General features: G+C 70.5%; 54 protein-coding genes (1 of these 54 running past the window's edge). 34 read left to right on the forward strand and 20 right to left on the reverse strand.

Going from position 1 to position 56,432, the window contains the following annotated elements; genetic code table 11:
- The first annotated feature begins 115 nt into the window (after positions 1–115).
- From ABT170_RS35900 to ABT170_RS35935, 8 genes are all read left to right on the forward strand, one after another.
- Complete coding sequence (locus ABT170_RS35900) at positions 116–760, forward strand: HAD family hydrolase (protein ID WP_329941357.1); 645 nt, start codon at positions 116–118, stop codon at positions 758–760.
- A gap of 41 nt (positions 761–801) precedes the next feature.
- Entirely contained in the window at positions 802–2,007 is a 1,206-nt protein-coding gene (locus ABT170_RS35905) for an MFS transporter (protein ID WP_329941356.1), read from the forward strand.
- Positions 1,976–3,148, forward strand: coding sequence for an acetoin utilization protein AcuC (locus ABT170_RS35910; RefSeq protein WP_329941355.1), 1,173 nt, complete (start codon positions 1,976–1,978; stop codon positions 3,146–3,148). Before ABT170_RS35905 ends, ABT170_RS35910 begins: the two co-directional genes overlap by 32 nt.
- 141 nt (positions 3,149–3,289) lie before the next feature.
- Positions 3,290–4,105 carry a phosphatase gene (locus ABT170_RS35915; protein WP_329941354.1) on the forward strand — a complete coding sequence of 272 codons (816 nt, stop codon included), beginning with the start codon at positions 3,290–3,292 and terminating at the stop codon, positions 4,103–4,105.
- Positions 4,106–4,233: 128 nt separating this feature from the next.
- Entirely contained in the window at positions 4,234–4,446 is a 213-nt protein-coding gene (locus ABT170_RS35920; protein ID WP_014046653.1) for a helix-turn-helix domain-containing protein, read from the forward strand.
- A gap of 110 nt (positions 4,447–4,556) precedes the next feature.
- Entirely contained in the window at positions 4,557–4,655 is a 99-nt protein-coding gene (locus ABT170_RS35925) for a 30S ribosomal protein bS22 (protein WP_003948845.1), read from the forward strand.
- Between the two features lie 189 nt (positions 4,656–4,844).
- Positions 4,845–5,939 (forward strand): NAD-dependent epimerase/dehydratase family protein, encoded by a 1,095-nt coding sequence (locus ABT170_RS35930; protein WP_329941353.1) that lies wholly within the window; start codon positions 4,845–4,847, stop codon positions 5,937–5,939.
- 15 nt (positions 5,940–5,954) lie between these two features.
- Entirely contained in the window at positions 5,955–7,013 is a 1,059-nt protein-coding gene (locus ABT170_RS35935; RefSeq protein ID WP_351874581.1) for a lysophospholipid acyltransferase family protein, read from the forward strand.
- A 121-nt stretch (positions 7,014–7,134) separates the two neighbouring features.
- Here ABT170_RS35935 and ABT170_RS35940 read toward each other — a convergent pair whose 3' ends face one another.
- The 3 genes from ABT170_RS35940 to ABT170_RS35950 form a co-directional block, all read right to left on the reverse strand.
- Positions 7,135–8,328, reverse strand: coding sequence for a DUF5667 domain-containing protein (locus ABT170_RS35940; protein WP_329941351.1), 1,194 nt, complete (start codon positions 8,326–8,328; stop codon positions 7,135–7,137).
- A gap of 341 nt (positions 8,329–8,669) precedes the next feature.
- Entirely contained in the window at positions 8,670–9,446 is a 777-nt protein-coding gene (locus ABT170_RS35945) for an ECF subfamily RNA polymerase sigma factor, BldN family (protein ID WP_266922678.1), read from the reverse strand.
- Between the two features lie 379 nt (positions 9,447–9,825).
- Positions 9,826–10,782 (reverse strand): HAD family hydrolase, encoded by a 957-nt coding sequence (locus ABT170_RS35950; protein WP_351874585.1) that lies wholly within the window; start codon positions 10,780–10,782, stop codon positions 9,826–9,828.
- Positions 10,783–10,939: 157 nt separating this feature from the next.
- Here ABT170_RS35950 and ABT170_RS35955 point away from each other — a divergent pair, with 157 nt between their 5' ends.
- The 6 genes from ABT170_RS35955 (at position 10,940) to hemB (ending at position 17,562) form a co-directional block, all read left to right on the forward strand.
- Entirely contained in the window at positions 10,940–11,215 is a 276-nt protein-coding gene (locus ABT170_RS35955; RefSeq protein WP_329941349.1) for a glutaredoxin family protein, read from the forward strand.
- Positions 11,216–11,509: 294 nt separating this feature from the next.
- On the forward strand, positions 11,510–12,280 hold the full coding sequence (locus ABT170_RS35960; RefSeq protein ID WP_329941348.1) for a redox-sensing transcriptional repressor Rex: 771 nt from the start codon (positions 11,510–11,512) through the stop codon (positions 12,278–12,280).
- Positions 12,277–13,779, forward strand: coding sequence for a glutamyl-tRNA reductase (locus tag ABT170_RS35965; protein ID WP_351874590.1), 1,503 nt, complete (start codon positions 12,277–12,279; stop codon positions 13,777–13,779). The genes ABT170_RS35960 and ABT170_RS35965 overlap by 4 nt, the downstream gene beginning before the upstream one ends.
- Complete coding sequence (gene hemC, locus ABT170_RS35970; RefSeq protein ID WP_329941346.1) at positions 13,776–14,762, forward strand: hydroxymethylbilane synthase; 987 nt, start codon at positions 13,776–13,778, stop codon at positions 14,760–14,762. Before ABT170_RS35965 ends, hemC begins: the two co-directional genes overlap by 4 nt.
- Positions 14,759–16,429 carry a bifunctional uroporphyrinogen-III C-methyltransferase/uroporphyrinogen-III synthase gene (locus ABT170_RS35975; RefSeq protein ID WP_351874593.1) on the forward strand — a complete coding sequence of 557 codons (1,671 nt, stop codon included), beginning with the start codon at positions 14,759–14,761 and terminating at the stop codon, positions 16,427–16,429. Before hemC ends, ABT170_RS35975 begins: the two co-directional genes overlap by 4 nt.
- Before the next feature lie 128 nt (positions 16,430–16,557).
- Entirely contained in the window at positions 16,558–17,562 is a 1,005-nt protein-coding gene (gene hemB, locus ABT170_RS35980; protein WP_329941344.1) for a porphobilinogen synthase, read from the forward strand.
- 145 nt (positions 17,563–17,707) lie between these two features.
- On the opposite strand, the gene ABT170_RS35985 is transcribed toward hemB, so the two are convergent.
- The 6 genes from ABT170_RS35985 to ABT170_RS36010 form a co-directional block, all read right to left on the reverse strand.
- A complete protein-coding gene (locus tag ABT170_RS35985; protein ID WP_329941343.1) occupies positions 17,708–19,666 on the reverse strand; it encodes a transglycosylase domain-containing protein in 1,959 nt (652 codons plus the stop codon).
- A gap of 132 nt (positions 19,667–19,798) precedes the next feature.
- On the reverse strand, positions 19,799–20,230 hold the full coding sequence (locus ABT170_RS35990) for a HEAT repeat domain-containing protein (RefSeq protein ID WP_351874597.1): 432 nt from the start codon (positions 20,228–20,230) through the stop codon (positions 19,799–19,801).
- Positions 20,231–20,360: 130 nt separating this feature from the next.
- Positions 20,361–21,158, reverse strand: coding sequence for a DUF4253 domain-containing protein (locus ABT170_RS35995; protein WP_329941341.1), 798 nt, complete (start codon positions 21,156–21,158; stop codon positions 20,361–20,363).
- Between the two features lie 102 nt (positions 21,159–21,260).
- Entirely contained in the window at positions 21,261–22,058 is a 798-nt protein-coding gene (locus ABT170_RS36000) for a HEAT repeat domain-containing protein (protein ID WP_351874599.1), read from the reverse strand.
- A 24-nt stretch (positions 22,059–22,082) separates the two neighbouring features.
- Positions 22,083–22,559, reverse strand: a complete 477-nt coding sequence (locus tag ABT170_RS36005; RefSeq protein WP_329941339.1) for a hypothetical protein — start codon at positions 22,557–22,559, stop codon at positions 22,083–22,085.
- Between the two features lie 123 nt (positions 22,560–22,682).
- Positions 22,683–23,414 carry a DUF4232 domain-containing protein gene (locus tag ABT170_RS36010; RefSeq protein ID WP_351874603.1) on the reverse strand — a complete coding sequence of 244 codons (732 nt, stop codon included), beginning with the start codon at positions 23,412–23,414 and terminating at the stop codon, positions 22,683–22,685.
- A 341-nt stretch (positions 23,415–23,755) separates the two neighbouring features.
- On the opposite strand from ABT170_RS36010, the gene ABT170_RS36015 reads away from it, so the two are divergent.
- On the forward strand, positions 23,756–25,228 hold the full coding sequence (locus ABT170_RS36015; RefSeq protein WP_329941337.1) for a transcriptional regulator: 1,473 nt from the start codon (positions 23,756–23,758) through the stop codon (positions 25,226–25,228).
- Between the two features lie 67 nt (positions 25,229–25,295).
- On the opposite strand, the gene argS is transcribed toward ABT170_RS36015, so the two are convergent.
- Positions 25,296–27,089, reverse strand: a complete 1,794-nt coding sequence (gene argS / locus ABT170_RS36020) for an arginine--tRNA ligase (protein ID WP_329941361.1) — start codon at positions 27,087–27,089, stop codon at positions 25,296–25,298.
- A gap of 135 nt (positions 27,090–27,224) precedes the next feature.
- On the opposite strand from argS, the gene lysS reads away from it, so the two are divergent.
- Entirely contained in the window at positions 27,225–28,994 is a 1,770-nt protein-coding gene (gene lysS, locus ABT170_RS36025; protein WP_329941360.1) for a lysine--tRNA ligase, read from the forward strand.
- 194 nt (positions 28,995–29,188) lie between these two features.
- Here the strand turns inward: lysS and ABT170_RS36030 are convergent, their stop codons facing one another.
- The 3 genes from ABT170_RS36030 to ABT170_RS36040 form a co-directional block, all read right to left on the reverse strand.
- Positions 29,189–30,721, reverse strand: coding sequence for a DUF2637 domain-containing protein (locus tag ABT170_RS36030; RefSeq protein WP_351874606.1), 1,533 nt, complete (start codon positions 30,719–30,721; stop codon positions 29,189–29,191).
- A gap of 250 nt (positions 30,722–30,971) precedes the next feature.
- Positions 30,972–31,841: a DUF3558 domain-containing protein gene (locus ABT170_RS36035; protein WP_351874609.1), complete on the reverse strand. Its 870-nt coding sequence runs from the start codon at positions 31,839–31,841 to the stop codon at positions 30,972–30,974.
- A 218-nt stretch (positions 31,842–32,059) separates the two neighbouring features.
- Positions 32,060–32,860, reverse strand: coding sequence for a DUF3558 domain-containing protein (locus tag ABT170_RS36040; RefSeq protein ID WP_329941334.1), 801 nt, complete (start codon positions 32,858–32,860; stop codon positions 32,060–32,062).
- Between the two features lie 172 nt (positions 32,861–33,032).
- Here ABT170_RS36040 and ABT170_RS36045 point away from each other — a divergent pair, with 172 nt between their 5' ends.
- Entirely contained in the window at positions 33,033–34,226 is a 1,194-nt protein-coding gene (locus ABT170_RS36045) for an RtcB family protein (protein WP_329941333.1), read from the forward strand.
- 145 nt (positions 34,227–34,371) lie between these two features.
- Here the strand turns inward: ABT170_RS36045 and ABT170_RS36050 are convergent, their stop codons facing one another.
- On the reverse strand, positions 34,372–35,130 hold the full coding sequence (locus tag ABT170_RS36050) for an SDR family NAD(P)-dependent oxidoreductase (RefSeq protein WP_329941332.1): 759 nt from the start codon (positions 35,128–35,130) through the stop codon (positions 34,372–34,374).
- Between the two features lie 106 nt (positions 35,131–35,236).
- Entirely contained in the window at positions 35,237–35,572 is a 336-nt protein-coding gene (locus tag ABT170_RS36055) for a YnfA family protein (RefSeq protein WP_329941331.1), read from the reverse strand.
- Between the two features lie 98 nt (positions 35,573–35,670).
- On the opposite strand from ABT170_RS36055, the gene ABT170_RS36060 reads away from it, so the two are divergent.
- Positions 35,671–36,201 (forward strand): hypothetical protein, encoded by a 531-nt coding sequence (locus ABT170_RS36060; RefSeq protein WP_329941330.1) that lies wholly within the window; start codon positions 35,671–35,673, stop codon positions 36,199–36,201.
- 93 nt (positions 36,202–36,294) lie between these two features.
- Here ABT170_RS36060 and ABT170_RS36065 read toward each other — a convergent pair whose 3' ends face one another.
- The gene (locus tag ABT170_RS36065) at positions 36,295–37,029 is read right to left on the reverse strand and encodes a Mut7-C RNAse domain-containing protein (RefSeq protein WP_329941329.1); all 735 of its coding nucleotides are present in this window, start codon (positions 37,027–37,029) and stop codon (positions 36,295–36,297) included.
- Between the two features lie 271 nt (positions 37,030–37,300).
- Between ABT170_RS36065 and ABT170_RS36070 the strand changes: the two genes are divergently transcribed.
- The gene (locus tag ABT170_RS36070) at positions 37,301–38,413 is read left to right on the forward strand and encodes an acyl-CoA dehydrogenase family protein (protein WP_329941328.1); all 1,113 of its coding nucleotides are present in this window, start codon (positions 37,301–37,303) and stop codon (positions 38,411–38,413) included.
- A gap of 107 nt (positions 38,414–38,520) precedes the next feature.
- On the opposite strand, the gene ABT170_RS36075 is transcribed toward ABT170_RS36070, so the two are convergent.
- On the reverse strand, positions 38,521–39,105 hold the full coding sequence (locus ABT170_RS36075; RefSeq protein ID WP_351874616.1) for a hypothetical protein: 585 nt from the start codon (positions 39,103–39,105) through the stop codon (positions 38,521–38,523).
- 284 nt (positions 39,106–39,389) lie between these two features.
- On the opposite strand from ABT170_RS36075, the gene hemL reads away from it, so the two are divergent.
- The 7 genes from hemL to ccsB all read left to right on the forward strand — a co-directional run bounded on the left by hemL (position 39,390) and on the right by ccsB (position 47,369).
- Positions 39,390–40,697, forward strand: a complete 1,308-nt coding sequence (gene hemL / locus ABT170_RS36080) for a glutamate-1-semialdehyde 2,1-aminomutase (RefSeq protein WP_329941326.1) — start codon at positions 39,390–39,392, stop codon at positions 40,695–40,697.
- Complete coding sequence (locus tag ABT170_RS36085) at positions 40,694–41,434, forward strand: histidine phosphatase family protein (protein WP_351874619.1); 741 nt, start codon at positions 40,694–40,696, stop codon at positions 41,432–41,434. Before hemL ends, ABT170_RS36085 begins: the two co-directional genes overlap by 4 nt.
- A gap of 413 nt (positions 41,435–41,847) precedes the next feature.
- Entirely contained in the window at positions 41,848–43,101 is a 1,254-nt protein-coding gene (locus ABT170_RS36090) for a polysaccharide deacetylase family protein (protein ID WP_351874623.1), read from the forward strand.
- 67 nt (positions 43,102–43,168) lie between these two features.
- Positions 43,169–43,771, forward strand: a complete 603-nt coding sequence (locus ABT170_RS36095) for a TlpA family protein disulfide reductase (protein ID WP_351874626.1) — start codon at positions 43,169–43,171, stop codon at positions 43,769–43,771.
- 4 nt (positions 43,772–43,775) lie between these two features.
- Positions 43,776–44,531, forward strand: a complete 756-nt coding sequence (locus ABT170_RS36100; protein WP_329941322.1) for a cytochrome c biogenesis CcdA family protein — start codon at positions 43,776–43,778, stop codon at positions 44,529–44,531.
- A gap of 4 nt (positions 44,532–44,535) precedes the next feature.
- Positions 44,536–46,284 carry a cytochrome c biogenesis protein ResB gene (gene resB, locus ABT170_RS36105; protein ID WP_329941321.1) on the forward strand — a complete coding sequence of 583 codons (1,749 nt, stop codon included), beginning with the start codon at positions 44,536–44,538 and terminating at the stop codon, positions 46,282–46,284.
- Positions 46,281–47,369, forward strand: coding sequence for a c-type cytochrome biogenesis protein CcsB (ccsB, locus tag ABT170_RS36110; protein WP_329941320.1), 1,089 nt, complete (start codon positions 46,281–46,283; stop codon positions 47,367–47,369). The genes resB and ccsB overlap by 4 nt, the downstream gene beginning before the upstream one ends.
- Positions 47,370–47,467: 98 nt before the next feature.
- Here ccsB and ABT170_RS36115 read toward each other — a convergent pair whose 3' ends face one another.
- On the reverse strand, positions 47,468–47,875 hold the full coding sequence (locus ABT170_RS36115) for a PLD nuclease N-terminal domain-containing protein (protein ID WP_329941319.1): 408 nt from the start codon (positions 47,873–47,875) through the stop codon (positions 47,468–47,470).
- 143 nt (positions 47,876–48,018) lie between these two features.
- Between ABT170_RS36115 and ABT170_RS36120 the strand changes: the two genes are divergently transcribed.
- Both ABT170_RS36120 and mqnP read left to right on the forward strand, forming a co-directional pair.
- A complete protein-coding gene (locus ABT170_RS36120; RefSeq protein WP_329941318.1) occupies positions 48,019–49,476 on the forward strand; it encodes a menaquinone biosynthesis decarboxylase in 1,458 nt (485 codons plus the stop codon).
- Positions 49,473–50,396 carry a menaquinone biosynthesis prenyltransferase MqnP gene (mqnP, locus tag ABT170_RS36125; protein ID WP_329941317.1) on the forward strand — a complete coding sequence of 308 codons (924 nt, stop codon included), beginning with the start codon at positions 49,473–49,475 and terminating at the stop codon, positions 50,394–50,396. The genes ABT170_RS36120 and mqnP overlap by 4 nt, the downstream gene beginning before the upstream one ends.
- Here mqnP and ABT170_RS36130 read toward each other — a convergent pair.
- On the reverse strand, positions 50,386–50,997 hold the full coding sequence (locus ABT170_RS36130; RefSeq protein WP_266922712.1) for a rhomboid family intramembrane serine protease: 612 nt from the start codon (positions 50,995–50,997) through the stop codon (positions 50,386–50,388). The two genes, mqnP and ABT170_RS36130, sit on opposite strands and share 11 nt — an antisense overlap.
- 145 nt (positions 50,998–51,142) lie before the next feature.
- On the opposite strand from ABT170_RS36130, the gene ABT170_RS36135 reads away from it, so the two are divergent.
- A complete protein-coding gene (locus ABT170_RS36135; protein ID WP_329941315.1) occupies positions 51,143–51,826 on the forward strand; it encodes a UbiX family flavin prenyltransferase in 684 nt (227 codons plus the stop codon).
- A 58-nt stretch (positions 51,827–51,884) separates the two neighbouring features.
- Here the strand turns inward: ABT170_RS36135 and ABT170_RS36140 are convergent, their stop codons facing one another.
- Positions 51,885–52,019 (reverse strand): hypothetical protein, encoded by a 135-nt coding sequence (locus tag ABT170_RS36140; protein ID WP_351874634.1) that lies wholly within the window; start codon positions 52,017–52,019, stop codon positions 51,885–51,887.
- A 132-nt stretch (positions 52,020–52,151) separates the two neighbouring features.
- Between ABT170_RS36140 and ABT170_RS36145 the strand changes: the two genes are divergently transcribed.
- The 5 genes from ABT170_RS36145 to ABT170_RS36165 form a co-directional block, all read left to right on the forward strand.
- Positions 52,152–52,607, forward strand: a complete 456-nt coding sequence (locus tag ABT170_RS36145; protein ID WP_030588629.1) for an Lrp/AsnC family transcriptional regulator — start codon at positions 52,152–52,154, stop codon at positions 52,605–52,607.
- Between the two features lie 48 nt (positions 52,608–52,655).
- Positions 52,656–53,819, forward strand: a complete 1,164-nt coding sequence (mqnE, locus tag ABT170_RS36150) for an aminofutalosine synthase MqnE (protein WP_266927701.1) — start codon at positions 52,656–52,658, stop codon at positions 53,817–53,819.
- Positions 53,820–53,951: 132 nt separating this feature from the next.
- The gene (locus ABT170_RS36155; RefSeq protein WP_351874637.1) at positions 53,952–54,479 is read left to right on the forward strand and encodes a GNAT family N-acetyltransferase; all 528 of its coding nucleotides are present in this window, start codon (positions 53,952–53,954) and stop codon (positions 54,477–54,479) included.
- 139 nt (positions 54,480–54,618) lie between these two features.
- Positions 54,619–54,912, forward strand: coding sequence for a DUF4229 domain-containing protein (locus tag ABT170_RS36160; RefSeq protein ID WP_329941313.1), 294 nt, complete (start codon positions 54,619–54,621; stop codon positions 54,910–54,912).
- Between the two features lie 561 nt (positions 54,913–55,473).
- Positions 55,474–56,432: the 5' portion of a dicarboxylate/amino acid:cation symporter gene (locus ABT170_RS36165; protein ID WP_351874640.1), read on the forward strand. Its footprint extends 406 nt past the window's final position; 959 of the gene's 1,365 nt are visible here — the first part of the coding sequence; it begins with the start codon at positions 55,474–55,476; its stop codon lies beyond the right edge, outside the window.

Consider the following 56,432-nt stretch of genomic DNA (forward strand, 5'->3'; position numbering starts at 1 on the left):
GTACTGCAGGGGGGACCCTGTGGGAGAGTAGGACGCCGCCGAACAATTTTTCCGGGAAAGCCCCGTGCCTTGTGGCACGGGGCTTTTCTGCGTTCTGAACGTCTAGGGTCGAACCATGCGCTACGAACTGGTCATCTTCGACAACGATGGTGTGCTCGTCGACAGTGAGCCGATCTCCAACACCATCCTCGCCGGCTACCTCACCGAACTCGGTCACCCCACCTCGTACGAGGAGTCCCTCCGCGACTACATGGGGGCCGCCGTGCACCGGGTGCACGATCTGATCGCGGAGCGGACGGGCGAGAAGCTGCCTGCCGACTTCGACGAGACACTTCACGCGCGGGTCTTCGCCGCGTTCCGGCGGGAGCTGGTGGCGGTGGACGGGGTACAGGAACTGCTGGGGACGCTCGTCGCCGACGGGGTGGACTACTGCGTCGCCTCCTCCAGCAGCCACGAACGGATCAGGGTCGGGCACCGTGCGGCCGGGCTCGACCAGTGGTTCGAGGAGGAGTGGATCTTCAGCTCGGAGGACGTCGGGCGGGGGAAGCCGGCGCCCGACCTGTTCCTGTACGCCGCGGAGCGCATGGGGGTCGCCCCGGAACGGTGCGTCGTCATCGAGGACAGCCCGCTCGGCGTCGAGGCCGCCAGGGCCGCCGGGATGGATGTGTACGGGTTTACGTCGATGATGCCGGCGGATCGGCTGAACGGTGTGACCGGCTACTTCTCCGACATGGCGCAACTGCCGGAATTGCTTGCCTGATCCATCTACCCATGGGTAGTTCCTGGCTCTACGCTCCCGCCATGACAGATGCGCGGTTGCGGCACGGTCGGGCCTCCTTGACGTTGAGCTTCCTTGTGCAAGGGGTGACCTTTGCGCTGCTCGTGACGCGTATCCCCGCCATCCAGGACCAGTACGGGATATCCGACGGGCTGCTGCCCGTCTTCCTCGCCGCTGTGCCGATCCTGGCGGGGGTCGGCAGCGTGCTGACCGAGAAGGTGGTCGCGCGGGTGCGGCCGGGGACCGTACTCAGGTGGGCGCAGCCCGTCGTGCTGCTGTCCCTGCTCGGAGTGGGCGGCGGCGGGCAGCTGTGGCATGTGGCTCTCGCGCTGGGCGTGTTCGGGCTGGCCGTCGGGGCGCTGGACGCCTCGATGAACATGATGGGTGTCAGCCTTCAGCGGGCGTACGGGCGCAGCATCATGCTCGGGTTCCATGCCGTGTACAGCCTCGGCGGGATCGCGGGGGCGTCGATGGCCTGGGCGGGGGCGTACTGGGATCTGTCCTTGGTCGTGTCCTATCTGCCCGCCGTGGTGCTGCTGCTGCCCGCCGCGTTGATCGGCAGCCGGTGGTACACCGAGGGCAAGGGGCCACAGGGGCAGGGTGCCGGTGGAGCCGGCGCGGACCCGGCGTCCGTTTCGTTCAAGCTGCTGCTGCCGCTGTGCCTCGTGATGAGCTTCGCGTACATCGGGGACTCGACCGTCTCCAACTGGAGTGCCAAGTACCTCCAGGACGTGCTGGGCAGCTCGGAGCAGATGTCGACGGTTCCGTACAACGTCTACATGGTGACGACGCTGCTGGGGCGGGCCGTCGGGGACTTCGGGGTGCGGCGGCTCGGGGCCGTGGCTGTGGTGCGGGGCGGGACGGTCCTGGCGGCGGCCGGCTTCGGGGTGGTGGCCGTGGCGCCGGGGGCGTGGGCGGGGATGCTCGGGTTCACGATGCTCGGGCTCGGGCTCTGCGTGATCGTGCCGCAGACCTTCGCGGCGGCCGGGCGGATGTTCCCCGGGGCCAGTGATGTGGCCATCGCCCGGCTGAACATCTTCAACTACGTCGGATTCCTCGTCGGTTCGCCGCTGGTGGGGTCGCTCGGGGACGCGTGGAGCTACCGGGGCGCGATGCTCGTACCGATGGTGCTGGTGCTGGCGACCCTCGTGTACGCCCGGTCGTTCGGTCCGGAGCCTGCCCGATACGGTGGCGGGCATGAGCGGCCGCGCACAGCTGATGTGGGATGACGCAGTAACGGGATACGACTTCGGGGACAGCCATCCGATGGACCCTGTCCGGCTCGCCCTGACGATGGGGCTGGTACGGGCGTTCGGGCTCGACGGGGCCGTGGACGTACGGGCGGCGAAGGCCGCCGGGGACTCCACGCTGCGGCTGGTCCACCGCGCGGACTATGTGGCGGCGGTGCGGGCCGCGTCCGAGGACCCCCGGTCGGCCGACCAGGGGTACGGGCTCGGCACCGTGGACGATCCGGCCTTCTCCGGGATGCACGAGGCGTCCGCGCTCATCGCCGGGCTGTCCGTGGGGGCGGCGGAGGCCGTGTGGCGGGGGGAGAGCGCGCACGCGGTGAACTTCACCGGGGGACTGCACCACGCCATGCCCGGCGGTGCCGCGGGGTTCTGTATCTACAACGACCCGGCGCTCGCCATCGCCCGGCTGCTGGAGCTGGGTGTGGAGCGGGTCGCGTACGTCGATGTGGACGTTCACCACGGTGACGGTGTGCAGGCCGCGTTCTGGGAGGATCCGCGGGTGCTGACGGTGTCGGTGCACGAGCACCCGCGCACGCTGTTTCCGCAGACCGGGTGGCCGGAGGAGACCGGTTCGGGGGCGGGGGAGGGCGGTGCGGTGAATGTGGCGCTGCCCGCCGGGACGGGGGACGCGGGGTGGCTGCGGGCGTTCCACGCGGTGGTGCCCGAGCTGATCGCGGACTTCCGGCCGCAGGTGCTGGTGACCCAGCACGGGGCCGACACGCACTTCGAGGACCCGCTGGCCCATCTCGCGGTGTCGCTGGACGCGCAGCGGGCGGTCATGGCCTCCTGTCACGATCTCGCCCATGAGTATGTGGAGGGCGGTCGCTGGGTGGCGCTGGGCGGTGGCGGGTACGCGGTCGTGGATGTGGTGCCGCGGTCCTGGACCCATCTGGTGGGGATCGCCGCACATGCGCCGGTGGACCCGGAGTCGGTGATTCCGGCGTCGTGGCGGGACGAGGTCTACGCCCGGACCCGGCAGTTGGGGCCGGCCCGGATGACGGACGGGCGTACGCCTACCTGGCAGCCGTGGGACGCGGGGTACGACCCGGCGGACCGGCTGGACCAGGCGGTGCTGGCGACCCGGCGGGCGGCGTTCCCGCTGCGGGGTCTGCTGACCTGAGACCCCGCCGGTGCGTGGCCGGGGCCCTCGGTGCGTGGCCGCGGGGCCGGGCCGGGCGGGCGTGCGGAGCGGTTACGCCAACTGTGGGGCTTCACGTGGGTTCGGGCTCCGGGCCGGGCGCCGTGCGGGAGTATCGAGAGAGTGTTGAGCACCGGAGCGCTGCGCGCTCATTTGCTGGCGGCCCGGCTGGCCGGGCCCGTGGCCACCTCGCGGGAGAACAGTCTGCGGAGCTATCGGCTCTTCGCCGCGAGAGATCCGAGAGTGACGCTCGGTCTCGATCCGGAGTGGGCCTGGGGGGAACGGGATCTGTTACGGCTGATGGCCGACAAGTGCGGGGTCTCGGACGATCCCGCGCATGTTTCCGGTCAGGATGTGATCGATCCCGAACGTACGCTGGCCGGGCTGGCCGCGTTCGCCGAGCGGCTCGCGCGTGCGGCGGCCCGGGGGGTGCCGGTGCTGTTCGGGACCGGTCATCCGCACCGGCTGCTCGGGTTCTACGCCGAGCTGGCAGACGCCCTGTCGGCGGCCGGGTGCCCCGTACTCACTCCCGCGCAGGGGCGATGTGTCGACATAACGACCCGGTTCGGCGTACGCACGTACAGCCTCGACTACGTACGACGCGTCGCCCTGGTGCGCGAACCCGGCGTGCGGACGCCCCGTGGTGAGACCGGCGTGCACAGCCACTCGCCGCTGCCGGTTCGGGTCGCGCTGGCGGCTGCGGTGGAGCGGCTCGGAGTGCTCCCGGGGCTGGTGATCGGGGACCACGGATGGGTCTGCGGTGCAGGTCAGCTGGGCATCGAGGCGATCGGGCTGGCCGATACGGACGATCCCGCGCTGTTCGTCGGGGAGGCCGAGGGGCGGGTGTCCGTCGTGGTTCCGGTTGATGACGCGGTGCAGGCGGATTACTACCGGCCGCTTACTCGCTATGTACTCAATCGGGCGTGTCTGTCACAGTAGGCGGCCGATCGCCTCTCCTCTTCCCCACTCGCATCACCCGCCCCTAATCTGGGCAGTGAGCGCACAACGACGAAGAGTCACCGGAGGGGAAGCCGGTGCGCGTCGCGTGCGGAAGGTACAGGTGGGTCATGGCTGCTGGCAGCGAGAGGCCTCTCAACGAGGTCAAGTTTCTGACCGTGGCGGAAGTCGCCTCGGTCATGCGAGTGTCGAAGATGACCGTGTACCGCTTGGTGCACAGCGGTCATCTGCCGGCGATCCGGGTGGGAAGGTCGTTCCGGGTGCCGGAGCAAGCGGTTCACGAGTATCTCCGCGAGTCCTTTGTGGGGGTGGAGTCGGCCTGACATTGCCCTCGGATTACGCCCCTCACCCGGTGGCGGGTAGGCTAGGCCGACGTAGGTCGTGTGGGCCCAGACGCCCCGCACCAGTGAAGATGAAGTGAGCGAGGGTAGTCGTGGGCTCTGTTATCAAGAAGCGGCGCAAGCGGATGGCCAAGAAGAAGCACCGCAAGCTGCTCAAGCGCACGCGCGTTCAGCGTCGCAACAAGAAGTAAGCGAACGCAGTTCGTGAATCCGCAGCCCTCCCGCCGTCCTGGTGGGAGGGCTGCGGTGCTTTTTCGGCAAGCCCGCGGCAAAGCCCGTCATGGGGTCGTCACGGGGCGACATCCACCGGTTACGGTGACGGCCAGGGGATTCCCCGCTTCGTGGGGTCCCGCTTTCACGACCGACGGAAGGCGCTGATCTTGGGCAAGGTCGTGCTCGTCACAGGAGCGGCCCGGCAGCTGGGGGGCCGCTTCGTGCGGCGCGTCCAGCGGGAGCCCGGGGTGGACCGGGTGATCGCCGTCGACGCGGTCGCACCCGGGCACCGGCTGGGCGACGCGGACTTCGTGCGCGCGGACATCCGGCAGCCCGCGATCGGCCGGGTCCTCGCCCAGCACTCCGTCGACACGGTGGTCCATCTGGACGTCTCCGGCAAGGCGCTCGGCGCGGGCGGCCGGACGGCGATCAAGGAGAACAACGTCATCGGCACCATGCAGCTGCTCGGTGCCTGCCAGAAGTCGCCCACCGTCCAACGGCTCGTGATCAAGTCCAGTACGAGTGTCTACGGCTCGGCGCCCCGGGACCCGGCGGTGTTCACCGAGACCACCCCGCCCAAATCGCTGCCCAGCGGCGGTTTCGCCAAGGACGCGGTGGAGGTCGAGGGGTACGTGCGGGGCTTCGCCCGCCGTCGGCCGGACGTCGCCGTGTGCGTGCTGCGGTTCGCGAACATCCTGGGACCCGAGCCGGACTCGCCGCTCGCCGACTATCTCTCGCTGCCGGTCCTGCCCACGGTGTTCGGATACGACCCGAGGCTCCAGTTCGTGCACGAGGACGATGTCGTCGACGTGCTGGGGATCGCCTCGCGAGAGCCCCGGCGCTCCACGCTGAACAGCGGGACGTTCAACATCGCGGGCGACGGGGTGCTGCTGCTCTCGCAGTGCTCCCGGCGGCTGGGGCGGCCGACCGTACCGGTGCTGCTGCCCGCCGTCACCTGGGTCGGCTCGGCCCTCCGTACGATCGGCATGACCGACTTCTCACCGGAACAGATCCGGCTGCTCACCCATGGCAGGGTGGTCTCCACCGTGCAGATGCGCGAGACGCTGGGTTTCCGGCCGAGGTTCAGCACGGCGGAGACCTTCGCGGAGTTCGTGCGCGGCCGGGGGCCGGGGCTGCTGTCGCCCGAGGTCGTGGGCAGGGCGGTGGACCGGCTGGCGGCGCTGCCGCTCCCCGGCGGGGCCGGTGCCGGACCGTCGGGTGACGGGGCCGGTGCGGTACAGACGACTCATGGCGCCAGGTAGAGGAGCGCACCGACGATGGCGGATGCCAAGGTCATTCCGTTCGAGGACGACCGTTCGCGGTCCGGCGGCCCCTCGCGTCCGGCGCGTCGCCGGACCGGGACGGGCAGCGGCGGGCGGGGCGAGGGCCCCGCGGCGCCCGTGAGCGCGCTGCCGGGCGGCCAGGTGCCCCCGGAGGGGCACGAGCCGCCCCGGGAGCCCCAGGAGCCACAGGAAGCCCAGGGAGGCCTGGAGCGGGGCGGCTGGGACCGGCGGATCGCGGGCGGGCTCGCCTTCCTGCGGCGGCGGGTCACCGGGGACTACGAGGTCGACGAGTTCGGATACGACAAGGAGCTCACCGACCAGGTCCTGATGTCGGTGCTCCGGCCGGTCGCGGACAAGTACTTCCGGGTCGAGGTGAAGGGCATCGAGAACATCCCCTCCGAGGGCGGGGCGCTCATCGTGGCCAACCACTCCGGGACGCTGCCGCTGGACGGCCTGATGCTCCAGGTCGCGGTGCACGACCACCATCCGGCCGAGCGGCATCTGCGGCTGCTGGCCGCCGATCTGGTCTTCCATCTGCCGGTCGTCAACGAGCTCGCGCGCAAGGCCGGTCACACGCTGGCCTGCGCGGAGGACGCACAACGGCTGCTGGAGCGCGGCGAGGTCGTCGGAGTGATGCCGGAGGGCTTCAAGGGCATCGGCAAGCCGTTCGGCGAGCGGTACAAGCTGCAGCGCTTCGGGCGCGGCGGTTTCGTGTCGACAGCGTTGCAGGCGGGGGCTCCGATCGTGCCGTGCTCGATCGTGGGCGCGGAGGAGATCTACCCGATGATCGGCAACGCGAAGACGCTGGCGCGGCTGCTGGGGATTCCGTACTTCCCGATCACACCGACGTTCCCGTGGCTGGGGCCGTTGGGGGCGGTGCCGCTGCCGACGAAGTGGACGATCCAGTTCGGGGAGCCGATTCCCACGGACGGCTATCCGCCGGAGGCGGCGGAGGATCCGATGCTGATGTTCAACCTGACGGATCAGGTGCGGGAGCAGATCCAGCACACGCTGTACAAGCTGCTGGTGCAGCGGCGGTCGGTCTTCTTCTGAGCCCCGAGGGTCCTGCACGCCGGCCGCGTCCTCGGTGATACGGCCGGGTCCGTGGCGAAAGGGCTGGCCGCGGCGAAGGGGGGCCGACCGCTCGGATCGAGCGAACGGCCCCCCGTACCGCCTACGGCTTCAGGTGCTCGCCGTCGATTCCCAGGCCGGGGAGCAGGCCCGGGAGCAGGGGCGGGAGTGTGACGTCCGGTGCGGGAGGCGGGGCGGCCTCCCCGTCCGGTGAGGGGGTGGCACCGTCCGTCGGGAGGCCGTCCAGCAACCCGTCCGTACCGCCGCCGAGCAGGCCTTCGGCCGGGGCGCTGCCGGAGCCGGAGGGCTCCGGCGACGTGCTGTCACCCGTGCTTCCTTCGGTGGCCTCGGGCGACGAGGGCGCGGGCTGCCGGGACCGGGCTGTGTCGCCGGACTGTCCGGGGGAGCCGGAGCGCACGCTGTCGTCGCTCCTGCCGGCCGGGCGGGGGAGCAGGGACTGGAGGGGGGCGACTTCCTGGTCCATGGCTTCGAAGACCGAGTTGACCTTGTCGCCGACATCGGTCAGCTGCACGGGAAGCCGGTCGCGAAGGGTGCTCCAGCTCTCGCGGTGCGAGCGGGAGAAGGAGTCCAGGGTCTGGATCGGGCCGATGGCGCCGTCGCGCTGATACGCGGAGTGGAGCAGCCGGTGGCCCTCCCCGGCGTCGTGCGACATGCCGTTGAGCGCGCGTCTGACCTCCCCGAGCGATTCGTGATCCATCTCGCCGGCGCGGGCCCGCTCCATCAGGCGGCGTGCTTCGCTCAGCCTGGTCGACGCCTGGTCGAGGTAGACCTCGCCGCGGTCGGCATCGCCGCTGGCCATACCGCGGTTGATGTCCTCCATGCCGCGCTTGAGCCCGTAGAGCGAATCACCGGGCAGGGCGTCGGAGCTGGCAGCGGCCACTCCGCCGAAAGCGCCCGCGGCCACACCGACGGTGAGCCCACCCGCGGTGAGGCCCTTCGCCCAGCGTGAGCGGGGGCGCAATTTCCGCAGTGGGGAGGCCCGGTGGGCCCCCTTGCTCCGCTGTTCGGGTACCGGAGGGCCCGTGGACGCGCCACCCTCGGCGAACATGGTCTCCATGGCGGCGACGAGCTGGGCTCGCTGCACCTCTTTGACCTCGGGATCCAACTGCGGCTTCGGTAGTTCACCGAGGCCGTTCGCCAGGGCCAACAGCTTTCCGCGGTCGGCCTGTTCGGCCGGTTCCTCGGGCTGTACGGCCGCCGCACCCTGGGGGGTCTGCTCCTCCAGGGCCTGGGCGAAGGCGTTCGCCCGCCGGTGTGCCGAAACGTTTGCGATCACTGGCGGCACCTCCTCTCGTCATGCACGGTCGACTCCCCTGGGGGTCCGGAAGGTTGCACACCTTGAACGTTTCCACACGATGGAGTGAGTGGGAACGGACATGGGGTGACGACAGGGGGCCTGCAACCGGCACAACGAGCTTCGCGGCACTTGGGTTACGCACGAAGGATGATCGGACCAGTGTGTGACGGATTGGTCACCGAAGGCGTTTTTCGCAGCCGATTCCCTTCGGCCGACGGTGGGTTCGTCGGCCGGTGTTGATCGGCGGCTGCTCGTCAGCGGGTGTTCGACGGCGGGTGTTCGTCGGCGGGAGCCGCCGGAGCCGGAGCCCCGGCGGCGGGTCAGCGGGCGTCGTCCGGCAGGAGCCTGGCGAGCGTACGGACGGCGCGGTACTGAAGGGTCTTGATCGCGCCCTCGTTCTTGCCCATCACCCGGGCGGTCTCGGCGACCGAGAGGCCCTGCAGGAACCGCAGGGTGACGCACTCCTGCTGTTGTGGGTTGAGTCGGCGCACGGCCTGCAGCAGTGCGGCGTTGGAGAGGGACTCCAGGACGGAGTCCTCGGGGCTGCGCTCGACCTCGTTGGCGTCGAGCATTTCGCCGGTGGTCACTTCCAGTCGGAAACGACTGGATTTGAAGTGGTCGGCGACCAGGTTTCGAGCGATGGTGACCAGCCAGGCGCCGAAGTCTCGCCCCTGCCAGGTGAACGTGGAGATACGGCGCAGCGCGCGGAGGAAGGTCTCACTGGTGAGGTCCTCCGCCGTCGCCTTGCCGCCCACGCGGTAGTAGATGTACCGGTACACGGTGTCGCTGTACTGGTCGTATAGGCGGCCGAAGGCATCCGCCTCACCGGCCTGTGCGCGCTCGACGAGATCCATCATGCGCGCGCTGTCGCTGTCGGCGGTCGGCCGACGTACGGCTGACGTGGTCGTAGCGCCGCGGTTGCTGCGTCTTCCGACCGCCGCACTGCGTTCGGCCAGGGCGTAGCAAGGGCCGGCAGGTGCAGGGGTGGCAAAGGCGGGGACGGCGTACGCGGTGGGGACGAAGCCGCGCAAGCGGTCAATGACCGTTGCACGCAGCGTAGCCAGGCCCGAGGCGTCAACCCCGACGTGTGGGTACACGGGACTCCCAGAGGCAGAGCTTCCATCACGAGCAGTTCGAATACCGTCACCCGTCGTAGCGGGTGACAGCTCCGGTATGCGTCTGAGGAGAATAACGCTTCGTACAGGCGGCGCTACACCGAGTTGCTCAAATCATCGATTACGTCGTTTCTCTTACCGCTAAGTGACGTATCAAGTAGCACATCGTGACCGTTTATTGATCGGATTACTTCGTGATCTGCCTACGGGCGCGACGGGTTGTGCTCGGTCGCCGGTAATCCGACTGGCCGGAGGGGTGGTTGCGGTGCGTGGCCGACGGGCTCCCGATCGGACGTGCCGACCCGGGCGTGGCCCCCGGGCGTGGCCCCCGGCCGGGGTGCGGTCGGGGGGCGGCGGCGGGTCAGCGGCGGCGGCGGTGCAGCGCGACCGCGGCGGCGGTGCCGCCGGCCAGGGCGCCGACACCGGCCGCGGCCGGGATGCCGACCTTGGCGGCCTTGCGGCCCGTGCGGTAGTCGCGCAGGCGCCAGTCCAGGGCGCGGGCGTGCTTGCGGAGCTTGGTGTCCGGGTTGATCGCGTAGGGGTGGCCGACCAGGGAGAGCATCGGGATGTCGTTGTGGGAGTCGCTGTAGGCCGCGCAGCGCTCCAGGTCGAGGCCCTCGGCCGCGGCCAGCGCGCGTACGGCTTCGGCCTTGGCGGGGCCGTGCAGCGGTTCGCCGACCAGGCGGCCGGTGTAGACGCCGTCGACGGATTCGGCGACGGTGCCCAGCGCGCCGGTCAGTCCCAGGCGGCGGGCGATGATCGTGGCGGTCTCCACCGGGGCCGCCGTGACCAGCCAGACCTTCTGTCCGGCGTCGAGGTGGGCCTGGGCGAGCGCGCGGGTGCCGGGCCAGATGCGGTCGGCCATGTACTCGTCGTAGATCTCCTCGCCGATGGACATCAGCTCGGAGACGCGGTGGCCCTTGACGATGGACAGGGCGCTGTCGCGGGCGTCCTGCATGTGTTCCGGGTCCTCGACGCCGGCCAGCCGGAACCACGCCTGCTGCCAGGCGAACCGGGTGAGCTCGCGGCGCTGGAAGAACTTCCGTTTGTACAGGCCGCGGCCGAAGTGGAAGATCGCGGCGCCCTGCATCACGGTGTTGTCGAGGTCGAAGAAGGCGGCGGCGCGGTCGTCCCCGGCCACCGGAAAGGCGGGTTCCTCGGCTTCGGGGGCCCCGGTTCCGGGCGCTTCCGCGAGAAGAGGGGAGTCGTCGGGCGCGAGCGAGGCCCTGCGTGCGGCTTCGGCTGCTGCTTCGCCTGCCAGCACGCTCCGTGCAGTCGCGGAACGCCTACGGGGTGTGAGCCATCCAAGAGCGGCCATGCCGTGAGCATAACCAGTCCGCCCGTACCTGCCCGACCTGCCGGGATGCGGACGCGTGAACTCTTCGGGGCCGAATCGCCGGACGGGGGATTCCGGGTGTTCGGGAGGGCGCCGCCACGGGGCGGGCGGCGGTCCGCCGCGGGCGCAGAATGTGTGCATGAGTGCCTTGCTGCGTCGTACGAAGAAGAAGCCCGCCGACCGGGTGGTCACCCTGGTGGGCAAGCCCGGCTGTCACCTCTGCGAGGACGCGAGGGCGGTGGTGGAAGCGGTCTGCGGGGAGACCGGCGCGTCGTGGGTGGAGAAGGACATCACTCAGGACGAAGCGCTGTACAAGGAGTACTGGGAGCAGATTCCGGTCGTGCTGATCGACGGCGAGCAGCACACGTTCTGGCGGGTGGATCCGGAACGGCTGCGCGGCGCACTGGGCGCCTGAGAGCCCGACGCCGACCGGCGTGGCGAAACCCGGTTAACATCATGGGCGTTTTGAGTGGTCTCGGGGGCGTAGACGTGAGGAGTGTGTACCGCTTTGCCCCCTTCGAGCCCGCAACGGGTTGATGCGGTCCATGGTTCCGGGAACGCGCAGGCAATGTGCGTGACCCCGGTCACTTTGACCGGACAAAACGGACACCATCTTTGTGCACGCGTTCACAAAGACATAGCCTGCATTCGACGGGGCGGTCTTGGGACATACGGCCGCCTGCAGCCCCGCTCATCCCGCAGGAGCACCGTGGCAACTGGCCGAACTCACCGACCGGCGACCCGTAGCCGAGGAATTCCCGAGGCCACCGTCGCCCGACTTCCGCTGTATCTGCGCGCACTGACCGCGCTGTCCGAACGATCGGTTCCCACGGTCTCCTCCGAGGAACTCGCCACGGCGGCGGGGGTCAACTCCGCCAAGCTCCGCAAGGACTTCAGCTACCTGGGGTCCTACGGCACCCGCGGTGTCGGGTACGACGTCGAGTATCTCGTCTACCAGATCTCCCGTGAACTCGGGCTCACCCAGGACTGGCCCGTCGCCATCGTCGGCATCGGTAACCTCGGCGCGGCGCTCGCCAATTACGGCGGCTTCGCCTCCCGCGGTTTCCGGGTCGCGGCCCTGATCGACGCCGACCCCGCGATGGCCGGAACGCCTGTCGCGGGCATCGCCGTCCAGCACACCGACGACCTGGACCGGATCATCAGCGACAACGGTGTGTCCATCGGCGTGATCACCACCCCGCCGGGCGCCGCGCAGCAGGTCTGCGACCGGCTCGTGGCCGCGGGTGTGACCTCCATCCTGAACTTCGCGCCGACCGTGCTCTCGGTTCCCGAGGGCGTCGACGTGCGGAAGGTGGACCTGTCCATCGAGCTCCAGATCCTCGCCTTCCACGAGCAGCGCAAGGCCGGTGAGGACATCGCCGCCGCCGAGGGCGACGACGAGTCCGCGCCGCCGATGCGCGCCACCCCTGTGAGCCGGAAGGGACCCGACGGGGACATGCCCGCCGTGATGCCGGCATGAGCCTCCTCGTCGTCGGTCTGAGCCACCGCAGCGCCCCCGTCTCCGTACTGGAGCGGGCCTCGCTCGCTGCCGGGACCCAGGCCAAGCTGCTGCAGGACACCCTCGCCGCGGAGCCCGCGACCGAGGCCGCCGTGCTGGCCACCTGCAACCGCATCGAGCTGTACGCCGACGTGGACAAGTTCCACGCGGGCGTCGCCGAGCTGTCCACCCTGCTCGCCCAGCACAGCGGGGTCGGGCTCGACGAGCTCACTCCGTATCTCTATGTGCACTACGAGGACCGGGCCGTCCACCACCTCTTCTCGGTGGCCTGCGGGCTGGACTCGATGGTCGTCGGCGAGGGCCAGATCCTCGGCCAGATCAAGGACGCGCTCGCGCTCGGCCAGGAGACCCACACCGCCGGCCGGCTGCTGAACGACCTCTTCCAGCAGGCCCTGCGGGTCGGGAAGCGGGCCCACAGCGAGACCGGGATCGACCGGGCCGGACAGTCGCTCGTCACCTTCGGGCTCCAGCAGCTCGCGGGCGGCGCCGACCCCGCCGTCTGGGCCGGGGGCAAGCGTGCCCTGGTCATCGGCGCGGGCTCGATGTCCTCGCTGGCCGCCGCCACCCTCGCCCGCACCGGCGTCTCCGAGATCGTCGTCGCCAACCGGACCCGGGCCCGCGCCGACCGCCTCGTCGAGATCCTGCACCAGGCGGACGGCACCGGAGTGCGCGCCCAGGCCGTCGAGATGTCCGCGGTCGCGGACGAACTGACACGTGCAGACGTCGTGGTGTCCTGCACCGGGGCCACCGGGCTCGTCCTGACCGCCGAGGCCGTCGCCGGAGCGCTCGGCGTCACCTTCGACGCCGCCGTCGAGGCGCCCGCGGTCACCGTCACCGCCGCCCCGGCCGACCTCGACCAGCACGCCGCGTGGGTGGAGAACGGTTCCGCCGCGTCGGCCGCCTCCGCCGCCGTGACGACCGCGCGGGTCACCGTGCCGGCCCAGTCCACCGGTCCCGTGCGGCTGGCCCTGCTCGACCTCGCCATGCCGCGCGACATCGACGGAGCGGCCCACCGCATCGACGGTGTGCGCCTCGTCGACATCGAGTCGCTCGCCGAGGCGTCCGCGGACGCTCCGATGGCCGCGGACGTGGACCAGGTGCGCACCATCGTCGCCGACGAGGTCGCCGCGTTCGGCGCCGCCCAGCGTGCCGCCCATGTCGCCCCGACCGTGGTCGCCCTGCGCACCATGGCCGCCGATGTGGTCGCCGGTGAGATCGCCCGCCTCGACGGACGTCTCCCCGACCTGAACGAGAAGCAGCGCGCCGAGATCACGCAGACCGTGCGGCGCGTCGTCGACAAACTCCTGCACGCGCCCACCGTGCGGGTCAAGCAGCTCGCCAGTGAGCCCGGCGGCGCCGGGTACGCCGACGCGCTGCGGGAACTCTTCGACCTCGACCCGCAGACGGTGGCCGCCGTCTCCCGGGCAGACCTGAACGACCCGAATAGAGGGCGGTCATGACCGACAACTCAACCCCGGCCGCGCGGAAGCCCGCGCCCCTGCGGCTGGGCACCCGGCGCAGCAAGCTCGCCATGGCGCAGTCAGGCATGGTGGCCGACGCGGTCAGCGAGGTGACCGGGCGCGCCGTCGAGCTCGTCGAGATCACCACGTACGGGGACACCTCCCGCGAGCACCTCGCGCAGATCGGCGGGACCGGTGTGTTCGTCGCCGCGCTGCGCGACGCACTCCTGCGCGGCGAGGTGGACTTCGCGGTGCACTCGCTCAAGGACCTGCCGACCGCGCAGCCCGAGGGCCTCGTGCTGGCCGCCGTACCGCTGCGCGAGGACCCGCGCGACGTACTGGTGGCGCGCGACGGGCTGACCCTGGCGCAACTGCCGTCCGGTGCCCGCATCGGCACCGGTTCGCCGCGCCGCATGGCGCAGCTCAACGCGTACGCCCGGTCCCACGGCCTCGACATCGAGACCGTGCCGATCCGGGGCAACGTCGATACGCGGATCGGATTCGTCCGGAGCGGAGAGCTGGACGCGGTGGTTCTCGCCGCCGCCGGGCTCAGCCGCCTCGGCCGGACCGGTGAGGTGACCGACTTCCTTGCGGTCGACACCGTTCTGCCCGCTCCCGGCCAGGGAGCACTGGCGATCGAATGCGCTGAGACCAGCGCGGACCTCGCCGCCGCGCTCGCCGAGCTCGACGACCCGTACACCCGGGCCGCCGTGACCGCCGAGCGTGCCCTGCTCGCCGCCCTGGAGGCCGGCTGCTCCGCACCCGTGGGTGCGCTGGCCGACCTCCAGGTCGACGGGCAGACTGTCAACGAACTGCGCCTGCGCGGTGTCGTCGGTACCACCGACGGCTCCTCGATGGTGCAGCTGTCCACCACCGGTCCCGTCCCCACGTCGCACGACGACGCGGCGGCCCTCGGTCGCGAGCTCGCGGCCGAGATGCTTGCCAAGGGTGCGGCCGGTCTTATGGGGGAGCGAGCACTTTGAGCCCCACCGGCCCCGCCGCATCCGACTTTCCGGTCCTGTCCGCACAAGGGCACGTCACCTTCCTCGGCGCCGGTCCCGGCGACCCGGGTCTGCTGACGCTCCGCGCCGTCGAGGCGCTTGCGAGCGCGGACGTCCTTGTCGCAGAACCGGAGGTTCTCGACGTTGTTCGCTGCCATGCGCGGGCAGGCGTAAGCACCCCTGAGCTGACGGTTGTTGACGTGGCGTCAACAGCCGCCGGAGTACCCGTTCTCAGGGATGCGGCCAATCTTGTCATGGAGGCCGCGAAGGGTGGCAGGCGGGTCGTCCGTGCTGTCACCGGCGACCCGGGCCTCGACGGCAACGCGGGCGCGGAGATGCTCGCGTGCGCCGCCGCGGGGGTGCCCTTCGAGGTCGTTCCCGGTGTCGCGAACGTCGTGGGCGTGCCCGCGTACGCCGGGGTGCCGCTGCGTGACGCGCAGGGCGCCGACGTGCGCTTCGTGGACGCCCGTACCGCCTCGGACCGCTGCTGGAGCGAGGTCGGCGCGAGCGATGCGACGGCCGTCGTGGCGACCACGCTGGACTCGGTCGCGGCCGCCGCCGGTGAGCTGGTGTCCGCGGGCCGCAAGCCCGACACCCCGCTGACCGTCACGGTCGCGGGCACGACCACCCGCCAGCGGACCTGGACGGCGACCCTCGGGACGATCGCCCAGGTCCTGAAGCAGGCGAAGGTCCTCCCGTCGCCGGACGGGCACCAGCCCGTCATAGCCGTGGTCGGGGAGCGGAGCTCCGCCGCCCAGCGCGACCAGCTCGCGTGGTTCGAGTCCAAGCCGCTGTTCGGCTGGAAGGTGCTCGTGCCGCGTACGAAGGAGCAGGCGGCATCGCTCTCCGACCAGCTGCGTTCGTACGGCGCCGTGCCGCACGAGGTCCCGACGATCGCCGTCGAGCCGCCGCGTACGCCCCAGCAGATGGAGCGTGCGGTCAAGGGCCTGGTCACGGGCCGCTACGAGTGGATCGCCTTCACCAGCGTGAACGCGGTGAAGGCCGTCCGGGAGAAGTTCGAGGAGTACGGGCTCGACGCCCGTGCCTTCGCCGGGATCAAGGTCGCGGCAGTCGGCGAGCAGACCGCCGCCGCGCTGATCGACTTCGGTGTGAAGCCCGACCTGGTGCCGTCCGGCGAGCAGTCCGCCGCCGGTCTGCTGGAGGACTGGCCGCCCTACGACCCGGTCTTCGACCCGATCGACCGTGTCTTCCTGCCGCGCGCCGACATCGCCACCGAGACGCTGGTGGCCGGTCTCATCGAGCTGGGCTGGGAGGTCGACGACGTCACCGCGTACCGCACGGTCCGCGCCTCGCCGCCGCCCGCCGACACGCGTGAGGCCATCAAGGGCGGCGGCTTCGACGCGGTGCTCTTCACCTCGTCCTCGACGCTGCGCAACCTGGTCGGCATCGCGGGCAAGCCGCACAACCTGACCGTCATCGCGTGCATCGGCCCCGCCACGGCCAAGACCGCCGAGGAGCACGGCCTGCGGGTCGACGTCCTGTCGCCGGAGCCGTCGGTGCACAAGCTCGCCGAGGCGCTGGCCGCCTTCGGCGCGCAGCGCCGGGACGCGGCGAAGGAGGCCGGTGACCCGGTGACCCGGCCGAGCGAGCGGCGCCCGGGTGCGCGCCGCCGTCGCTCGACGACCTGACCGGTCCGGACACGGACGACGGGCCCTGCCGCTTCGGCGGCCGGGCCCGTCCGTCGTTCTTCCGGCACGGGCTTTTTCCGGCCCGGGTGTCGGTAAGACACTGATGTGTACGGGTCTATCGTCGAAGGATGACTGTGTACGGAAACTTCCCCGGCTCCCGCCCCCGGCGGCTGCGGACGACCCCGGCGATGCGGCGGATGGTCGCCGAGACACGGCTCGACCCGGCGAACCTGATCCTCCCCGCGTTCGTCCGCGAGGGCATCGACGCCCCGGTCGCCATCTCGGCCATGCCCGGTGTGTACCAGCACACCCTGGACACCCTGCGGAAGGCCGCCGTCGAGGCGGTGTCGGCGGGGGTCTCGGGGATCATGCTCTTCGGTGTCCCGGAGGACAGCCGTAAGGACGCCCGTGGCACGGCGGGCACGGACCCGGAGGGCATCCTCCAGCTCGGTCTGCGCGCCGTACGGGAGGAGGTCGGTGACGATCTCGTCGTCATGTCCGACCTCTGCCTGGACGAGTACACCGACCACGGCCACTGCGGTGTCCTGACCGCGGACGGCCGCGTCGACAACGACGCCACCCTGGAGCGGTACGCCGAGATGGCCCAGGTCCAGGCCGACGCGGGCGCCCATGTGGTGGGCCCCAGCGGCATGATGGACGGCCAGGTCGGTGTCATCCGGGACGCGCTGGACCAGACGGGCCACGAGGACGTCTCGATCCTCGCGTACACCGCGAAGTACTCCTCCGCCTTCTACGGCCCCTTCCGCGAGGCCGTCGGCTCCTCGCTCAAGGGCGACCGCAAGACGTACCAGCAGGACCCGGCGAACGCCCGTGAGTCACTGCGCGAGCTGGCGCTCGACCTCGAAGAGGGCGCCGACATGGTCATGGTCAAGCCGGCCGGACCGTACCTGGACATCCTCGCCGAGGTCGCCGGCTCGGTGGACGTGCCGGTCGCCGCGTACCAGATCAGCGGTGAGTACGCGATGATCGAGGCGGCGGCGGAGAAGGGCTGGATCGACCGGGACGCGGCCATCCTGGAGAGCCTGACGGGCATCCGGCGGGCCGGGGCGCGGATGATCCTGACGTACTGGGCGACCGAGGTCGCGCAGCGGCTGGGGCGCGGCGGCTCCTGAGGCGTGTACGCGAAAGTCCCGCCCCGCTCCCGTGACGTACTCCGGGAGCGGGGCGGGACTTTCGCGTGGGCCGTCGTACGGGGTGGGGGCGGCGTACGGGGCGTGCGGGGCTTGTGGGGGGCGGCCGGGTGCCGGTCGGTGGGGCCTACTTCCCGGTGACGTAGGCGGTCCAGATCCGGAGCGGGAAGGTGTTGCCGCGATTCGTCTCGTCCCCGCCCATGCCCTGCATTCCCAGCAGTTGAGGGGTGCCGGGCTTGTTGCGGAACGTCGTGACGGCCGTGGTCAGATCCTTCGTGTGGCCGATGAACCAGGCCGACTTCATCCGGTCGTCCTCGCTGGTCGCACCCGCCGAGAGGCTGTCGAGAGTCCGGGAGTTGATGAACGGGTCGAGCCGTCTGTCGCGCGCCAGTTTCGTCCAGGCCACCGTCCCCAGGACGTTGTTCACGTTGTTCGCCACCGCGGCGTCCATCGCGCGCGTCGGCCTGGGCTTCTCGAAGCCCTCGATCGTCTCGCCGTCCCGGGTCATCCTGGTCACCGAGTAGGGATCGGCCCGCATGCCCTCATTGCTGAAGGCGGTGTAGGCGTCCGCCATCCTGACCGCGCTCGGTGTGGAGGTGCCGAGGGCGAAGGAGCGGTCCAGGCGCGCCAGGCTCTGTTCGCGCAGCCCGGCGGCGATCGCCAGCTCCTTCACCTTCTTGAGCCCGATGCGTTTGCCGAGTTGGACGAAGGTGGCGTTGGCCGAGGTGATCAGCGCCTCGCTCAGGGTCGTCGGCGCCGTGACCTGCACCGAGCCGGGAGTGGTACCCGGCGGATAGGTGGGTACCGCGAGCGGGCCGCTCCTGATCAGTTTCCCCGTACTGTCGTAGCCGCTCTCCAGGGTGATGCCGTCGCCGTGCTGAAGGGCCGCGGCCAGCACGAAGGGCTTGAAGGCCGAGCCGACGGGGACGCCCGCGGTGTCGGCGTTGTTGGCGAAGCGGGTGACCGCGTCGGCTCCGCCGTACACCGCTGCCACGGCCCCGTCGGGCCGCACGGATGCCGCGCCGACCTCGACGTACTTGTCCTCGGGGCGCTTGCGGGGGTCGAGATCGCGCTTGCGTACGCTGCGCACGGCCCGCTCCAGTTGCTGCACCCTGTCCTTCTCGAAGGTGGTGTGCACCTTGTAGCCGCCGCGGGCGAGGTCCTTGTCGGTGAGGCCGGAGCGCATCCTGATGTGCTTGTTGGCGATGTCGACGAGGTAGCCGGTCTGGCCGCCGAGGCTGGTCGGCTTGGCGGCCGTCCTCGGTTCGGGGAACGTCCGGTAGTGCACACGCTCGGCCTTCGTCATCATGCCGACCTCCACCTGGCGGTCGAGGATCCACTCCCAGCGGTCCACGGCGCGTTCGTGGTTGCCCTTGCCGCCGGCGGGGTCGTACTCCTCCGCCCCCTTGAGCAGAGCGGCGAGCAGCGCCGCCTGGCTGGGGTTGAGGTCCTTCGCGGGGATCCCGTAGTACGCCTGCGCCGCCGCCTGGATGCCGTTGGCGCCGCGGCCGAACCAGGAGGTGTTCAGATACCCCTGGAGGATCTCCTCCTTGCTCTTCTTGTTGTTGAGCTTCAGCGAGATGAAGAACTCCTGGAACTTCCGGGAGGCCGACTGCTCCTGGCTGAGGTAGGTGTTCTTCACGTACTGCTGGGTGATGGTGGAGCCGCCCTGGGTCTCGCCGCCCTTGACCATGCTGACGACCGCGCGGGCGATCCCCGTCGCCGATACGCCCGGGTCGTCGTAGAAGGTCTCGTTCTCGGCGGCGATGACCGCCCGCTCCACCGAGTCGGGTATGTCGGCCAGTGTGACGTTCTGCCGGTTGACCTCGCCCACGCTCACCAACTGGCTGCCGTCCGCCCAGTAGTAGACGGAGCCCTGTCTGTTCGCCTCGGCGTTCTCGTCCGGGATGTCGACGGACGCGTACACGCCGATGAACAGCCCGGCCAGCGCGCCGACTCCGAGCAGGAACCCGCCCACCACCTGCCGCCACGAGGGAACCCAGCGGCGCCAGTTGGTTCTCCCCCGGCGGGGATAGTCGACACGGAGCCTGCGAAGGCGGTTCGGGCGGATGCGGCGTCGGGCCATGCTCCAGCTCCTCGTTCACTGTCCCGCACCGGTGGCGCGGGCTTGTGAGAGGAGATGTTCCGGATAGCGATCAGGTTGTCTCGGCGCCCTTTCCCGCACAAGTCGTGAACGCGCACGGGAAGGCCCCTCGGCTCAGGCGCTGCCCGCCTCCTTCAGGGCGGACCTCGCGCAGGCCTGTACGAGGGGGTCCTCGTCCGACCGCGCGGCGGCGGCCAGCGCCTCGGTGACCCCGGGGTCGTGGGCGGCGTAGGGGCCCAGTGCCATGGCCGCGTACTGGCGCACCAGGTCCTCCTCGGGGTCGAGCAGCGCCGCCAGCAGGGCCCTGCCCGCACGGTGCCGCAGCCCGGGATCGGCCGGGGGCCACAGGCGCAGGACCGTGGCGCACTCGATGCGGGCGAGGTCGTACTCGCCCGCGTCGGCGACCACCGAGACGAGGAAGGGCTGCGCGGACGCGTCGCCGTCCAGCGCGGCGATGATCTCGCGCTTCCTGTCGCTGTCGGCCGGCAGGGCGCGGTACTCGGCGATGAGGCGCCGGGCCGGGTCAGTGGTGTCCGGTCGGGGCATGGCTCGGGGCGCTTTGCGTAAGGACGTCGGGCGGGGATGCGAGGGGCGGGGATGCGAGGGGCCGGGGTGCGCCGGGCGGGGGTGCGCCGGGCCGGGGGTGGTGACGGCACCACCCCCGGGCGCCGATGGGTCAGTCCCACCAGAAGGACCATGCCTCCTTGTTGAGCAGCGCCTTCTCCGCGTAGACGTCCAGGTCGTTCGACTGGCCCTGGTCGAGGTTGTCCGGGCAGAACGCGTAGTGCTCCTCGGCCAGTGCCCGTGCCTCCGCCGGGGTCGTGGGCGGCCGTGCGACGGAGACGACCAGGGTGTCGAACCCCAGCTCCACGAGCCGTATGTCGAACCGGTCCTCCCAGGAGCGGAGCACCGCGCAGAGCCTGGCCACGTCGTTCTCGTGGTTCATCGGGCCGGTCCAGCCGATGGCCGCCGGTATGTCGGCGCTGCGGCGGGCGGGGACCAGGGCGATGCGCGGCCCGGACGGCCCGTCGTCGCCCGCGTCGATGATCTGGGCCGCGATCTCCTTCGCCAGGGCGTCCGGTTCGTCCGGCCCGGCGACCTCCGGCCGGGGAACCAGGTCCAGGTGCTCGGGGCCGTCCTCGGCGTCTTCGGTGTCCTCGGTGCAGTACGACCGGTAGTCGTTGAGGACCTCCTCGGCGTCGTGGTCACCGGGGTACGACGTCCCGTCCGGGTCGAGGTCCCACTCCTCGGGCCACTGCTCCCGCCGCCCGCCGTCGATCAGCACCGGGAGCAGCCCCAGCGGCTTCCCGGCGGCCCGCATCGCGGCCCATGTGCCGTGGGCGGCCGGGCCGTTCGCGTACCAGAGGAGCGGTTCGTGCCAGGTGCCGTCCATGGTGTCGTCCACCAGGGAGCCGGGCGGGAGGTCCAGGCCGGAGGACGCCAGGGACGGCAGGGGGTTCGGAAGCGATGCCATGAACGTGACTCTAAGCGGCACCACTGACAGCGGCCGGGGGGCCTTCCGCGCGGGCCCCGGGCACGCGGGAAGACCCGCAGCCGGCGGGAGTCCGGGGCCTGTTCAGGCCTTCTCGGCGCGCGCGGCGAACGCGACGGCCTCGCGGACGTTCGCGTGCGGGTCGTCCGACAGGCGGTGGAGAAGGTCCGCGACGCCCGGGGTCGACCAGCCGGCGACCGCGTCGACCAGGGCCACCCGGACATCGGGGTGCGGGTGGTCGGCCAGGTGGGCCAGTTGGTCCAGCGGGCCGCGCCGGCGCATGTGGAACCAGTAGAGCGTCGGCACGAGTTGCGCCGGATCGCCGGGATCGCCCGCCGCGGCGATCCGGCGGAGGAGCACCGCGGGGGCGGGGGCCGGGCCGTCCAGGGGGTGCGGGTGGCGCTGTCGCAGGCGTTGGGAGCCGTACTCGCCGCGCACCCGGCAGCCGAAGCAGGTGCAGGGGGCCTTGCCGTTCGAGCCGGGGAAGTAGCGCCAGCCGGTGACCTGTTTGACCGGACGCAGCCGGTGCACCTCGCGTTCGGTGACCGTACGGGGGACGAAGACCTCCCAGCCGCGCGGGTCCTCCAGGGCGGCCGTGCGGCGGACCGCCTCGGCGGCGGTGGTGGTCGCGGGGGCGCGGCCGTAGTGGCCCAGGGTGACGGGTTCGTCGTCCGGCAGGCGGATGTGGACGGCGACGAGACCGCCGGGCCCGCTGCGCCGCGACAGTTCGCGCAGCCACTGGTGGGTGAGGGTGTACGAGGGGAGGACCGGGAAGCAGTAGAGGCCCCGTGATCCGGCGCGGCCGTGGCTGATGGCCCGTATCCCGGAGCGGCGGATGCGAGCCGCGTTCGCCGCAGGTGTCAGGTGCACGAACATTGCCATGCGGCCGATGCTACGCGAGCGCCCTCAAGCCCCGTCCGCGACCGCCCCGACGGGGGTTCCGTCGTCCCGGGTCCTGCGGTAGCTCACCCAACTGGCGCCCAGGGCGGCGGCTCCGGCGCAGAAGAGGGCGACTGTGAGCCAGACCTTCGTGTGGAGCGACGAGGTGGACTCGTACGCCCAGCCGTCGCCCGCGAAGATCGTGTCGCCCTCGGCCACCCTTCCGCCGGTGATCTTCCCGGACTCCGCGCGGCCGTCCGCGAACGCCCATCTCCCGTAGCAGTGGGGGGCGCCTGACTGTCCGCCGCCGCCCTCCACGCACCGGGTGACGCTCCGGACGGTGGCGGACTCGCCGGTGAGGAGTTTCCGGGCGCCGTCCCCCGCCCACAGGACCATGAGGAGCGGCAGGACGGAGGCCAGGAGGAGCGGGCCGACGATCGCGCCCCATGTCCGCAGACGGGACTGCCAGGGGAGCCGGGTGTCTTTTTCGGTCGTCCTGCGCATGCCCCACCGCGCCCTTTCCCTGTGCCGCTCCCGGTTCCGGTTCCGGTCCTCGGCCCCCTCCCCGATGGTACGAGCCGTTGCTCCTCGGGGAGGGCGAGTCGGTGTTCCGGCGGCCGGGGGTTGTCAGTTGAGGGCGTCGGCCATGTCGCGCTGCCAGTAGGTGACCCGCAGGGTGCTGTCCACGTACACGCTCTTGCTCAGCGGGACGACCGCCGGGGCGCCGGTGCCGTCGGAGATGCCGCCCTTCCCCGCGAAGCTGACGGACAGGTCCTTGGTGGAGTAGCCGCCCGTGCCGCTGCCGTCGGCGGAGGACGTCAGGACACCGGCGTACGCGGACTCGCCCGGGGCGATCGTGACCACGGCCTGCGGCTTGCTGTCCTCGAAGGCCGGCGGGACGGACTGGGCCTCGCCGAAGCGGAGGGCCGGGTAGTAGTACGCGTCGCAGTTCTTGCTGCCGGTGTTGGTGACCGTGAGCAGCATGTAGTTGATGGGGCGGCTCACCGGGGTGAGCGTGAGCTTGGTGTTCGAGGCGTTGCAGGAGGTGTCGGTCGACCTGGAGTTGCTGGTCGGGGTCTTGGCGCCGGGGGCCTTGGCATCGGGGGCGCTGCTGCCGGAACCGGAACCGGAGTTGGTGCCGGAGCCGGAGGCGGTCCCCGTGGCGGCCTCTTCGCCACCGTCCTTGCTGTCGTCCTTCGCGGGGGCCTGCTGGTCGGTGCCGGCACCGGCGGAGGCCGCGGAAGGAGTAGAGGCGGTGGGCCCGGCCGCGCTGTCCTCGCCGTTGCAGGCGGTGAGCGAGAGGGCCGCCAGGAGGGCGGTCGCGGCGAGGGCGGTGGTGCGGATGCGGTTGCTGCGCATGGTGTTTCTCCCCGTGGAGTAGTGCGGTGTGAAGTGGTGTGCGGGTTGACCCGGCGGGTCAGTGATGGCGGATCAGGAGGGTCACGACCGTCGTGGCCGCGATCACCACACAGATCGCCAGGACATCGATGGGTTCGATGCGGGAACGGAATGACACGGCTGCTTCCCGGTGAGTGCTGGGCTGCTCTGCGGTGTGTCCACAGATTGCGGGGCGAACCATTCCGGCCGCAATGCCGCTCAGCCCATTGGGAATGCTGGAACGCCTGCGCGTACGGTGACCTGGGCAGATTCCGCGTCCCTGGAACGGTGTTCCGGGACGGACCAGGAGGGGGAACGCCGAAGTGGCGACGCCGGAGGCTGTGGAGTTCGCGGCTCTGTTGAAGGAACTGAAGGACCGTTCGGGGCGCAGCTACGGGGTTCTCGCCGGAAGACTTCATGTCAGTACGTCCACGCTCCACCGGTACTGCAACGGGGACGCCGTGCCGAACGAGTACGCCCCGGTGGAGCGGCTCGCACGGCTCTGCGGGGCCACGGGCGACGAACTGGTGGAGCTGCACCGGCGCTGGATCGTGGCCGAGGCGGCGCGGCGCCGGGGAGCGGCGAAACCGGAGGCCGGGGCGAGGTCCGCGCCGGAGCCTTTGGCGCGTGCGGTGGAGGGGGATGGACCGGCGCGTGCGGGCGAGCCGGTGGGCGTGCCGGAGCCGCCGTCACCGTCGGACCCCGCGGCGCAGTCCGACGCACCCGCGGGCGTGCCGGGCGAGGTACCGGCTGCCGCACCCGCGGACGTGCGGGGCGAGGTACCGGCTGCCGTATCCGCCGATGAGGCCGCCGTCCCCGCCGACCTACTGGCCGGTGGACCCGCGGACCCGGCCGGGCCGCGCCGCGCCGGGCGGTTCGTCCCGCGGCGGCTGCGCGTCCTGCTCGTCGCGACCGCCGTCGTCGCGCTCACCGTCTCCGGTGCCCTGGTGGCGAGCAGCCTCTCGGGCAGAGGGACCGACGACGGCGCCACCGACGCCGCCGACAAGGTCCGTTCCTCCGCCGACGCCGTCACCCCGACACCCCGACCCGATACGAGCGCGTCCGCGAGGACCGGTACGCCGAAGCCCTCGGGCACGGCGGACAAGGGCAGTCCCTCGGCCGCGCCGTCGGCTTCGGTACGCCGCTCCACCCCGCCCGGCGCCCCGGGGGGCAGCGGTGTACCCGTGACCGCGACCATCAGTTCGTACAACTATGACGAGCCCTGCGGGCAGTACTACCTCCTCGACCAGCAGCCCGACGACGTGCCCCCGCCGCCCCCTCCGCAGGACACCCGGAGCTGGGCGAAGGCGCTCGGCGGGGTCGACGGCGGCGGCATGAGACTCGAACTCACCCTCCAGGGAACCTCGAAGGAAGCGGTCGTCCTCCAGGGGCTGCACGTACGGGTCCTGGGACGCAACGCACCGCTGCCCTGGTCCGCGTACTCGATGGGTGAGGGCTGCGGGAGCGGCATCACACCGCAGAGCTTCGACGTCGACCTCGACGACGGCAGGCCCCGCACGAAGCCGGTCCCCGGGCAGCAGGGCGACACCGTCGTGCCCGCGACGGACTTCCCGTACCGGGTCAGCTCCACCGACGTGGAGGTGTTCAACATCGACGCGCACGTGGAGGGGCACGATGTGACCTGGTACCTGGAGCTGGAGTGGAGCAGCGGGGGCCGGAGCGGGACGCTGCGCATCGACGACCGGGGCAAGCCGTTCCGTACGAGCGGGATCAGGACCCGGCCCGAATACCGCTACTGGCACGACAAGGCCCAGTGGGTGAAGCACGAGGACTGACGCCGGAACGCGAGTGGCGCGGCACGTCCCGCGTGCCGCGCCACCCGCGTAGCGGATCCGCCGGTGCTCAGAGGCGCTCGGGCGTCCGGATGCCGAGGAGCTTCATGCCCTGGTGCAGGGTGCGGGCGGTCAGCTCGACGAGGAAGAGCCGGTTCTCGACGACCTCCGGCGCGTTGTCCTCGCTGAGCACCTGGCACTGGTCGTAGAACGTCGTGAGGTGCGACGCCAGCTGGTACAGGTACGCGGCCAGCTTGTGCGGCTCGTAGCCGGCGGCGACCTCGGCCAGCACCTCGCCGAACTGGTCCAGATGCAGGCCCAGCGCACGCTCGGCCGGGGCCAGCTCCAGCTCCGGGTGCGCGACCGGCTTCGCGTCCCCGGCCTTGCGCAGGATCGACCGGATACGCGCGTACGCGTACTGGAGGTACACCGACGTGTCGCCGTGCAGCGACACCATCTGGTCCAGGTCGAACTTGTAGTCCCGCACGGCGGACGTGGACAGGTCCGCGTACTTCACGGCGCCGACGCCGACGTACCGGCCGTTCTCGACGATCTCCTCCTCGGAGAGGCCCACCTTCCCGGCCTTCTCCCGGACCACCGAGGTCGCCCGCGCGACGGCCTCGTCGAGCAGGTCCTCCAGCCGGACCGTGACGCCCTCACGGGTCTTGAACGGCTTGCCGTCCTTGCCGAGCACCGTGCCGAACGCCAGCTGGTGCGCCTTGACGTCCTCGTTCAGCCAGCCTGCCCGGCGGGCCGTCTCGAAGACCATCTTGAAGTGCAGGGACTGCCGGGCGTCCACGACGTACAGCAGGGTGCTCGCCTTGAGGTTCTGCACCCGGTCGCGGATCGCGGAGAGGTCGGTGGCCGCGTAGCCGTAGCCGCCGTTCGTCTTCTTGACGATGAGCGGGACCTTGTTGCCGTCCGGGCCCTTCACATCGTCGAAGAACACGCACAGGGCACCCTCGGAGCGGACGGCGACGCCCGTCTCCTCCAGGATCCGGCAGGTCTCCTCCAGCATGTCGTTGTAGCCGGACTCACCGACGATGTCGGGGTCGCGGATCTCCATGTCCAGCTTGTTGAAGACGGAGTAGAAGTAGATCTTCGACTCGTCGACGAACCGCTGCCACATCGCCAGCGTCTCCGGCTCGCCCGCCTGGAGCGCGACGACCCGGTCCCGGGAGCGTGCCTTGAACTCCTCGTCGGAGTCGAAGAGCGCCCGCGAGGCCTTGTAGAGCCGGTTGAGGGAGGACATCGCGGCTTCGCCCGCGCTGCCGGTGCCGTCCTCGTGGGCCTCGCCCGCCTCGTGGCTCAGCTCGTCCGGGTGCTCGATCAGATACTGGATGAGCATGCCGAACTGGGTGCCCCAGTCGCCGATGTGGTGGCGCCGGACCACGCTCTCGCCGGTGAACTCCAGGATCTGGACCATCGCGTCGCCGATGACCGCCGACCGCAGGTGACCGACGTGCATCTCCTTGGCCACGTTCGGCTGGGCGTAGTCGATGACCGTCGTACCGGCCGTCGGGCTGAACGGCACCCCGAGGCGGCCCTCGGCGTCCGCGGCCCGCGCGGCGAGCGTCTCGACGATCGCCCGGTCGGTGAGCGTCACGTTCAGGAAGCCGGGGCCGGAGACCTCGATGTCCTTGATCAGACCGCTCTCCGGGAGGGCGGCGGTGACCTGGGACGCCAGCTCGCGCGGGTTGCCCTTGAGCTTCTTGGCGAGGGCGAGGATGCCGTTGGCCTGGAAGTCGGCCCGGTCGCTTCGGCGCAGCAGCGGGTCCGCGGTGCCTGCCTCCGGCAGAGCTGCCGTCAGGGCGTCCGCCAGCTGCTGCTGGAGCGTGGAAGCGAGGGAAGTGACCGAGGCCATGAGCTGGCTGCCGTTTCCGTAGGGGTACAGGGGATCGCCCAAGTATCCCACGCGGCGCAAAGCCGTTTTCGCGCTGTGGGTGGTACCTGGGAGAATGGGCGGTGCCCATCGTTGGGACCTATCCGAGAGAAGGACGTGCAGACCGTGGCCGAGAGTCAGAGCAGCACCGAGACCGACTGGGTCTCCCGCTTCGCGGACGATGTCATCGCCGAATCGGAGCGTCGTGCGCCTGGCAAACCGGTCGTCGTCGCCTCCGGCCTCTCCCCGTCCGGCCCGATCCACCTCGGCAACCTCCGCGAGGTCATGACCCCGCACCTGGTCGCGGACGAGATCCGCCGCCGCGGGTACACCGTCCGGCACCTGATCTCCTGGGACGACTACGACCGCTACCGCAAGGTTCCGGGCGGGGTCCCCGGCGTCGACGAGTCCTGGGCCGAGCACATCGGCAAGCCGCTGACCTCGGTGCCCGCCCCGGCCGGATCGGCGTACGCCACCTGGGCCGAGCACTTCAAGGCCGCGATGACGGACGCGCTGGACGAGCTGGGCGTCGAGTACGACGGAATCAGCCAGACGGAGCAGTACACCGCCGGTACGTACCGTGAGCAGATCCTGCACGCGATGAAGCACCGCGCCGACATCGACGCCGTCCTGGACCGCTACCGGACGAAGAAGGACCCCGCCGCCGGTCCGGCCGGCAAGGGCGGCAAGAAGCCCCAGCAGCAGAAGAAGGTGGACGAGGCCGAGCTGGAGGCCGCCGAGGGCTCCGGCGCCGCCGACGAGGACGACGGCAGCGGCAACACGGCCGGCTACTTCCCGTACAAGCCCTACTGCGGCAACTGCGAGAAGGACCTCACGGTCGTCACCTCGTACGACGACGACAGCACCGAGCTGAACTACACCTGCTCGGCGTGCGGCTTCGCCGAGACGGTCCGCCTCAACGAGTTCAACCGCGGCAAGCTGGTCTGGAAGGTCGACTGGCCGATGCGCTGGGCGTACGAGGGCGTGATCTTCGAGCCCAGCGGCGTGGACCACTCCTCGCCCGGCTCGTCGTTCGTCGTCGGCGGCCAGATCGTGCGCGAGGTCTTCGACGGTGTCCAGCCCATCGGGCCGATGTACGCCTTCGTCGGCATCTCCGGCATGGCGAAGATGTCCTCCAGCAAGGGCGGGGTGCCCACCCCGGCCGACGCGCTGAAGATCATGGAGGCGCCGCTGCTGCGCTGGCTGTACGCCCGCCGCAGGCCCAACCAGTCCTTCAAGATCGCCTTCGACCAGGAGATCCAGCGGCTCTACGACGAGTGGGACTCGCTGGGCCGCAAGGTGGCCGACGGCTCGGTGCTGCCCGCCGACGCCGCCGCGTACGCCCGCGCGATCGGCACGGCCGCCGGTGAGCTGCCGAGCACCCCGCGCCCCCTGCCGTACCGGACCCTCGCCTCGGTCGCCGACATCACCGCCGGTGCCGAGGACCAGACGCTGCGCATCCTCGGCGAGCTGGACCCGGAGAACCCGCTGACCTCCCTGGACGAGGCCCGTCCGCGCCTGGACCGCGCCGAGAACTGGATCACCACCCAGGTCCCGGCCGAGGCCCGCACGATCGTGCGCGACGAGCCGGACAAGGAGCTGCTCGGTTCGCTGGACGAGCAGGGGCGCGAGTCGCTGCGGCTGCTCCTGGAGGGACTGGACTCGCACTGGTCGCTGGACGGGCTGACGACGCTCGTCTACGGGGTGCCGAAGATGATGGCCGGACTGGAGCCGGACGCCAAGCCGACGCCCGAGCTGAAGGTGGCCCAGCGGTCGTTCTTCGCCCTGCTGTACCAGCTGCTGGTCAGCCGGGACACCGGGCCGCGGCTGCCCACGCTGCTCCTGGCCGTCGGAGCCGACCGGGTGCGCAGGCTGCTGGGCGCGTAGGCCGTCCGGCGCGTGGGCGTTCGCGTCTTCCACGCCTGCCGCGCCGAGGACGGTCGCAGGACACGGCGAAGGGCCGTCACCCCGAGATTCTTCCGGGGTGACGGCCCTTCGCCGTGTGCTGCCGGTGGGGTCGGCCCGTGCGGGTCCGTCCGTGTGCGGTCCGTGCGGGTCCGTCCGTGCGTGAGCCGGGCCGGCTAGGCGATGTGGTCCGCTTCCATCTCGCTGTCGAACCGCTTCTTGAACTCCGGCATCAGACGGCGGAGCAGCGCCTCGCTGTCCGGATGGTGCACGTTGTGCCCGTCACTGAGGTGGATGTCCAGAATCTCCAGGCTCGGGTAGTTCTGGTTCTGGTGGGTGTACGCCGCGTAGACCTCGTACGCGATGCCGGTGAACTCGGCCTCGGCCGCGGCCAGCTCGGCGGACGGCGGAATCCCGGGCTCGGCCGTGCCGGTCCGGTCCGCGTCGGGCTCCTGCGGCCCTTCCTCCGGCCGCTCCTGCTCCTGGTCCTGTTCCCGCTCCTGCTCCTGTTCCCGCTCCTGTTCCCGCAGCGCCGGAAGTCCGGGCTGCTGGTACTGGGGGTACGGCTGGTGCTGCTGCGCCTCCGTGACGCGGGGGTGGGGGACCGCGCCGATCGTGCCCACGTTGCCGAGCGGCCGGGTCCGGCCGGGGCCCGAGGGGATCTTGACCGGCGTGGGCTCCAGGCCCTCGACGTACGTCGGGTTGTACGCGCTCTCGTGCGCGTTGTCCGGGACCTGCGGGGCGGCGAACCAGGGGCTGTCGTGGGAGCCGGGGCCCTGCTGCGGAAGGTGCTGCTGCTGCGGCTGTTGCGTCTGCTGCTGGTGCTGCGGGTGTTGCTGGGGGTGCTGCTGCTGTTGCGGATGCTGGGCGCCGTACGGCTCCTGCCGGTGGCCCTGCTGCTCCGGGCCCTGGTCGTAGCCCTCGTCGTACCCCTGGTCGTAGCCCTGTTCGTGCTCCTGCCGCGGTGCGTAGGGCAGTTCGGCCTTCGGCTGCGCGGCCCCGACCGGCGGCAGCAGGGCGGGTTCGATGCCCGCGGCGGCGAGCCCGGCGGGGGCGGTCTCGGCGAGCGGGACGCCGTACTTGGCCAGGCGCAGCGGCATCATGGACTCGATGGGGGCCTTGCGGCGCCAGTTGCGGCCGAAGCGGGCCTGGAGCCGGGCCTGGTAGATCAGCCGGTCCTGTTCCAGCTTGATGACCTGCTCGTAGCTGCGCAGCTCCCACAGTTTCATCCGCCGCCACAGCTTGAACGTGGGTACGGGGGAGAGCAGCCAGCGCGTGAGGCGCACGCCCTCCATGTGCTTGTCGGCCGTGATGTCCGCGATCCGGCCCACCGCGTGACGGGCGGCCTCGACGGAGACGACGAACAGGACCGGGATGACCGCGTGCATCCCGGTGCCGAGCGGGTCGGGCCAGGCGGCCGCACCGTTGAACGCGATCGTCGCGGCCGTCAGCAGCCAGGCCGTCTGGCGCAGCAGCGGGAACGGGATGCGCATCCACGTCAGCAGCAGGTCCAGTGCGAGCAGGACACAGATGCCCGCGTCGATGCCGATGGGGAAGACCAGGGAGAAGTCCCCGAAGCCCTTCTGTTCCGCGAGTTCGCGCACGGCGGCGTAGGAGCCCGCGAACCCGATCGCGGCGATGAGCACCGCGCCGGCGACGACGACCCCGATGAGTATCCGGTGCGTGCGTGTCAGCTGCATCGCGGCCACCCGCGATCCCCTCCCCGTTACCTGTCCCTGCGTCGTGCCCGCGCCGGCATTTCGACGTCCGGCGCGGGCACAGCCTGGCACATGTGTGCGGGTCGCGTTGCGCGGGGAGGGGCGAAGCCCGGTCCCCGACGGGGGGCCGGGCTTCGGGCCGGACTTCGGGAAACCGCCTCTGGGCAGGGCGGTTCGGGCTTCCGGCGTGTTGCCGGCCGGGCCCTCGGATCAGCTCACGCCAGGCCGGACCGGGCCCGGTTCAGGACTTGCGGGTGGTCTTCGAGGCAGGCTTGGCACTCGTCTTGGGGTTGGACGCGTCACTGGTCTTCCCGCCCGACTTGGGGCTGTCGGACTTGTCGTCGGACGTGTCCTCGGTGGGCTTCGCCGAGGACGTGCCGGTGGCGGGGGGCACGCCGATGCCGTTGGCCTTGGCGATGGCGGCGACGGCCTCCTTCGCCGCCTTCTCGGCACCCTTCCGGATGTCCGAGGCGGAGGGGGTCTTGGCGCCCGCGTAGCCCGCACCGTTGTAGGTGAGGGTGACGACGACATTGCCCGAACGCGCCACGACCGTCGCGTACTCGAAGTCTTCCTTCGTCTTGGTCAGGTCGTAGGTGACCGCCGTGGCCAGCTCGCCGATGCCGGTGACGGGGGCTGCCACGACCTTCTCGGCACCCTCGGTCGCCTTGGCCTTGGTGATCTGCTTGGTGTACTCGTCCCCGGCGCGCTTCGCGCCGCTGCCCAGGGACTGGTCCGAGTCGAAGCGGATGAAGGCGACGTCGAGCCAGCGGTACTGCGAGCCCTTGACACCCTTGTCGTCCAGGCCGTTCCAGGAACAGCTGCCGCGGGCCGTGAGGTCGTTGGACCCGCCCGCCGTGCCGCCCTTCTTCTTGGCCGAGGGCACCAGGTCGCGGATCGTCTTTTTGGCGATCGAGGTGCACGGGTCGGGCAGCTGGTCGAACTTCGCCGGCTCGACGGCCGCCTCCGTCTTCTTCGTGTTCGGGGAGGCGGACGAGGAGGAACCCGAGCCCTTCTTGTCGTCGGAGTCCGACGAGCAGCCTGCGGCGACGAGCATCACCGGAACGGCGGCGCAGGCGAGTATGCGGGACAGTCGCGGGGCTGATCGGTGCATGGTTCCTTCACTCGGATGGCACGAAGGTCTCGGTCGTGCGGTGTGCGGTCGGGCGGGGCGGTTCGGGGACGGGCTGGGCGGTCGGGTGGACCGGCGGGACGGGGTCGGCCGGGGTGGTGCCGGAGAGCCACGGTACGACGGACGGCGCTCCGGTGCCGCCCCGGTCACGGACCTCGCCGGACCGGTTTACGCCCTTCCGGCGGCGGTCGGGCCGGGGGCTATTCGCTGAACCTCTCGGCCAGCTTCCGGGCCAGTGCCTGGGCCTTCTCCTGGAGTTCCCCGCTGTCGGGCGCCTCGGTGACGAGGGCCGGCTGTTCGGTGTACTCGACGGTCACGATGACATTCGATGTGCGGAATACCACGCTGACGGTGCGGGAGTGTGCGGCAGTACCTTCCCGAGTGGGGCGATCGTCCAGAAATGCGGCGTCCCCGAGGCCGCCGAGGACACGCGGACGGAGGTCGCCGCCGCCGCTGCCGGTCTCCGGGGTGGCGCCGGGACCGGTCGGACCGGTGGCGGTCGCGCCGGTGGGGGAGGCCGCTTCCGTGCTCGCCCCCGCGGTCTTCCCGCCGTCCTCGCGGGAGGCGGCGGAGGACGACAGGCCGGCCGCGGTCTCCTTCCTCGCGTAGACGTCGCGGGCCCGGTCGTCGTCGCTCACCGAGGGGTCGTACGACACCACGCGCTCGAAGTCGATGGCCAGGTTCCGGGAGGCGTCCGGCGTCTCGGACTTCCAGGTGCAGCCGACCTTGCGATCGGTGTCGTACGTGACGGACGCCGTGCCCTCGAAGGCCTTCTCCTGCTGGTCCGCGGAGAGTTCGGCGGTGCCGGGCAGCAGGTCCTTCAGCGTGTTGACCGGCACGGCCCGGCAAGGCGTGGGCAGCGTCCGGTACTTGCCGGGTGGCGCGGCCGTGACCGTCGGGCTGCCGGGCTTGCTGTCGGCATCGGATGCGTCGGCGCCCGCATCGGCGCTGCAGCCGACGGCGAGCGCTGCGAGAAGCGCGACGCCGGGTACGTACGCCATGTGTCGCACGGTCCCAGGCTCCCTTCGGTACGGAAAACGGGTTGCCGCGCGAAGGCGGCCGATGGACACAATGTGTATCGCACGCGCCGCTGTGAATGCCGGTCGGCCGACTCATTTGCCGATCTTGGCACCGGTTTTGCGCTTTCAGTCTTTTCGGGGGAATCGAGGAGTTATGTCGTACGTAGAGGTGCCGGGAGCGAAGGTTCCCATCCGTATGTGGGCCGATCCGGCGTCGGTCGAGGACGTCGCGATGCGGCAACTGCAGAACGTGGCCACGCTGCCCTGGATCAAGGGCCTCGCCGTCATGCCGGACGTCCACTTCGGCAAGGGCGCGACCGTCGGTTCGGTCATCGCGATGCACGGCGCGGTCTGCCCCGCCGCGGTGGGCGTGGACATCGGCTGCGGCATGTCCGCGGTGAAGACGTCCCTGACCGCCAACGACCTGCCGGGCGATCTGTCCCGGCTGCGCTCGAAGATCGAGCAGGCCATCCCGGTGGGCCGGGGGATGCACGACGACATCGTGGACCCGGGGAAGCTGCACGGGTTCGCGACGTCGGGGTGGGACGACTTCTGGGGGCGGTTCAATGGGATCGCCGATGCGGTCAAATTCCGTCAGGAACGTGCCACGAAGCAGATGGGCACGCTCGGATCGGGCAACCACTTCATTGAATTCTGCCTCGACGAGTCGGGGTCGGTCTGGCTGATGCTGCACTCCGGGTCCCGGAACATCGGCAAGGAGCTGGCCGACTTCCACATCGGCCAGGCGCAGCGGCTCCCGCACAACCAGGATCTCGTCGACCGTGACCTGGCCGTCTTCATCGCGGACACCCCGCAGATGGCGGCGTACCGCAACGATCTCTTCTGGGCGCAGGAGTACGCGAAGTACAACCGCGCGATCATGATGAAGCTCTTCCAGGACGTCGTGCGCAGGGAGTTCAAGAAGGCGAAGGTCACCTTCGAGCCGGAGATCAGCTGCCACCACAACTACGTCGCCGAGGAGCGGTACGACGGCATGGATCTGCTCGTCACCCGCAAGGGAGCGATCCGTGCGGGCTCGGGCGAGTACGGGATCATCCCCGGTTCGATGGGTACCGGTTCGTACATCGTGAAGGGTCTGGGGAACGAGCGGTCGTTCAACTCGGCCTCGCACGGCGCGGGGCGGCGGATGAGCCGCAACGCGGCGAAGCGGCGCTTCTCCACGCAGGACCTGGAGGACCAGACCCGGGGTGTGGAGTGCCGGAAGGACTCCGGTGTCGTGGACGAGATCCCGGCCGCGTACAAGCCGATCGAGCAGGTCATCGACCAGCAGCGGGACCTCGTCGCGGTCGTCGCGAAGCTGAAGCAGGTCGTCTGCGTCAAGGGGTGAGCACGGGGCAAGGGGCGAGCACGCGTCGCGGGGTGAGCACGGGGCAAGGGGTGCGCACGCGTCGCGGGGTGAGCACGCGTCGCCCGCCGCCGCCCCGTCCGGGGGCGAGGCGGTGCGGGGCGTTCACCCGGACGGGGTCCGGTGCTCAGAGGGTCCGGTGGACCTTGGAGTTGGAGGCCTGGGCTCGGGGGCGGACCACCAGGAGGTCGATGTTGACGTGGCTGGGGCGGGTGACCGCCCAGGTGATCGTGTCGGCCACGTCGTCTGCGGTGAGCGGGGCGTCGACACCCGCGTACACCTTGGCCGCCTTCTCGGTGTCGCCGCGGAAGCGGGTGGTGGCGAACTCCTCGGTCCTGACCATGCCGGGGGCGACCTCGATGACCCGGACCGGGGTGCCGACGATCTCCAGTCGGAGGGTCTCGGCGAGGACGTGCTCGCCGTGCTTGGCCGCCACGTAGCCGCCGCCCCCCTCGTACGTGGACAGGCCCGCGGTCGAGGAGAGGATCACGATCGTGCCGTCGCCGCTCGCGGTGAGGGCGGGCAGCAGGGCCTGGGTGACATTGAGGGTGCCGATGACGTTCGTCTCGTACATCTGGCGCCAGTCCGCCGGGTCGCCGGACGCGACGGGGTCGGCGCCGAGCGCTCCGCCCGCGTTGTTGACGAGGACGGCCAGACCGCGGAACGCGGTGGCGAACTCGTCCACGGCCGCGCGGTCGGTGACATCCAGCGCGTAGGCGGTCGCCTGGTGCCCGGCCTCGGTGATCTCGGCGGCGAGCGCTTCGATGCGGTCCTGGCGGCGGGCGGTCAGGACGACGCGGTAGCCGGCGGCGGCCAGCTGCCGGGCGGTCGCGGCGCCGATGCCGCTGCTCGCGCCGGTGATGACGGCGATGGGGGTGGCGGCCATGGCGATCTCCTCGGACAGCTGATCGGTACGGGCCAAGGATAGGCAGGCCGCCCGCGCGGGGTTCCGGCGGCCGAGCGGGAGCCGCGGGGGCTCGGTGGCGGTGGGTTCAGCGGGCGCGCGGGGCGTACATGATCAGCGCCATGCCCGCCAGGCAGACCAGTGCGCCGATGACGTCCCAGCGGTCGGGGCGGTAGCCGTCGGCGACCATGCCCCAGGCGATCGAACCCGCGACGAAGACCCCGCCGTACGCGGCGAGGATGCGGCCGAACTCGCCGTCCGGCTGGAGGGTGGCGACGAATCCGTACGCGCCCAGCGCGATGACGCCGGCGCCGATCCAGATCCAGCCCCGGTGCTCCCGCACTCCCTGCCACACGAGCCAGGCGCCGCCGATCTCGAAGAGTGCGGCGACGACGAAGAGGGCGACCGAGCGGGCGACGAGCATGCGGGCAGCGTTTCATGAGCTGCGCTGTGCGGGTTGGCGAGGGCGCGTCGTGCCGGTCATTAAATAGGGTTAGTCGGTGCTATCGGTATGTTCCGGGCATGGTAGCGACGCGTAGAGCTCTGCTGATGCTGTCCGCCGCGGTCGCGGCGCTGGTGGCGCACACCGTGACGCCGGGGACGGGAACGGCCGGCACGGCCGCCGCCGCACCGGCTCCCCGGCCCCCGGGCGCGGGTGCCAGGGTCGGGCCGGTGGCGGACGTCTCCCACCACGGGCATGTCTCGCTGTGGGAGGAGCGGATCGGGGTCCGTGTCCGGAGCGAGAACCGGGGTCCGGCCGATCTGGCGGGGGTGACCGTACGGCTGCGCTTCTCCGAGCCGTTCGCCGTCCCGCAGGAGCTGCCGGACGGCTGCCTGTGGGGCGGCGCACGGGTGGTGCTGTGCGGTACGGGGGCGCTGACCGCGGACGGGGAGGCGCGGAGCACCGCCCTGGACCTGCGGCTCGCGGGCCGGCCGGCCGAGGTCGTCGTACGCGTCGACACGGTGTGGAACGGCGGCGCGGGGGACGGGAATCCGCGGAACAACGTGCACGAGGTGCTGGCCCCGTCCACCGGGGACGCCTACGTCTTCTGAGAAGCCCTGCCGGGGCGGACACCCGGGTCGGGTGCCCGGGTCACCCGTCCCCGGGGTGCCGGACGCGGCGCTCTTGGGGCCGCGCGAGAGCCCTCAGGCCGCCGCGTCGCCGAATTCGCGTACCGCGTCCGCGACGATCGTCTCCAGGTGCCCGTGGTGGGCCCCCCGCCAGTAGACGCGTGCGCACTCCGTGCACTGGGCGAACACGTCGTACGCCTGCTGGGTGCCGTGCTCCAGCCGCGCGCTGACGGACTCCTTGTCGGCCTCGGTCAGCGTCCCGTTGCACGCGGTGCACCGGGTCCACGGCGCGAGGACCGGGGCGAACCGGCCGAGCACGTCGCGGAGCTGGTCCTGGGGCCGGTCGCTGTAGATATAGGCCCCGGCCCAGATCTCCCGCCGCCGCAGCAGCCCGCGGTCCCGGGAGAGGAGGACCCGCCGCTCCCGCGCGGACAGGGTGGCCAGCGCCGGGTCGCCGATGTCCTCGCTCTCGTACGCCGTGTCGACGCCCAGGAGCCGCAACCGCCGCGCGAGCGTGCCCAGATGGACGTCGAGCAGGAAGCGGAGGGGGGCGCCCGGGATCTGCTGGGGGCGCTGCACGGCGCGCACCTCGACGTGCTCGCCCGCTCCCGGGATGTGCGAGGGGTCCACGGGGCTGCCGCCGACGAGCAGTTGTCCGGCCTCGGTGAGCGGGACGCCGAGGGACTCGACGACATGGCCGAGCGTCGAGACGCCGTCCGTGGTGACGGCGGTGCGCCCCTCACGGCGCTCGTGCGCGACGAAGAGTCGTAGCTCAGGGGCTACTTCGAGGGTGATCTCGGGTCCGTTCACGTCGCCAGGATGCCACTGGGCGACGCGGGCATCCAGGGGTTTGCGGCGGGACGGTGGGGCGCGTGGACGGTCGGGGGAGGCGGACGGTTGTGTGCGCCCCGGGGAGGCCTCTGGAGGCCTCCGTACCTCCTGGCTTCGGGCGAGGCCCGGAGGCGGAGAACTTTCTTCGGCCAATGAATGGCTGATTTTGGCCGAATGGGTGTGCATGGACAAGAGGGAGAGTGGATCCACCGCACAACCAGCGACCGGATCGGAACGAGGGGACTGCCGCATGCGTGGGGCACCGGGCGAGGGAACCGTATTGGCCACCCCGCCGGATCTGGCGGCCGAACCACTGGTCCTGGCGGTCACCCGGGTGGCGGTCGACGTGCTGCGGCCCGTCGCGGAACGGACCGCCGAGGAGGGGGTTCCCCGCTCGCACCTGGACGCTCTGGCCCGGTGCGGTGCCCACGGTCTCGTCAGCTACGAACCCGCACCCGGCAGCGGTGTGTCCAGGAACCGGGTGACCCGTGAGGTCCACGAGATCCTGTCCGCCGTCGACCCGTCCACCTGGTTTGTGTTCGTCCAGCACTACGCCCTGGTGAAAGCCCTGGTCAGGAGCGGCGAAACGACGCCGGCGGCCCGGTGGCTCCCCGCGCTCCTCACGGGCGGGAAGCTGGCCACGGCGGGCTTCGCCTATCTGCGGCACCCACGCCCGCCGGTGACCGCCGAACAGGTCGACGGCGGGTGGCTGCTGCGGGGACGCGTGCCGTGGATGACCGGCTGGGGCCTGGCGGACATGGCGATCATCGGGGCCGTCACCCCGGACGACCGGGCCCTGTTCGTACGGGCCGACTGCGTGCCAGGCAGCGGACTCGTCCGGGTTCCGTCGCGGGAGCTCTGGGCGATGCGGGGCACACATACGGCGGCGGTGGAGCTACGGGATGTCCTCGTGCCGCCGCAGGACGTCATCTCCATCGGGCCCAGGTCCGACTGGTCCCGGGACTACGACCTGGAGAACGCGAACTGCCACCCCGCCGTCCTCGGCCACATCCGTGCTGCCGTCGACCTGCTCCTCGGGGCCGCGCCCCGCGCGGGTGCGACGTTCGGGACGCTGGCCCACCGCCTGGCCGAGGAGGCCGCCCGGCTGCGCGCCGAGTCGTACGCCCTGCGCGACGAGTACGCCCCCGAGGAGGAGGTGGAGGCCCGGATCGAGAACCGCGCGGCCATCCTGGACCTGGGGGTGCGGGCGGCGACGGCCTGTGTGGCGGCGACGGGTGGCCGGGCCGTCCAGTTCGGCGACACGGCGGGCCGGCTCGCCCGGGAGGCCCAGTTCCATCTGATCCAGGCGCAGACGTCGCAGCTGCGGGAGGCCGTGGCCCGGCGCACGCTCAAGAGCCTCTGACCGCCGCTCCGGGTCGTCTCGGACCGCCGGACGGGCCGTCTCCGGCCGCTGTTCCGGACCGCCTCCGGCCGCCCGACGGGCCGCACGGGAGTCTGTGGAACCGCGGCTCAGGGCCACACCAGGCAGTACGGCTGGTGTCCCGCGTCGTGCAGCCGGTGGGAGAAGTCCTGCCACTCGTGGAGCAACTGGTAGACGTTGAACGCGTCGCGCGGGCCGCCGCGGTCGGGGACCGTGGACCAGATGAAGGCCGCCGCGCCGACCGACTCCTCGCCGACGCCGCGCAGCGGGTCGACGACCGTCATGGGGAGCTTGACCACCGCGTAGTCGGGGTGCAGGACGACCAGTTCGAGCGGCGGGACCTTGTGCAGGGGTATGCCCTGGATGCCGGTGAGGACCATGGCCGCCACCGTCTCCGGCTTGATCTTGGTGAACATGCCGCCCATGCCCAGCTCGTCGCCGCCCAGCTCCTCCGGGCGCATCGAAATGGGCACGCGTGCGGCGGTGGCCCCGTCGGGGGCACCGAAATACTTGTAGGTCACCCCCACCCGGCCACCGCTCCTGCTCCCGGATCCCGAGACGTTCCCCGCCTGCCTGCCTTGTACACGCTCAGCCTCACGCCGGTGCCGCCCTCGTCGGGCAGGCTCGGGCCCCAGGTCGTCGGTCCCCTCGCCCACTCCGCCACCGCGATGCATATCTCATCCACCCGACTACTTCTTAGGAGACACAGCCCCGCCGCGCAACCCGATCATCGTGTCAGTGACCTCCCCCGCGCGCGTGCGGTGAAACACCTGTCCGCAAGACCGTCCGTGCCTCTGACACCATGGCATGTGTGAGCTTTCCCCATGACGCCCCAGTTTCGCAGACGTGAGAGGGCAGACGCCCTTTCGTGATACGAGGAGAGCGCGCTCCCTGCTCACCGGTGGCCGAGATTTCCGGCCCGGCCCCTCCGACACCCGAATCGCAGATCAGGACCAAAGTGGCGTATTCATACGAAGCCCCAGTTTCGCAGTCGCTGTTCGACCGAGCGTCCGTCGTGACGCCCGGCGGCGTGAACTCTCCCGTACGTGCCTTCCGGGCCGTGGGCGGTACGCCCCGGTTCATGGTGTCCGGCAGCGGTCCGTATCTCACCGACGCGGACGGCCGCGAGTATGTCGACCTCGTGTGCTCGTGGGGGCCGATGATCCTCGGCCACTCGCACCCCGAGGTCATCGCCGCGGTCCAGGAGGCGGTCGGCCGGGGAACCTCGTTCGGGACGCCCGGTGAGGGCGAGGTCGCGCTGGCCGAGGAGATCGTCTCCCGTATCGACCCCGTCGAGCAGGTGCGTCTCGTCTCGTCCGGCACCGAGGCGACCATGTCGGCGATCCGGCTGGCCCGCGGTTTCACCGGCCGGGCCAAGGTCGTGAAGTTCGCCGGGTGCTACCACGGACATGTCGACGCGCTGCTCGCCGCCGCCGGGTCCGGGGTCGCGACCTTCGGGCTGCCCGACACCCCCGGTGTCACGGGTGCCCAGGCCGGCGACACGATCGTGCTCCCGTACAACGACCTGGACGCCGTGCGGGCCGCGTTCGCCGCGCGGCCCGGCGAGATCGCCTGTGTGATCACCGAGGCGTCGCCCGGCAACATGGGCGTCGTCCCGCCGCTGGACGGTTTCAACGCCGGGCTCAAGGAGATCTGCGCCGCCAACGGCGCCCTCTACATCTCCGACGAGGTCATGACCGGATTCCGCACCTCCAGGGCGGGCTGGTACGGCATCGACGGCGTCCGGCCCGACCTGATGACGTTCGGCAAGGTCATGGGCGGCGGCTTCCCCGCCGCGGCCTTCGGCGGGCGCGCCGACGTGATGGCGCACCTCGCGCCGGCCGGGCCCGTCTACCAGGCGGGCACCCTGTCGGGGAACCCGATCGCCACCGCCGCCGGTCTCGCCCAGCTGCGCCTGCTCGACGACGCGGCGTACGCGAAGCTCGACGCGGTCTCCGCCGAGCTGCGGGGGCTGGTGAGCGAGGCGCTCGCCAAGGAGGGCGTCGCCCACACGGTGTCCGCGGCGAGCAACATGTTCTCGGTGTTCTTCACCGACGAGCCCGTCCGCGACTACGAGGACGCGAAGAAGCAGGAAGCGTTCCGCTTCACCGCCTTCTTCCACTCGATGCTGGCCCAGGGTGTCTATCTGCCACCGTCCGCCTTCGAGTCCTGGTTCGTCTCCACCGCCCACGACACGCAGGCCGTCGAGCGGATCGCCGCCGCCCTGCCCGCAGCGGCCCGTGCCGCATCGGAGGCCATCGCATGAGCGAGAACGGAAGCAGCGAGAACGCCGGGCGCGAGGCGGCCGGCCGGGGGGACGCCGGGCGCGCGGGCGACATCACCGTCGTGCACCTCGTGCGCCACGGCGAGGTGCACAACCCGGAGGGCGTCCTGTACGGGCGGCGCCCCGGCTACCACCTCTCCGAGCTCGGCCGGCAGATGGCCGACCGGGTCGCCGAGCACCTGGAGAAGCGCGACATCACCCATGTCGTGGCCTCCCCGCTGGAGCGGGCCCAGGAGACGGCGGCCCCGGTCGCCAAGGCGCACGGCCTGGACCTGGCCACGGACGAACGTCTCATCGAGGCCGCCAACGTCTTCGAGGGCAAGACCTTCGGGGTCGGGGACGGGGCGCTGCGCAAGCCGGACAACTGGAAGCACCTGACCAACCCGTTCCGGCCGTCCTGGGGTGAGCCGTACATCGAGCAGGTCGTACGGATGATGGGCGCGCTCGACGCGGCGCGCGACGCGGCCCGGGGGCACGAGGCGGTCTGCGTCAGCCACCAGCTGCCCATCTGGATCGTGCGGTCCTTCGTGGAGCGGCGGCGGCTGTGGCACGACCCGCGCAAGCGCCAGTGCACGCTGGCCTCGCTGACCAGCTTCACCTACCGGGGCGACAAGATCGTGTCGGTCGGGTACTCCGAGCCGGCGCGGGATCTGGTCCCGGCGCATCTCCTCGCGGGCGCGAAGCCGGTGAAGGGGAAGTCGAAGGCCTTCGGGGCTTAAGGGCCGTCCCGCCCTCAGGGGCTGGCCTCCGCCCGTTCGGGGCGTAGGAGGCGTTCTCCCTCCAGGCCCGTCCGGTGGCGCGTTGTCCTCAGCCGCCGGACGGGCCTTCGGCATGTCCGGGTGCCCCCGTGCCCCCGTGCCCCCGTGCGCCCGTGTGCCCTGGTGCCCGTGTGCCTGTGCCCCGGTGTGCCCTGTGCTCCTGTGCCCCTGTGTCCGGGCGCGTCCCCGATCGCCGCGCGGGCCCGAGCCGCCCGGTGGTCTGCCCGGCGGTCTGCCCGGTGTGCAGATTCGGTAAGGGTCTGGTCCCGTCAGGAAAATTGTGTTAATCGGGGGAACCCTCGTGTTGCTTCACCCATCTAAGCCTTCGCCAGTTTGTATGGACTTGAGGTAAAACGACCGCAGATGGGGACCGCATGCGCGAGATCAACCGAAGGGGACTGCTCGGAGCCGGACTCGGGGCCGCGGCGGCGATCGGAGTCGCGGGCTGTGGTTCCTTCGGCTCCGAGAGCGAGAGCCGGTCGGGCCACGGCAAGGGCGACCAGGGCACCGACGGGAACGGCCGCGGCAGCGGCACCGCGAAGAAGGACGTCCGGCTGATCGGTGACGGTTCCACCGCCGATACCGGAAAGCAGCCGAATCAGCCCGCCGCCCCCGTCCGGCTCGAACCCGGCCAGAAGCCGCCGCAGTTCGTGATCTTTTCCTGGGACGGCGCGGGCGAGGTCGGCAACGGGCTCTTCCCGCGTTTTCTCGAACTGGCCAAGGAACACGACGCGGCGATGACCTTCTTCCTCTCCGGGCTGTACCTCCTGCCCGAGTCGAAGAAGTCCCTCTACCGCCCGCCGAACAACCCCCGGGGCGCTTCCGACATCGGTTATCTCACCGACGGCCACGTCAAGGAGACACTGAAGTACGTCCGGCAGGCGTGGACCGACGGGCATGAGATCGGCACCCACTTCAACGGGCATTTCTGCGGCGGCTCCGGCTCCGTCGGCAACTGGACCCCCGCGCAGTGGCACAGCGAGATCAACCAGGCGGTGTCCTTCGTCACCGAATGGCGCACCAATACCGGCTGGAGCGACCTCGACCCGCTGCCCTTCGACTACCGCAAGGAACTCGTCGGCGGACGCACTCCCTGCCTGCTCGGCCAGGACAATCTGCTGCCCACGGCGAAGAAGCTGGGCTGGCGCTACGACGCGAGTTCTCCCGGCGGCCGTCAGATGTGGCCCGAGAAGCGCCAGGGTGTCTGGGACCTCCCGCTCCAGGGGATGCCGTTCCCCGGGCACTCCTTCGAGGTCCTCTCGATGGACTACAACATCCTCGCCAATCAGTCGAAGAATTCGACCAAGGGAATGACCTCGCGTTATCCGGGCTGGCGCACCCAGGCCACCGGCGCGTATCTCGCCGGATTCCAGCGTGCGTACGAGACCAATCGCGCGCCCTTCTACATCGGCAACCACTTCGAGGAGTGGAACGGCGGTATCTATATGGACGCCGTCGAAGAAGTGATCAAGAAGGTCGCCGGTAAGCCGGACGTGCGCCTCGTGTCGTTCCGGCAGTTCGTCGACTGGCTCGACGCGCAGGATCCCGCGGTGCTCGCCAAGCTCCGTTCGCTGGAGGTCGGCCAGTCGCCCGCGGGTGGCTGGAACAACTTCTTTAAACAGGCTTGACAAGGGGCTTTACGGGCAGTGAGGGGGGTGCGGGAGATCGCGGAAACTGCCATGCGAAACTTTTCACATGAGCTCTGGCCGCGCATCCCGACGCCGCTTCACCCTGCTCGCCGCCACTGCTGTGGCCGGTGCCCTGACCCTCTCCGCGTGCGGGGACGGCGACAAGGTCGGCGGTGGTGGAAGCACCAACTTCGTCACCGGCAGCGGTGGGATCTCCACCGTTCCCCGGGGCGAGCGGACCGCCGCACCGAAGCTGGACGGAACGAGTCTGGACGGCAAGCCCCTCGACCTGGCCGACTACAAGGGCAAGATCATTGTCCTGAACGCCTGGGGCTCCTGGTGCGGCCCCTGCCGCGTTGAGGCCAAGCACTTCGTGAAGGTGGCGGAGGAGACCGCGGACCAGGGTGTCCAGTTCGTCGGGATCAACGTCCGGGACCCGCAGAAGGACCTGGCGGTGAACTTCGAGAAGGACTACGGAGTCACGTATCCGAGCTTCCACGACCCGACCGGAAGGCTCATCCTCCGCTTCCCCAAGGGCACCCTGAACCTCCAGGCCATCCCCTCGACGGTCGTCATCGACCGGGACGGGAAGGTCGCCGCCCGCACGCTCCAGGCCCTGAACGCGGAGAAGCTGCACACGATGATCGACCCGCTGATCGCGGAGAAGTGATCCGGTGATCACGCTCGCCGCGTCCAGCGGGACCGTCGAGGGCGGGGCCCTGCTGGTGGCACTGCCGCTCGCCCTCCTCGCCGGGCTGGTCTCGTTCTTCTCGCCCTGTGTCCTGCCCCTGGTCCCCGGCTATCTCAGTTATGTCACCGGGGTCAGCGGCACCGACCTGGCCGAGGCCCGGCGCGGCCGGGTCGTCGCGGGCGCCTCGCTCTTCGTGCTCGGTTTCACCGCCGTCTTCGCCTCCAGCGGGGCGCTCTTCGGCTACTTCGGCCAGGAGCTCCAGGAACACTCCGTCCTGTTCAACAGGATCCTCGGTGTGCTGATGATCCTCATGGGGATCTTCTTCATGGGGATGCTGCCCGGGGTGACGCAGCGCGAGTTCCGCTTCCACAAGCGGCCGGTGGCCGGACTGGCCGGAGCACCGCTGCTGGGCGCCCTGTTCGGGATCGGCTGGACACCCTGCATCGGTCCGACGCTCGCCTCCGTGCTGACCCTCTCGTTCGACCAGGGCACCGCCGGACGCGGGGCGATACTGACCGTCGCGTACTGTCTCGGACTCGGCGTCCCCTTCGTCCTGGCGGCCATCGCCTTCCGCAAGGCGCTCGGCGCCTTCGGCTGGGTCAAGCGCCACTACGCATGGGTCATGCGGGTCGGCGGCGTCATGATGATCGTGACCGGAATCCTTCTGCTGACGGGCCTCTGGGCGACGCTCATGCAGGAGATGCAGGTCTGGTCCAACGGCTTCACTGTGGGGATCTGAGTTCATGAGCAAGACGAACACCACGGACGAGCGCGAGCAGGAGCGTGAACTCGGCGCCGCCGGGGAACAGCTCTCCACCGCACCGCGCGAGGAGCGCCCCGAGCGCGAGTCCGGCAGCACCGTGCCCGCGATGGGCATCATCGGCTGGGCCCGCTGGTTCTGGCGCCAGCTCACCTCGATGCGGGTCGCGCTGATCCTGCTGTTCCTGCTGTCGCTGGGGGCCATCCCCGGCTCGCTGATCCCGCAGAACAGCGTGGACGAACTGAAGGTGCAGACCTTCAAGGAAGCCCACACCACGGTCACGCCGATCTACGAGAAGCTCCAGTTCTTCGACGTCTACAGCTCGGTGTGGTTCTCCGCGATCTACATCCTGCTGTTCATCTCGCTGATCGGCTGCATCGTCCCGCGCACCGGCCAGTTCATCGGCCAGCTGCGCAGCCGCCCGCCGGGCGCGCCGAAGCGCCTGACCCGGCTGCCCGCGTACACCACCTGGCGCACCGGGACCGAGCCCGAGCAGGTCCGCGAGGCGGCCCTGGCGGCCCTGCGCAAGCGGCGTTTCCGCGCGCACGCGGTGGGCGACGCGGTCGCCGCCGAGAAGGGGTACCTGCGCGAGGCGGGGAACCTGATGTTCCATGTCTCGCTCATCGTGATGCTGGTGGCCTTCGGCGCCGGGCAGCTGTTCAAGTCCGAGGGCGGCAAGCTGATCGTCGAGGGTGACGGTTTCTCCAACACGCTCACCCAGTACGACGACTTCAAGTCGGGCTCGCTGTACGACACCGACTCGCTCATCCCGTTCAGCTTCACCCTCGACAACTTCGTCGGTACGTACGCCAAGAGCGGCCCGCAACGCGGTACGCCCCGGACGTACGAGGCCCGTGTGACGTACTTCGAAGGTGCGTACGGCAAGCCGAAGAAGTCCGTCATCAGGGTCAACGAACCGCTGGTCGTCGACCACACCAAGGTCTACCTCAACGCGCACGGCTACGCCCCCGTCATCACCGTCAGGGACGGCAGGGGCAAGGTCGTCTCGCGGGGCGCCGTGCCGCTGCTGCCGATCGACAACAACGTCACCTCGACCGGTGCGATCAAGGTGATGGACGGCTACCGGGACAAGAACGGCAAGAAGACCCAGCTGGGCTTCCAGGCCTTCTTCGTCCCGACCTTCGCGGGCGACGGCATGGGCACGATGTTCTCCCAGTTCCCCGCCGCCGACTACCCGGTCCTGGCCCTGAACGGCTACCACGGGTCCCTCGGCGTCGACTCCGGGCTGCCGCAGAACGTGTACCAGCTGGACAAGTCCAACATGAAGGAGTTCAAGAACGCCGACGGCGAGCAGCTCAAGGAGCGGCTGCGCCCCGGCGAGACGATGGAGCTGCCCGACGGCGCCGGCTCGATCACCTTCGAGAGCGTCCAGGAGTGGGCCAGCTTCCAGATCTCGCAGCAGCCGGGCACCGGCTGGGCGCTCACCGGAGCCATCGCCGCCATCGCCGGACTCGCCGGTTCGCTGTTCATCCAGCGCCGCCGGGTGTGGGTGCGGGCGGTCCGCGGGGCGGACGGCGTCACCGTCGTCGAGATGGCGGGGCTGGGCCGCAGCGAGTCCGCGAAGCTTCCCGAGGAGCTGGCCGATCTCGCGGTCGCGCTCAACCGCGCGGCGCCCATCGCCGCCGCCACCAACGGCCCCGCCGTCGCAGACGACTCCGGGTCCGATTCCGTATCACCTGCCGAAGAACCTGCCGAAGGGGCTGAGAAGTGAATCTCGCCGCCGCAACCAACGAGAATCTGGCGCACACCAGCAATGTGCTGATCTATTCGTCGATGGCCGTCTACACCCTGGCCTTCTTCGCGCACATCGCGGAGTGGGTCTTCGGCAGCCGCAGCAAGGTCGGCCGTACCGCCGCCGCGCTGGCCGGGACCGGCACCACGGCCGCGGACTCCACGGTGAAGGTGCGGGTCGCCGGGAAGGACGGCGCGACCGCCGTCCTGGAGCGCCCCGCGATCGTCACCCGCGCTGCCGCCGGCACCCGGGACGTCCCCGACGGCCCCGGCGCGGCCGGCGGCACGTTCAAGGGCGACATGTGGGGGCGGATCGCGGTCTCGCTGACCGTCGTCGGCTTCCTCGTCGAGGCGGGCGGCGTCATCGCCCGCGCGATGTCGGTGGAGCGGGCCCCCTGGGCCAACATGTACGAGTTCTCCATCACCTTCTCCACGGTGGCGGTCGGTTCGTACCTGGTGCTGCTCCTGCTGAAGAAGAACGTCCGCTGGATCGGTCTGCCGCTGGTCACCACGGTCCTGCTGGACCTCGGCATCGCCACCACCACGCTCTACACCAACAGCGACCAGCTGGTGCCCGCGCTGCACTCGTACTGGCTGTGGATCCACGTCTCCACCGCCATCCTCTGCGGCGCCGTCTTCTACCTGGGCGCGGTCGGCACGGTGCTCTACCTCTTCCGTGACAGCTACGAGAGCCGGCTCGCGAGCGGCGGTACGCCGGGGAAGTTCGCCACCTCGGTGATGGAGCGGCTGCCCGCCGCGTCGACCCTGGACAAGTTCTCGTACCGGATCAACGCGGCCGTCTTCCCGCTGTGGACGTTCACGATCATCGCGGGCGCGATCTGGGCGGGCGACGCCTGGGGCCGCTACTGGGGCTGGGACCCCAAGGAGGTCTGGTCCTTCATCACCTGGGTCGCGTACGCCACGTATCTGCACGCCCGCGCCACCGCCGGGTGGAAGGGCCGCAAGGCCGCCTACCTGGCGCTCATCGCCTTCGGCTGCTGGCTGTTCAACTACTACGGCGTGAACATCTTCGTCACCGGCAAGCACTCCTACGCCGGGGTCTGAGACCGAGGTACGCGAAACGGCTGCCCACCCCTTCGCACGGGGGCGGGCAGCCGTTTCGCGTACCTCGGGTCCGTCGGGTCCGCGGAGGAGCCGGGAGGTCAGGAGGAGGCCGGCGGGGCGGGGTCCTCCGGGCCGGCGCTGCCCTCGCGGCGCTTGATCTCCTCCTCGCGGCGGCGCAGGTCCGCCTCCCAGTCCTTGAGGAGCGACTCGTCCTTCTTGTTCTCGTCCTTCAGCGCCTTCAGGAACTCCGGATTGTCGTCCGGCGCCACCCATTGGGTGCGGTGGCCGCGGTGCCACTCGGAGGGCGTACGGCCCCCGGTCGGCGCCTGGCGCATCTTGCCGGCGGCGAGCCACACGATCGGACCGACGATCCAGAACAACAGGATGATGAAGACCCAGGCCACCTTGGGCAGATGCTTGGCCTCGTCCTCCGGAGTGTTCAGGCAGTCGATGAACGCGTAGATCGTCAGCGCCAGCGGCAGGAGATAGATCAAGGCCCTGAGCATGGTGGGACGTCCCCCTGGAAACGGCGGCGGGGCCGGCGGGCCCCGGTGACGCGGCCAGGCTACCGGCTGCCGGTGGACTTCCCGGGCCCGGAGTCGGGGGAGCCCCGGCGGACGGCCGGGGACGGGATGACAAACTGGACGGCATGGCTTACGACGATCTTCGCTCCCTGCTCCGGGCTCTTGAGCGTGAGGGCGATCTCAAGCGCATCAAGGCCGAGGTCGACCCGCACCTGGAGGTCGGTGAGATCGTCGACCGGGTGAACAAGGCGGGCGGCCCCGCGCTGCTCTTCGAGAACGTCAAGGGCGCCTCGATGCCCCTGGCCATGAACGTCTTCGGCACCGACCGGCGGCTGCTCAAGGCGCTCGGGCTGAAGTCGTACGCCGACATCAGCGACAGGATCGGCGGGCTGCTCAAGCCGGAGCTCCCCCAGGGCTTCATCGGCGTGCGGGAGGCCTTCGGGAAGCTCGGCTCGATGGTGCACGTGCCGCCGAAGAAGGTGAAGGGCGACAGCGCTCCGGTCCAGGAGGTCGTCCTCACCGGGGACGACGTGGACCTCGACCGGCTGCCCGCGCTGTTCACCTGGCCCGAGGACGGCGGCTCCTTCTTCAACCTGGGGCTCACGCACACCAAGCACCCCGAGACCGGCGTACGGAACCTGGGGCTGTACCGGCTCCAGCGCCACGACAAGCGCACCATCGGGATGCACTGGCAGATCCACAAGGACAGCCGCAACCACTACCAGGTCGCCGCGAAGCGCGGGGAGCGGCTGCCGGTCGCCATCGCCTTCGGCGCCCCGCCCGCGGTGACGTACGCCTCGACCGCGCCGCTGCCCGGGGACATCGACGAGTACCTCTTCGCCGGGTTCATCCAGGGCAAGCGGATCGAGATGGTCGACTGCAAGACCGTGCCGCTCCAGGTCCCCGCACAGGCCGAGGTCGTCATCGAGGGGTGGCTGGAGCCGGGCGAGATGCTGCCGGAGGGGCCCTTCGGCGACCACACCGGCTTCTACACCCCCCAGGAACCGTTCCCCGCACTGACCATCGACTGCGTCACCATGCGCAGGCGCCCGCTGCTCCAGTCCATCGTGGTGGGCCGGCCGCCGACCGAGGACGGGCCGCTGGGCCGGGCCACCGAGCGGTTCTTCCTGCCGCTGCTCAAGATCATCGTGCCGGACATCGTGGACTACCACCTGCCGGAGTCGGGCGGCTTCCACAACTGTGCGATCGTCTCGATCGACAAGAAGTACCCCAAGCACGCCCAGAAGGTGATGAGTGCCGTCTGGGGCGCGCACATGATGTCGCTGACCAAGCTGATCGTGGTCGTGGACGCCGACTGCGATGTCCACGATCTGCACGAGGTCGCCTGGCGGGCGCTGGGCAACACCGACTACGCCCGTGACCTGACCGTCGTCGAGGGGCCGGTCGACCACCTCGACCACGCCTCGTACCAGCAGTTCTGGGGCGGCAAGGCGGGCATCGACGCGACGAGGAAGTGGCCCGAGGAGGGCTACACCCGGGACGGGGGCTGGCCGGAGATGGTCGAGTCCGATCCGGAGACGGCGGCGAAGGTCGACCGCCGCTGGAAGGAATACGGACTGTGAGTGCCGCCGACGCGACGCTGGGCTCCGGCTCCGGCTCCGCAGAGCCGAGAAGCAGGATCAAGGCGTTCCTGCGGCTCGTGATGATCGAGCACTCGGTCTTCGCGCTGCCCTTCGCGTACATCGCCGCGCTGACCGCGATGTTCCGGCTGGACGGGAACATCCACTGGGGCACGCTGCTGCTCGTCACCCTGGCGATGGTCGGGCTGCGTACGTTCGCGATGGCCGCCAACCGGATCATCGACCGGGAGATCGACGCCCGTAATCCGCGTACGGCCAACCGGGAGCTGGTCACCGGTGCGGTGTCGGTGAAGTCGGCGTGGACGGGGGCGCTGGTGGCCCTCGCGGTCTTCCTCGGCGCCGCCGCGCTGCTGAACCCGCTGTGCCTGGCGCTCGCGCCGCTCGCCGTCGTGCCGATGGTCGTCTACCCGTACGGCAAGCGGTTCACGAACTACCCGCACGCGATCCTGGGCCTCGCCCAGGCCATAGGGCCGATCGGTGCCTGGCTCGCGGTGACCGGCAGCTGGTCGTGGGACGCGGTGATCCTGGGGCTCGCCGTCGGTATCTGGATCGGCGGCTTCGACCTGATCTTCGCCTGTCAGGACGTGCAGGCGGACCGGGCCCACGGGGTGCTGTCGGTCCCGGCCCGCTTCGGGATCCCGGCCGCGCTGTGGGGCGCGCGGGTCTGCCATGTGATCACGACCGGGATGCTGGTCTGGTTCGGGCTGGCGACGGACGCGGAGCACTTCTACTGGATCGGCATGGCGATCGTCGCCGTGGCCTTCGTCTACGAGCACCGCGTGGTGCGCCCGCACGATCTGTCCCGGCTGAACCGGGCCTTCTTCTCCGTCAACGGCTTCATCGGCATCGCCCTCTTCGCGTGCGCGCTGCTGGATCTGGTGGTGCGCGGCCTCACACCGTGACGGCCCGGGGTGTGCGGCGGGTGCGGCGGAAGGCGAAGGCCGCGCCGACCCCGCCGATCAGCCCGAAGAGGTGACCCTGCCAGCTGATGCCGGAGTCGGTGGGCAGGACGCCCCAGAGCAGTGAGCCGTAGACCGCGGCGACGACGAGGCCGACCACGATGTCGAGCGGCCGGCGGTCCACGAAGCCGCGGACCAGCAGATAGCCGAAGAGGCCGAAGACGACCCCGGAGGCGCCGAGCGTCACCGTGTCCGGCGGTGCGGTCAGCCAGACGCCGAGGCCGCTGACCAGGATGACCGTGAGGACCACGGCGGCGAATCTGCGTATGCCGGCGAGGGCCGCGATGAAGCCGAGGACCAGCAGCGGAACGCTGTTGGAGGCGACGTGGTCCCAGCCGCCGTGCAGGAACGCGGACGGCACGATGTCGCGCAGCTCGGCCGGTTCGCGCGGGGTGACGCCGTAGGTGTCCAGGGCGTGTCCGGTCGCCGTGTCGATGCCTTCGAGGACCCACAGCAGGGCGACCCAGCCCGCCATGAGCGCGCCGGCCGTCCGGGCCCGCGCGCCGGTGGTCGTCGTGGTGGCGTTCGTTCGGATGTCTCTCATGGCTGGTCCCTGCCCCCGGCTCGCCCGTCACCCTGGGAACGTCCCCCACCTCCGCGCGGTTCCGTGCGGGGTACGCGGACGTGTTCCGGGTGCGGTGTACGCAGAGGTGCCGGATAGGCTCGCGGGTGTGAAATCCGGGACTTCAGTGACTCAGCGGCAGCGACGGCCTTGGATTGTCGGGGTGTCGGGCGCGTCGGGGACCCCGTTCGCGGCCGCGGTCCTGCGTGGCCTGCTGGCGGGCGGCGAGAGCGTGGACCTGGTGGTGAGCCGTGCCTCGCGGCTGACCCTGCTGGACGAGACGGGGATCGCCTTCCGCGACGCGCACTGGCAACAGGACCTGCGCGGCTGGCTGGCGCGGGGGGCGGACGGGAAGCCGGACACCTTCGAGGTGGGCGCGGCGGAGCTGGACCGGGTGCGGTACTGGGCGGCCGGTGACCTGGCGGCCGGACCGTCCTCGGGCTCGTACCCGGCGAAGGGGATGCTGATCGTTCCGGCGTCGACGGCCTGTGTGGCCGGGGTGGCGCTCGGTCTGTCGAAGGATCTGCTCCAGCGGGCCGCGAGCGTGACGCTCAAGGAGCGGCGCCCGCTCGTCGTCGCGGTGCGCGAGACACCGCTGAGCGGTCGGACGCTGAAGCAGATGGTGGCCCTGGACGAGGCGGGCGCCGTGGTGCTGCCCGCCTCTCCGGCGTTCTACGCGGGGGCGACGCACATCCAGGATCTGGTGGACTTCGTCGCCGGGCGGGTGCTGGACGCGGCAGGGGTGCCGCATCAGCTGTACCGCCGCTGGGAGGGAGAGCTCGGTGGCGGCTCTCGCGGCTCGGAGGGGTGAGCGCGGGGCCGGCCGGGGAACCGGCCGGGCGGTCGCGCCCGGGGCTGATCCGGTGGGGTCAGCGCTTCTTGGTGGCGCGCGGGTTGCGCGTCTTGTCGACGCGGTGCGCGGCGGTGGGCTGGTGGGCACGCGAGCGGTTGGCCAGGTCCTGCAGCTCGCGCATCCGGGCGTAGGCCATCTCGATCGTGTACACGGTGACTTCACTCCTGAAGATTCGAAAGCGTTTCTTGGATGTTCTGAAAGATTTACAGGGCGTCGACCCTGCATGCCTTAGATTCTACACGTAAACTCGCGGTACTGCTGAACAATGGAAGGTTTCAGTCATATGGACGCGGTGGACAGGCAGCTCATCCAGGCCCTCAGGGAGAACGGCAGGGCCTCGTACGCCGAGCTCGGGCGGCTCGTCGGGCTCTCCGGGCCCAGCGTCACCGACCGCATCAACCGGCTGGAGACCGCCGGGGTCATCACCGGATACCGCGCCACCGTCGACTCCGCCTCGCTGGGGCTGGGGGTCACCGCGCTGATCGGCATCTCGCTGTCGGACGCCGCCGACCACGAGGACGTCGCGCGCCGGCTGAAGGACCTCGCGGAGATCGAGGACTGCTGGTTCATCGCGGGCGACGACTCGTACATGCTCAAGGTGCGGGTCGGTGACGTGGACGGCCTGGAGAAGACGATCCGCAGGCTCAGCGGCACGAAGGGCGTCTCCCGGACCCGTACCACCATCGTGCTGTCCACCAAGTGGGAGAACCGGGTCGGGGAACTTCCGGAAGAGCCGTAGGCGTACGGTGGTCGGAGTCCGTCACACAGAGATATGGGAGGCGCCCTAGTGGACGCGGGACTCAAGCGCGAGCTGGAGGAGAAGGTCCGGGCCGGCGAGCGGCTGACCCGCGAGGACGGGATCGCCCTCTACGAGTCCGACGACCTGGCGTGGCTCGGCGGGCTGGCCCATGAGGTGCGCACGCGCAAGAACGGCGACGTCGTGCACTTCAACGTCAACCGCCACCTCAACATGACGAACGTGTGCACCGCGTCGTGCGCGTACTGCTCCTTCCAGCGCAAGCCGGGGGAGAAGGACGCGTACACGATGCGGATCGAGGAGGCCGTCCGCCTCGCCAAGGCGATGGAGAACGAGAACCTCACCGAGCTGCACATCGTCAACGGGCTCCACCCCACCCTTCCGTGGCGCTACTACCCGCGCTCGCTCAGCGCGCTGAAGGAGGCCCTGCCGAACGTAGGGCTCAAGGCGTTCACGGCGACGGAGATCCACCACTTCGAGACGATCTCCGGGCTCTCGGCCTCCGAGATCCTCGACGAGCTGATCGAGGCCGGTCTGGAGTCGCTGACCGGCGGTGGCGCGGAGATCTTCGACTGGGAGGTCCGCCAGCACATCGTCGACCATGACACCCACTGGGAGGACTGGTCGCGCATCCACCGTCTCGCGCACGAGAAGGGGCTCAAGACCCCGGCGACGATGCTGTACGGGCACATCGAGGAGCCCCGTCACCGCGTCGACCACGTGCTGCGGCTGCGGGAGATGCAGGACGAGACCGGCGGGTTCCAGGTCTTCATCCCGCTGCGCTACCAGCACGACTTCGTGGACATGAAGGACGGCAAGGTCCGCAACAAGCTCCAGGCGCGCACGACGATGGCGACCGGCGCCGAGGCGCTGAAGACCTTCGCGGTCTCCCGGCTGCTGTTCGACAACGTGCCGCACGTCAAGGTGTTCTGGGTGATGCACGGTGTGCAGACCGCCCAGCTCGCGCTCCAGCACGGCGCGGACGACATGGACGGCTCCGTCGTCGAGTACAAGATCACGCACGACGCGGACAACTACGGCACGCCCAACAAGCTCGGCCGTGACGACCTGCTGGACCTGATCCGCGACGCGGGCTTCCGGCCCGTCGAGCGGAACACCCGCTACGAGATCCTGCGCGAGTACCCGGGTCCGGACGCCGGCCGTCGCGAGGAGCCGCAGCCGATGCGGGTCTGAACCATGTCCGCGTGAGGTGATTCCGCCGTACGGGATTCCCCGCACGAAAGCCCCGGCCGCCGTCCCGGCCGGGGCTTTCTCGCGTTCCGGACGGGGTTGAGCGCCGACCACAGTAATGGTTACTCTCGTCTAATGACACTTACATTTGAGCTTGACCCCGCGTTCGGCCGGCCCCTGCGCGACGGCATCACCGCACTGTGGGCCGATGTCACCGACGCGGGCGGCGCTGTCGGCTTCGTGCCGCCCGCCAGCGCCGAGGAGATCCGGCCGGAGCTGCTCAAGCACCTCGTCTCGATCGTCGAGGGCCGCACCCGGCTGCTCGTCGGCTACGACGGGGACGGCGCCGTCGCCGCCACGGCCTTCCTCGCCCACAACTCGCACCGGCTGATGAACCACTGGATGTGGCTCTACACGGTCATGGTCCACCCCCGCCACCAGGGACGGGGCTTCGGCCGGGAGCTGATGGCCGCGGCGGCCGACGCGGCCCGCGGGATCGACGGCATCGAGGCCATCCGTCTCACCTGCCGGGGCGGCACCGGGGCCGACCGCTTCTACGCCTCCTGCGGATACAAGGAGGTGGGCCGGGTGCCGGGCGCGATCCGGGTCGCCGACGGGGACGACCGCGACGACATCATCATGCTGCTCCCGCTCCACGGCTGAACCTCCGCGCACGGCCGCCCGGCCCCGGCGGCCCGGCTCCCGGCAACCCTGTGAACCCAGCGAATTCGGGGCATGCTTCACTGGACGGGCAGGAATGTGCCGTGAGGTACGCACAACGTATGCAGAGAGAGGGTCAGCCGTGTCCGCTGCCAAGCCGAGCGCAACGATCCGGTACACGGCGTTGCGCCTGTTGATCTTCGTCGGCTGCTTCTTCGCCGCCGGTGTGGCCGTCCACTTCGGTGTGCTGCCCGCCGGGCTCGCGGGGTCCAACTTCGTGTGGGTCATCCTGCTGGGCCTGGTCCTCTCCGCCCCGCTCAGCTACGTACTGCTGCGCAAGCAGCGCGACGAGATGTCCGAGCAGCTGATCACCACGGTCGACCGGACCAAGGCCCGCCTTGAGGCCAACCGGACCCGCGAGGACGCCGTTCAGTAGGTCCGGCCCGGAAGGCGTCGCGGGCCGGAAGGCGTCGTGGCTGACGCCCCGCCGGTGCTCCGGCGCGAGCCGTGCGAGCGCCTCCGCCGTGCGAGCGCCCCGGCGCCGCATGAGCGCCCCCGGCACCGTATAAGCGCCGCGTAAGCTTCCTCACACTCGCGCCCCGCACACCCTTCCGTGTGCGCCCCGCGCAGGAAACCCCAGCCGGAGCAGACCGCTCCAGTACTGGGGTTTTCCGCTTTCTGCGGGCGTGCGGGCACGGGCCGTGCCGCGTTCTCGGATCAAAGAAGGCCTTTGAGGTTCTCAAAGTTCAAGTGTTAACGTGTTCGACATGAAGACAGCAGCGCGCCCCTGCCACGCCGCGAGCATCCCGCTCGTGGCGCGCCTGCATGTCGACCTCTGCCGCTGTATGTCCGCGGTCTGTTGCCGCAACGTCTGAAACCGGCATCATGCAGCGGCGCCGCCCCCGACGCGGGCGCCGCACCCCGTCCCCGTTCGACCGCACGACCGTACGTCTGTCCTCGTACGTACGTCTCCGCTGCGTCCATCAGGAGTGTGTCCGTGTCCGCGAATTCCGCGTCCGCCGCCCCCGAGACCGGTAAGCCCGCCGGTTCCGGGCCCCGCATACCGAAGGTCCCGTTCTGGGCCCAGATCGTCGCCGGTCTGGTGCTGGGTGTCCTGCTCGGCTGGCTCGCCCGCAGCCAGGACATCAGCTGGCTCTACACCACCCTCGACAAGGTCGGCCACATCTTCGTCCAGCTGCTGAAGCTGGCCGTCGCGCCCCTCGTCTTCTTCGCGATCCTGGTGTCGATCACCAACCTGCGCAAGGTCAACAACGCCGCCAGGCTGGCCACCCGCACCCTGCTCTGGTTCATGATCACCTCGCTGATCGCCGTCGCCATCGGCCTCGCGATCGGCCTGATCACCAACCCGGGCTCCGGCACCGGCCTCACGCCGAAGGACGGCAAGCTCCCCGAGGGCAAGGGCTCCTGGCTCGACTTCCTGACCGGCATCATCCCGGACAACGTGATCACGCCGTTCACCGAGCTGAACGTCCTCCAGATCGTCTTCATGGCCGCCGTCGCCGGTATCGCCGCCCTCCAGCTCGGCGACAAGGCCAAGCCGATCCTCACCCTCAGCGAGGCGGTCCTGGAGCTGCTCCAGAAGGCCCTGTGGTGGGTCATCCGCCTCGCCCCGATCGGCACCATCGGCCTCATCGGCTACGCGATCGCGGACTACGGCTGGGACCTCATCGGCAAGTACGCGACGTTCACCGCCGACGTCTACATCGGCTGCGCCCTGGTGATGTTCGGCGTCTACCCGCTGCTGCTCGCCACTGTCGCCAAGGTCAGCCCGCTCCAGTTCTTCAAGGGCGCCTGGCCCGCGATCCAGCTCGCGTTCGTCTCCCGCTCCTCGGTCGGCACCATGCCGGTCACCCAGAAGGTCACCGAGCGCCTCGGCGTGCCGAAGGAGTACGCGTCCTTCGCCGTCCCGTTCGGCGCGACCACGAAGATGGACGG

Source organism: Streptomyces sp. NPDC001787 (assembly GCF_040297465.1).
GTDB lineage: Bacteria > Actinomycetota > Actinomycetes > Streptomycetales > Streptomycetaceae > Streptomyces.

Excerpts from the sequence above, each read along its gene's own strand:
- ABT170_RS35990 (WP_351874597.1), bottom strand. The coding sequence starts at position 20,230 with ATGCCCCGACCGGACACCACTGACCCGGCCCGGCGCCTCATCGCCGAG.
- ABT170_RS35920 (WP_014046653.1), top strand. The coding sequence starts at position 4,234 with ATGGCTGCTGGCAGCGAGAGGCCTCTCAACGAGGTCAAGTTTCTGACC.
- ABT170_RS35935 (WP_351874581.1), top strand. The coding sequence starts at position 5,955 with ATGGCGGATGCCAAGGTCATTCCGTTCGAGGACGACCGTTCGCGGTCC.
- ABT170_RS36045 (WP_329941333.1), top strand. The coding sequence starts at position 33,033 with ATGTCGTACGTAGAGGTGCCGGGAGCGAAGGTTCCCATCCGTATGTGG.
- ABT170_RS36005 (WP_329941339.1), bottom strand. The coding sequence starts at position 22,559 with ATGCGCAGGACGACCGAAAAAGACACCCGGCTCCCCTGGCAGTCCCGT.
- ABT170_RS36085 (WP_351874619.1), top strand. The coding sequence starts at position 40,694 with ATGAGCGAGAACGGAAGCAGCGAGAACGCCGGGCGCGAGGCGGCCGGC.
- ABT170_RS35905 (WP_329941356.1), top strand. The coding sequence starts at position 802 with ATGACAGATGCGCGGTTGCGGCACGGTCGGGCCTCCTTGACGTTGAGC.
- ABT170_RS36060 (WP_329941330.1), top strand. The coding sequence starts at position 35,671 with ATGGTAGCGACGCGTAGAGCTCTGCTGATGCTGTCCGCCGCGGTCGCG.
- argS (WP_329941361.1), bottom strand. The coding sequence starts at position 27,089 with ATGGCCTCGGTCACTTCCCTCGCTTCCACGCTCCAGCAGCAGCTGGCG.
- ABT170_RS36075 (WP_351874616.1), bottom strand. The coding sequence starts at position 39,105 with ATGCATCGCGGTGGCGGAGTGGGCGAGGGGACCGACGACCTGGGGCCC.
- ABT170_RS35985 (WP_329941343.1), bottom strand. The coding sequence starts at position 19,666 with ATGGCCCGACGCCGCATCCGCCCGAACCGCCTTCGCAGGCTCCGTGTC.
- ABT170_RS36050 (WP_329941332.1), bottom strand. The coding sequence starts at position 35,130 with ATGGCCGCCACCCCCATCGCCGTCATCACCGGCGCGAGCAGCGGCATC.
- ABT170_RS36130 (WP_266922712.1), bottom strand. The coding sequence starts at position 50,997 with ATGAGAGACATCCGAACGAACGCCACCACGACGACCACCGGCGCGCGG.
- ABT170_RS36115 (WP_329941319.1), bottom strand. The coding sequence starts at position 47,875 with ATGCTCAGGGCCTTGATCTATCTCCTGCCGCTGGCGCTGACGATCTAC.
- ABT170_RS35995 (WP_329941341.1), bottom strand. The coding sequence starts at position 21,158 with ATGGCATCGCTTCCGAACCCCCTGCCGTCCCTGGCGTCCTCCGGCCTG.
- ABT170_RS35900 (WP_329941357.1), top strand. The coding sequence starts at position 116 with ATGCGCTACGAACTGGTCATCTTCGACAACGATGGTGTGCTCGTCGAC.
- ABT170_RS36035 (WP_351874609.1), bottom strand. The coding sequence starts at position 31,841 with ATGCACCGATCAGCCCCGCGACTGTCCCGCATACTCGCCTGCGCCGCC.
- ABT170_RS35965 (WP_351874590.1), top strand. The coding sequence starts at position 12,277 with ATGAGCCTCCTCGTCGTCGGTCTGAGCCACCGCAGCGCCCCCGTCTCC.
- ABT170_RS36070 (WP_329941328.1), top strand. The coding sequence starts at position 37,301 with ATGCGTGGGGCACCGGGCGAGGGAACCGTATTGGCCACCCCGCCGGAT.
- ABT170_RS36155 (WP_351874637.1), top strand. The coding sequence starts at position 53,952 with ATGACACTTACATTTGAGCTTGACCCCGCGTTCGGCCGGCCCCTGCGC.
- ABT170_RS35955 (WP_329941349.1), top strand. The coding sequence starts at position 10,940 with ATGAGTGCCTTGCTGCGTCGTACGAAGAAGAAGCCCGCCGACCGGGTG.
- ABT170_RS35950 (WP_351874585.1), bottom strand. The coding sequence starts at position 10,782 with ATGGCCGCTCTTGGATGGCTCACACCCCGTAGGCGTTCCGCGACTGCA.
- ABT170_RS36055 (WP_329941331.1), bottom strand. The coding sequence starts at position 35,572 with ATGCTCGTCGCCCGCTCGGTCGCCCTCTTCGTCGTCGCCGCACTCTTC.
- ABT170_RS36040 (WP_329941334.1), bottom strand. The coding sequence starts at position 32,860 with ATGGCGTACGTACCCGGCGTCGCGCTTCTCGCAGCGCTCGCCGTCGGC.
- ABT170_RS36145 (WP_030588629.1), top strand. The coding sequence starts at position 52,152 with ATGGACGCGGTGGACAGGCAGCTCATCCAGGCCCTCAGGGAGAACGGC.
- ABT170_RS36120 (WP_329941318.1), top strand. The coding sequence starts at position 48,019 with ATGGCTTACGACGATCTTCGCTCCCTGCTCCGGGCTCTTGAGCGTGAG.
- ABT170_RS36095 (WP_351874626.1), top strand. The coding sequence starts at position 43,169 with ATGAGCTCTGGCCGCGCATCCCGACGCCGCTTCACCCTGCTCGCCGCC.
- resB (WP_329941321.1), top strand. The coding sequence starts at position 44,536 with ATGAGCAAGACGAACACCACGGACGAGCGCGAGCAGGAGCGTGAACTC.
- ABT170_RS36000 (WP_351874599.1), bottom strand. The coding sequence starts at position 22,058 with ATGGCAATGTTCGTGCACCTGACACCTGCGGCGAACGCGGCTCGCATC.
- ABT170_RS35910 (WP_329941355.1), top strand. The coding sequence starts at position 1,976 with ATGAGCGGCCGCGCACAGCTGATGTGGGATGACGCAGTAACGGGATAC.
- ABT170_RS36010 (WP_351874603.1), bottom strand. The coding sequence starts at position 23,414 with ATGCGCAGCAACCGCATCCGCACCACCGCCCTCGCCGCGACCGCCCTC.
- hemB (WP_329941344.1), top strand. The coding sequence starts at position 16,558 with ATGACTGTGTACGGAAACTTCCCCGGCTCCCGCCCCCGGCGGCTGCGG.
- hemC (WP_329941346.1), top strand. The coding sequence starts at position 13,776 with ATGACCGACAACTCAACCCCGGCCGCGCGGAAGCCCGCGCCCCTGCGG.
- ABT170_RS36090 (WP_351874623.1), top strand. The coding sequence starts at position 41,848 with ATGCGCGAGATCAACCGAAGGGGACTGCTCGGAGCCGGACTCGGGGCC.